Raw genomic sequence first — 54,832 nt, 5'->3', positions numbered from 1 at the left:
TCGATCGGACCGGCCAACCGGTGGGCCCGCCGGCTGGGGCGGCTAACCTGCACTCAGCAACGCGACATGTCGGTCAATCTGGGCGACGCCGACGCGGAATTCCGGTCACAGGTGGCTCACACCCTGGACGCCGCAATGAAATTGAGCAACGACCAGCCCGGGCGGCAAGGCGACTACGAGGACTTCAAGACCGGTCCGCAACGCACGCTGATCGCCGAGGCGGGTCTGATCGCGCCGCACTGGCCGAAGCCGTGGGGACTCGACGCCGGGCCGCTGCGTCAACTCATCATCGACGACGAGTTCGCCAGGCGGCCCGAACTGGTGCGGCCGTCCCTGGGTATCGCTGAGTGGATCCTGCCCTCGGTGCTGAAGGCGGCGCCGGAAGACCTGCAGGAGAAGCTGATACCACCGACCCAGCGGGGTGAGATCGCGTGGTGCCAGCTGTTCAGCGAGCCCGGCGCCGGCTCTGATCTCGCGGCGCTGGCCACCCGCGCCACCAAAGTAGACGGTGGCTGGAAAATCAACGGGCACAAGATATGGACGTCGGTCGCGCACCGCGCAGACTACGGCGCGCTGCTGGCCCGCACCGACCCGGCGGCCAGCAAGCACCGTGGCATCGGCTACTTCATCCTGGATATGCGATCGCCGGGGATCGAGATCCAGCCGATCAAGACCGCGACGGGCGAGGCTCACTTCAACGAGGTCTTTCTCGACGACGTCTTCATACCGGACCACATGCTGCTCGGAGACCCGGTCGGCGGCTGGAACCTGGCGATCGCCACGATGGCCGAAGAGCGTTCGGCGATCAGCGGATACGTCAAGTTCGACCGCGCCGCCGCGCTGCGCCGGCTGGCATCCGAACCCGGACCTGACCGTGACGACGCCCTGCGCGCACTCGGAGAGCTCGACGCGTACACCAACGCCATCAAGGCGCTGGGCGTGCGCGAAACCATCCGGCTCCTCGACGGCCAGCCGTCCGGACCGGCTTCCAGCATCGCCAAGGTTGCGATGAATGTTTTGCTGAGGCGCACCTTTGAGGCGACGTTGCAGCTGACGGGCCGCCTGGCGATGGTTGCTGACTCCGATCCCGCCATCGTGGAGCCGTATCTGCACCTTCCTGCTGAATTGATTGGTGGGGGAACCCGCGAGATCCAGCTGAACATCATCGCCCAGATGATTCTCGGCTTACCGCGAAAATAAGGACACGGCATGGGATTACGTGGAGAAGCCGCCATCGTCGGTTATGTCGAGTTACCGCCCGAACGGCTCACCAAGGCATCGCCCGCCCCGTTCGTGCTCGAACAGTGGGCCGAACTCGCCGCCGCCGCGCTCGACGATGCGGGCCTGCCGGGTGATGTCGTCAACGGCATCGCCACCTCGCACCTGGCGGAATCGCAGATTTTCGTTCCCTCCACGATCGCCGAGTACCTGGGCATACCAGCGCGATTCGCCGAGTTGGTGGACCTCGGCGGGGCCAGCGCCGCCGCGATGGTGTGGCGCGCAGCCGCGGCGATCGAACTCGGAATCTGCGATGCCGTGCTGTGCGCGCTGCCGGCGCGCTACATTACCCCGTCGTCCAAGAAGAGGCCGCGCCCGATGGTGGACGCGATGTTCTTCGGTTCGTCGAGCAACCAGTACGGTTCTCCGCAAGCCGAATTCGAGATTCCCTACGGCAACCTGGGTCAGAACGGGCCCTACGGTCAGGTCGCTCAGCGCTACGCCGCCGTGTACGGATACGACGAGCGCGCGATGGCAAAGATCGTCGTCGACCAGCGCGTCAACGCCAACAACACCGAGGGCGCCATCTGGAAAGACAAGCCCCTGAACGTCGATGACGTGTTGGCGAGTCCGGTGATCGCGGATCCGCTGCACATGCTGGAAATCGTGATGCCCTGTGTCGGCGGCGCCGCGGTGGTGGTCGCCAGTGCCGACCTGGCCCGACGCGCCAGGCACCGACCGGTGTGGATCAAAGGATTCGGCGAGAACGTGCCGTTCAAGACGCCGACCTACGCCGAAGACCTGTTGAACACGCCGATGGCCGCCGCGGCCGAGACCGCCTTCGCCATGACCGATCTGAGTCGCGAACAGATGGACATGGTGTCGATCTACGACTGCTACACCATCACCGTCATGCTCTCGCTCGAAGACGCGGGCTTCTGCGAGAAGGGAACGGGTTTGAAGTTCATCGCCGAGCACGACCTGACGTTCCGCGGTGACTTCCCGCTCAACACCGCCGGCGGCCAACTCGGATTCGGGCAGGCCGGCCTGGCGGGCGGCATGCACCACGTCTGCGATGCCACTCGCCAGATCATGGGCCGCGCCGGCGCGGCGCAGGTCGCCGACTGCAACCGTGCCTTCGTGTCGGGCAACGGCGGGATCTTGTCCGAGCAGACTGCGCTCGTGCTGCAGGGAGACTGACATGAACTTCGACCGCCCGATGCCCGTCAAAACACCGACGACGGCGCCGTTCTGGGACGCGCTGGCCCAACACCGCATCGTCATCCAGTACTCCCCGTCGTCGCAGAGTTACGTGTTCTATCCGCGGGTTCGGGCGCCGCGCACCCTGGCCGACGACTTGGAGTGGCGCGAGATTACGGGCATGGGAACGCTGTATTCCTATACCGTCGCGCGGCGGCCGGTCAGTCCGCACTTCGCCGACGCGGTTCCGCAACTGTTGGCCATCGTCGAATGGGACGAGGGCCCAAGGTTTTCCACCGAGATGGTGAACGTCGAGCCGGAAGCGCTGCGGGTCGGCATGCGGGTGCGGCCGGTGTTCTGCGACTACCCCGAGCACGATGTCACGATGCTGCGCTACGAACCCGCCTAAGTGGCCGAGCAGACGCAAAATCGCGTTGATCCGGCCCGATTTATGCGATTTTGCGACTGCTCGCGCAGGGTGGTTACATCTGCGCCCAGACGATTTTCGTCTGCAGGTAGGTCTCAAGGCCGGCCTTGCCGGACTCATAACCCCACCCGGACTGCTTGTAACCGCCGAACGGCATCGAGTGGTCGAACTGCATCTGGCAGTTCAGACCCACCGTTCCGGCCTTGAGCCGCTTGGCGATCCGGTGCGCGCGGCCCAGGTCTCTGGTCCACGCGGTGGCGGCCAGGCCGTAGGTGGTGTCGTTGGCCAGCGCGACCGCTTCGTCCTCGTCGTCGAACGGGATGACCGCGACCACCGGTCCGAAGATCTCCTCCTGGAACAGGCGACTGGTGGTGGCGACGTTGGTCAGCACGGTGGGGCGCACGAAATAGCCCTTGCGGTCTACGCGATTGCCGCCGGTGACGACCTCGACGCCGTCGGAGCGGCCCTGATCTAGGTAGCCCAGCACGCGGGTGAGTTGCTTCTGGCTGATCAGCGGGCCGATGAGACTGCCCTCGTCCTTCGGGCCGCCCTGCGGCAGGCCGTCCGCAACCTTGGCCAGGCCGTCCACGAACTGGTCGAAGATGCCGCGCTGCACGAAGATTCGCGATCCGCACACACAGGCCTGCCCGGAGTGGATGAAGGTGCCGAACGCGGCCATCGGTACGGCTTTGGACAGGTCGGCATCGTCGAACACCACCACCGGCGACTTGCCACCCAGTTCCAAAGTGACCTTTTTCAAGTTGCTTTCGCCGGCCGCGTGCACGATGGCCCGGCCGACCTCGGTGGAGCCGGTGAAGGCGACCTTCTCGACATCCGGGTGCGCGGTGATGGCCGCGCCGGCGGTATGGCCGTTACCCAGCACCAGGTTTGCCACACCCTCGGGTACGCCGGCCTCGTGCAGGATGTTGTCCAGCACCAGCGCCGAAAGAGGCGTCTCCTCAGCGGGTTTGACGACGCTACTGCAGCCGGCCGCCAGGGCCGGAGCGAGCTTGCAGCAGAAATTGAAGACCGGCCCGTTCCACGGGAAGATCAGGCCCACCACGCCGTACGGCTCTTTGAGAGTGTAGGCGTGCTGGTGTGAGTCGATGCCGGTGAGACCGCCGGTGTGCACGTCGGCCGCGATGCCCTCGATCTTCGTGCACCAGCCCGCGTAGTAGCGGAAGAACTCCGATCCGACGGTTACGGTGCCCTGCGCCTGCATCGGCGTCATGCCGGCGTTCAACGATTCCAGTTCGGCCAGCAGGTCGGCGTTCTGGTCGATCAACTCGCCGACCCGCCACAGGATCTTCGCCCGCTCGCTGGGCGGCTTGTCCCGCCAGACTCCGGCTTCGAAGGATGCCTTCGCCCGCGCGACAGCGTCGTCGACAGCCTCGGGGCCGCAGTCCTTGAACTCGGTGACCTGCTCTTCGGTGGCGGGATCGACAACCGTGATCACGTCGCCGGTGCCGGGGCGCTGCCGGATCTCGTCCAAAACTGCCTGGACCGTCATCGGTACTCCTCCTTGAGTATCTGACTCGTCAAGGCGAGGTTATGCGCTTAACCAAGAGATGTCCAGACCTTGGGTAGTCGATCGGCTATCCATCGGCTAGGTCGATGCCCGCGCCACGACGCGGGCGATATCGGTGATGTCCGGAGACGGCGGGGCGGGGTAGCCCAACCGTTCGTAGATAGCCGCGATCGCGGCATCGGCAACCGCGCGCGGATCGAACTGGACCGAGGTCAACGGCGGCGTGCTCACCTCGCCCATCGGGCTCGCGTCGACGCCGATCACCGCGAGGTCGCCGGGACACCGCAATCCCGCCTGGTGGATGCCGTACAGAATCAGGCACGCGATGTCGTCGCTCTGCGCGCACACTGCGGTCACGCCGTCACGGACCCAACCGGCCACGACATCGGGAGCGTTGTCGATGGTAACGGTGGCGACGCGTACCGGCGGCAGGCCGCGCGATTGCGCCGCGCGGCTGACGCCGTCGAGCCAGTAGTCACCCAGCGCGCGCCACTTCGCGGTTCCGCCGTATGCATAGGCAATCTGCCGGTGGCCCCGCGACACAAGGTGGGCCACCCGCATTTCGCCCACCGCCAGATGGGGATCGCCCAGGGCGGGCAGGCTGCCGATGTCGATGTGCGGGATACCCGCCGCCTTGACCGCGGCCGCCGCCGCCTCGCTGAGCGGGAACAGGCTGGCCACCGCGACCGGGTCGAGATTCTCGATGGCGTCGACGACGTGATTGTCGTCTTCGGTTTCGAAGATCTGAACCTGGAGCAACCCGAGTCGCGCCAGTTCGGTCGTCATCCGGCTACCGGCCTGCATCGGCATGTCGCCCACGGCCACGTGCGGGACGACATAGAGGACGACGCCGCCCTTGCCGCGGGCGAGATTGCGGGCCGCAATGTTGGGGCGGTAGCCGAGCAATTTCGCGGCCCGGTTGACCGCGTCCCGGGTCTGCGCCGAGATCCTGCGCCCCTCAGCGTTGTTCAGCACGTAGCTGACCGTCGCGGTGGAAACGTCCGCCAGGCGGGCGACATCGGCGGTGGTGGGTCGGGCACCCCTGACCGTGCTCAACTCATCACCGACCGGCATGCCTCATGGTGGCACGTGTGTCAACTCGTTAGCGAAGCACTTCGTAGTGGACTAATAGTCCATCGTCAGGGCACGGTCAGACGGACCTTAGCGCGGTACCACATGCTGTAGCGGCTGGCACCCTCCGTCTGACATCATGGCCTAGTAGTCACTCATCGGGGAGCGCGATATGAACAAAGACGACCTGATCCTGATCAGCGTTGACGACCACATCGCCGAACCTGCCGACATGTTCGACGCCCATGTGCCGGCCAGGTACAAGCACCTCGCGCCACGGGTGTTGACCGAGCCCGACGGCGTTCAGCAGTGGTACTACGGTGACATTCGCGGCCGGAACATGGGGCTCAACGCCGTGGCCGGCAAACCCCGCGAGATGTACAACGTCGACGCTTCTCGCTACGACGAGATGCGGCCGGGCTGCTTCAACGTCGACGAGCGGGTGCGCGACATGAACGCCGGTGGCCAGTTGGCCGGTCTGAATTTCCCGAACTTCACCGGGTTCTCCGGTCAGGTGCTCAACCAGGGCCCGGACCGCGACGTCAACCTGGTGATGATCAAGGCCTACAACGACTGGCACGTCGACGAATGGTGCGCGGCATACCCAGGCCGATTCATCCCGTGCGGCATTCTCCCGCTCTACGACGTGGCCGAAGCGGCTAAAGAAGTAAAGCGATTGGCGGACAAAGGCTGTCACGCGGTGACGTTCTCGGAGAATCCAGAAGCGCTGCAGATGCCCAGCATTCACACCAGTTACTGGTATCCGCTGTTCGAAGCCGTCTGTGAGAACAGAACAGTGCTGTGCACCCACGTGGGTTCCGCTTCCCGCTCGCCGATGGTGTCGATGGATGCGCCGGCCAGTGTGATGATGACCGCGTCGTCGATGATGAGCATGTTCACCTTCACCGAACTCATCTGGGCTCAATTCTGGGCCGACTTCCCGGAGCTGAAATTCTCACTCACCGAAGGCGACATCGGTTGGATTCCGTATTTCCTATGGCGCGCCGAGCATGTCTACCAACGGCATTCGGGCTGGACGCTGGCCACCTTCCCGCCGGGCTACGATGGCCCGCTCGATGTGTTCCAGCGCCACTTCTACACCTGCTTCATCAGCGACAAGGTCGGCGTGCGCAACATGGACTGGTTCAACGAGGACATGGTGTGCTGGGAGTCCGACTTCCCGCACTCGGACAGCAACTGGCCGTTCGCGCCGGAGGACGTCATCGAGACGATGGGCCACCTCGGCGACGCCGTCATCAACAAGATCACGCACGAAAACGCGATGGCTGCCTATTCATTCGATCCGTTCCGGCACATCCCGAAAGAGCACGCCCGCGCCGGACATCTGCGCGGCCAGGCCACCGACGTCGACGTGGTGACGCACGTGGGCCATCAGGCCAGCCAGCGTGACCGCGATGCGTGGACTCGGATGACGACCTTCGCTTTGCAGGCCCAGGGCGCGACACCGGTGACCGTGGATGCGACCGGTATCGCCGGGCGAGCCACGACGCTGGGTAACTGAGCGTGGCGCAGCAACCCCCCTTCACCGGGTGGCGCGTGCTGGAGTTGTCCAACGGCATCGCGGCCTCCTACGCCGGCAAGATGTTCGCCGATGCCGGTGCCGACGTTGTCAAAATTGAGTCTGAACAGGGGGATTCATTGCGGCGGTGGTCGGCCGGTGGTGGACCGCCGGGGGCACTGTTCGGGTACCTGGCCGCAGGCAAGAAGTCGGTTCGGGGTGACGATCTGCATGCGTTGTTGCCGTCCGCCGACGTGGTGCTCACTGATCTCACCGACGGACATACCCTGGATAACATTGCCGCGCAGACGGATCCGTCGACGGTGGTCGTCACCGTCACGCCGTTCGGAACGACCGGGCCCTACGTCGACGATCAAGTGCTCGCCAACGAGTTCATCCTGCAGGCACTGTCCGGCTCGATAGCCAGTCGCGGTTGGCCGGGGGACGAGCCCGTGCAGGCCGGCGGGCGGCTGGGTGAGTGGCTGGCCGGCGCCTTTGTGGCGGCGGTGGCCGCGGCCGCCACGCGCCACGCCGCCCGCTGCGGACGCGGCGAGATTATCGACGTCTCGACATACGAGGCGATGGCAATCGCAATGGGCGGCCTGCCCGCCATGTCGGCCAGCGTCATGGGTGTCGACTCCCAGATGAATGCCCGCAGCCTGGAACTGCCGTCGATCGTGCCGACAGCCGACGGCATGGTCGGCTTCTGCACCATCACCGCGCAACAGTTTCAGGACTTCCTGGTACTCATCGAGCGTGCCGACCTGCTGGACGACGCCGAATTGGCTTCCATCGAGGGGCGCATCGCGCGCCGCGACGAGTTCCTGGGGATGGTCACTCAGTGGACCGAAAGCCGCACCACCCAGGAGATCGTCGACCTCGCAACGGGATTCCGCATCCCGGTGGCGCCGATCGGCACCCCGGCGGAGCTGGCCGCCGTCGATCACTTCGTCCAACGGGGAGTCTTCGTCGAGTCCGAACTCGGCGTGCTACAACCACGCGTGCCGTACCGCGCTGACGCATTCAGCACCAGGTCTGCGGGCCGGCCACCGGAAATCGGCGAACACAGCGGCAGCATCGACTGGCCGCCCCGTCCCGAAAGCGCCGGCCGGGCCGATCCCGCAACACTTCCGTTGTCCGACATCCGGGTTGCCGACTTCACGGCTTTCTGGGCCGGACCATTCGCCACCCAGTTTCTCGGCGCGCTGGGGGCCGACGTAATCAAAGTGGAGGGTGTACGTCGGCCCGACGGCATGCGGTTCTCCGCGGGCCGGCCACCCAGTTGGGACCAGTGGTGGGAATGGGGCCCGGTTTTCCTGTGCAGCAACAACAACAAGCGCGACGTAAGCATCGAACTCGGAACCGGAACCGGACGCGCGGTGGCGTTGAAACTCATCGCCGCAAGCGATCTCGTCATCGAGAACTTCTCGCCGCGGGTGATGGAGAACTTCGACCTGCAATGGGACGCCGTCAGCACCGTGAACCTCCGCGCCGTCATGGTGCGGATGCCGGCATTCGGGCTGGACGGGCCCTGGCGCGACCGGGTGGGCTTCGCTCAGACCATGGAGCAGGCGACCGGCATGGCGTGGATCACCGGCCATTCCGATGGGCCGCCGGTGATTCCGCGCGGTGTGTGTGACCCGATCGCGGGTCTGCATGCCGCCTTTGCCGCAGTGGCGGCGCTGGTGGTCCGTGACCGCGACGGGGTCGGCGTGCATGTGGAATCCACCATGGTGGAGGCGGCGCTGAATGTGGCCGCCGAGATGCTCGTCGAACACTCGCGCAACGGCATCGACCTGCGCCGGCAGGGAAATCGCGGCCCGGGTGCCAGCCCGCAGGGTGTGTACCGCTGCCGGGGTGACGACGAGTGGGTGGCGCTGGCTGCGATCGACGATGCCGGCCGGGTGGCACTGGCGGATCTCCTCGATCGGCCGGACCTGGGTTCCGACGAGATCAGTTGGCGGGAAAGGGCCGATGAGATCGACAAACAGATCACCTCCTGGGCGGCACAACGCACGGTGCCCGACGCCGTCCGATGCCTGCGTTCGGCCGGCGTCGCCGCCGCGCCGGTCCGGGCGCCGGCCGGCCTGCTGACCGATCCGCACCTGCTCGACCGTGGATTCTGGGAACGTATAGATCATCCGGTGGTGGGCTCGTTTTTGTGTACCGGTATGCCGTTCATGTTCCTCGGCAGACCGCGGCGCTGGATCCAGCGCGGTGCCCCACGGTACGGCGAGCACACCAGCGACGTGTTGTCCGAGTTGGGTTACAGCCGAGCAGAACTCGCCGGGCTGACCGATGCGAGGATCACCGCGACACGGCCGGCGGGCCTGTGACATGGCAGTGACACTGTGTGTGCCGCCGCGGCCCGGCGAGTTGTGCCAACCGGTCCGTTTCCTGCTGCGCCAGGATTCGGTGGTCATGGAACTGACAGCGCGGCACCGCATCACCGATGTGGAGTGGGACGAACAAGAACACGCGGTCGCCATGGTCGTCGAGATCACCGATCCGCAGACCGCGCGGCCGGTCGATGTGCGGATCGACGTCGTGGAGAGTGCCGCGCCGCCGGACACCCGGTCCCGGTTGATCGGGCGGATCGTGCGGGACGGGCACGAATGTGACGTGATGGGAACCTATCTGGGTGTGGTGGCAGACGAGAACTGAATGGCGCCGTAAAGAATGGAGTTGATGTGAGGCAGCAGCGCACCGCGGCGATCGTCGGGGTGTACAACACCGTCCAGGGACGGCGACTGGACGGCGAAACCTCGCGCGGCCTGGCCGTCAAGGCCGTCAACGGCGCACTCGACGATGCGGGCCTGCGTCTGCAGGACGTGGACGGCGTCAGCGCGGGCCCACTGTCGACCGCACTGATCTACGACCTGCGCGTTGGGCCGGCCTGGCAGGGAATGGGTTTCGGTGTCGGCATGATCACCGAAGCCGCCACCGCAATAGAGCACGGGATGGCCGATGTGGTGGTGCTCGTCGCCGCCCAGGCAGGCGAGTACCGCGACCATGAAGCCACCGCGCCGTGGACGCGGCCGGAGAACGAATTCGTAGCGCCCTGGGGCATGTTCACCACCGCGGAATTCGCCCTCATCGCCCGACGGCACATGCGCGTCTACGGCACCACGCGTGAACAGCTGTCGATGGTGGCCGCGACCATCCGCAACAACGGGTCGAACAATCCGGAAGCCGTTTACTACCAGCGTGGTCCATTCACCCCAAGTGATATCACGGCATCTCGACTGATAGCCGACCCGTTTCATCTGCTTGACTGCGCGACCACATCCGAGGGCGGCTGCGCGTTGGTGGTCGCGAACCTGAACGCGGTCGAGACGTCCGGTCGGCCGATCTACATTCTGGGCAGCGGGGCCGACTTTCACGGCCCGTCGTACCAACATCCGCCTGCCTGGGATCTCGTGGGGCGTCGGGGCGATCACGTCAACGGCGTGGTGGGCCGAAGTGCTGCTGACCGGGCATTCGCACACGCCGGAATCCGGCGCGAGGACGTGGACGTGCTCGAACTCTACGATCCGTTCTCATTCGAGATCATCCGCCAGTTGGAGGCGTTCCGGTTTTGCGGCGACGGTGAGGGCGGACCGTTTGTCGCCGACGGTCACATCGCCATCGGCGGTAGTCATCCGATCACCACCGACGGAGGGACAATGTCTTTCAGCCATGCCGGATCCAACCCGCAGATGATGCAGCGCGCCGTTCGCGCGGTGCAACAGTTGCGCGGTGACGCCGGGACCCTGCAAGTGCCCGGTGCACGAATCGCTCTGTGCAGCAACGGCGGAGCGGGCGCACTGTTCACCACGGTGCTACTGCTGGGGGACGAGCCCCGATGAGCCTGTTGCAACCTCAGACCGGATCAGTTCCGCACGCCGGCAGCCCGGTCAGCGCGCCGTTCTGGGAGGGCTGCCGCTCGCAGGAACTGCGCTACCAGCACTGCACCGAGTGCGGCGCCGCCAATTTCCCGCCGACAGAGCACTGCCGTCAATGCCTTTCACCGTCGCTGGGATGGACGCGCAGCAACGGAACGGGTGAAATTTACAGCTGGACCGTCGTGCACCGTCCGGTGACCGCCGATTTCGACCCGCCCTACGCACCGGCGATCGTGACACTGGACGAGGGTTACCAGATGCTGACCAACATCGTCGGCATCGCAGCAGAGGCTCTGGTGATCGGCATGCGGGTACGGGTCGAGTTTCATTCCGTCGGGCCGGATTTGACGCTTCCGTATTTCACCGGGTCAGCATGAGCCCGCGGCGCACCGTTGACGGGCTTCCGGTGACGGCATACCTGGTGCTGGGTGTGCTGGCGGTCACCGATGAACAGCTCACCGCAGGCGAAATCAAAACGCGCGCAGAGCTTTCTGTCGGACACTTCTACTGGTCGCCGTCGGTCAGTCACGTGCGGCGCGAGCTGGGCCGGCTGCTGGGCCGCGGGATGGTCAACGAGATCGACGCGCGGTCCGGTAAGCGGACCGTCACGCTGTACGAGACCACCGATTCCGGGCTCGAGGCGTTGCGCGCCTGGGTGCAGCGCTTTCCCGGCGAGGATCAGGTCGTCATCAAACACCCAGTGATTCTGCGGACCTGGCTGGCCCGCGGCGAGGACCCGGAGCGGGTGCTCGACACCTTGGAGCGGCACCTCGAGGCAACTCGGCGTCGACTGGACGAGGCATTGTGGTCGCGAGGGCGTTCCCGCGAGGTCGGTATCCTCGACGATCCCGAACAGCGTTACTCTTTCGCGGTCCTGGACTACGCGATCCGCGGCCTCTATGCGGAGATCTCCAACATCGAGCAACTGCGTGACGAGATCGCCGCGGGCACAACGCGAGACCCCGCCGAGCGGGTGCGACGGCCCAAGGGGCAGATCCGCCGCCGCACCACGTGGGCCGAGCAGACGTGAAATCGCCTATTTCGGAACAAAATTGGGCGATTTCGCGTCTGCTCGCGCGGGGAAATCAGCCACCGACCATGATCAGGCCGCCGTCCACCGCGAGCAGTTGTCCGGTGATGAAGCCGGAGCCGGGTCCGGCCAGGAACACCAGCACCGGTCCGAGGTCGCGCGCCGGATCACCGAGTGCCCCGCCGAGCGGAATCCTCGTCTTGAGCTGTTCGTCGATCAACGGCGCGGCGTCCGGCCCGAGAAACTCCCGGAACCGGTTGGAGCCCGGTGTCTGCACCGCCGGCGCCAGCGCGTTGACGGTGATCTTGTCATGGGCCCAGGCCTGCGCCGCCGACCGCGTCCAGGCCTGCACCGCGCCCTTGGTCGCGGCGTAGACGGCCGAGACCGGGCTGCCCATCACGGCTTCCGACGACCCGAAGTTGATGATCCGGCCGCCCTTGGGTTGCTGGTCCTTCATGACCGCATAGGCGGCCTGGTTGGTCAGGATTGTCGCTTTCACGTTGGTGTCCAACAGGAACGAGATCTCCTCGGCGCCGATGTAACCCGGAATCCCGGGCTGCCACAGCCCCGCCGCGTTCACCAGGACGTCGAGCCCACCGAGCACCTCGGCCGCCCTGCCAACCACGGACGACACGGCGTCCGCGTCGCGCACATCGCACTGCAGCCAGGTCGCGGTGAGGTCGTCGGGAGGCGGCGTGCGGTGGTAGGTGGCGGCGATCCGAGCGCCGGCCGCGCCGAGCGCGGCGACCGCCGCGGCGCCGATACCCGTCGCAGCACCCGTTACGAGAATGCGTCTGCCCTGTAGGGCTGTGTCCGACATGGTGAAACGCTAGCTGTCGAGTTCGCCGGGCTGCACACGGGTGCGGCAGTATCGGTATCCATGATCCTGTGGGACCAGCACACCTGCCTGCCGTTGCAGCCCGACGCGGAAGTCGGCCCGCTGACCCGCTACCGGCGCCGCGGTGGCGCCTTCGTCTCGGTCAACGCGGGATACTCACCGCACAGCTTCGCTGACACCACGGCGCTGTTGCGTCACTTCCGGAGTGCGGTGGCCGCTCACCCGGACCTGGAGCTGGCAGGCACGGCCGACGAGGTGAGCAGCATTGCGGGCGAAGGCCGCATCGCCGTGGTCTTCGATCTGGAAGACTCGCGTCCCCTCGACGACGATCTGGACAACCTGGCCGTGCTGGCCGGGCTCGGGGTGCGAACGCTGTTGCCCACCTACAACCACGCCAACCGCGCCGGCAGCGGGTGCCTGGATGCGGTCGACGGCGGCCTCACCGGCTGGGGGCGTTCGGTCGTCGCCGAGATGAACCGGGTGGGTATTGTCCCGGACGGGTCGCACTGCAGCCCGCGTACCGGGTTGGACATGTGTGAGATATCCACGGGCCCGGTGATTTACAGCCACTCGTGCATGAGGGCGGTCTGGGATCATCCACGCAATATCAGCGATCGACAGGCGCTGGCCTGCGCGGCCACCGGAGGAGTCATCGGCATCACCGGCGTCGGTATCTTCCTGGGCCCCAACACCCCCACTCTGGAAGCGATGACACGACATCTCGAGTACGCGGTCGACCTGGTCGGCATCGACCATGTGGGTATCAGCAGCGATTTCTCGTTCGACTACGACGATTTCGTCGCGGAGGTCGCCCGCAACCCGCACCTGTTCGACGACAACTACACCCGGTGGGGGACGATCCAGTGGATGCCGCCCGAGACACTGTTGACACTCGCTGAGCATCTCGATGAGCGTGGCTGGGGCGCCGCGGACATCGCCGGCGTCCTCGGCGGTAACTTCCTACGTGTCGCGCAGCGCGCCTGGGCCGCTTGATATCTGGGGCGAACCTAGGCGCGCACCGCGACGGATGACAGCAGATCGGCAAGGTGGCCGGGTTGGTCCACCATCGAGAAGGTGCGCGCGCCCTCGATGACCTCGAACCGGGCGTTCGGAATGGTGGCCGCGAGCCGGCGACCGTCTTCGAGTTCGAAGAAGACGTCGTCACCGGACCACGCGATGAGCGTCGGCAGGTCGATTTCGGGAAGGCGGGCAGCAACCCCGGTGGTGACCTCGGTGCGCAGCGACAGCGAGAACTGGCGCAGATCCTCCGCGACCGCCGGATCGGACAATGCCGGCTGCACCCAGGCCTGCGTCAGCGCGTCAATGTCACTGTGCGCCAGTCCTTCATAGGCCCGCTTGCGTGCGACGGGCGCTCGCACGGCCTGGGTTGCCGCGCGGAACACCTTCTTCGACTTGGCCGCGAGGATGACCGGCTTAAGAATGGGCGGCGGGAAGTGCTCGAAGGCATCACAACTGGTCAGAACCAGTGCGCCGAGTCGCTCCGGGTAGTGCACCGCGACCAGTTGGGTCACCACTCCGCCGGTGTCGTTGCCGACCAGCACCACGTCGTCGAGGTCAAGTGCGGCAAGGAAATCGGCCACCATGCCGGCGACGCCGGTGATGCTCCGGTCGGCGCCGGGTCGCAGCGGTTCGAGATGGGCCCCGAGCGGCCAGGTGGGGGCGATACACCGCAAACCCCGACCGGCCAGCCGCTCGCTGACCTGGCGCCACAACTGGCCGCCCATCATGTACCCGTGCACGAACACCACGGGCCTGCCGTTTTCGGGTCCGGTTTCTTCGTAATGGATGGTTCCGGCGCTAATGTCGATCGTCGGCATGAACGGCTCCTAGTAGAGAGAGATTTACAAACAGTCTGTCTGTTCGTAAGTTACCAACAGGTTGTATGGAAATCAAGAGACGTACCCAGGAGGAGCGCTCCGCGGCAACCCGCGAGGCGCTGATCTCGGCTGCGCGAAAGCTTTGGGGCCTGCGTGGCTATGCCGAAGTCGGTACTCCGGAGATCGCCACCGAGGCCGGCGTCACCCGCGGCGCGATGTATCACCAATTCTCGGACAAGGCAACGCTATTCCGCGATGTGGTGGAAGCCGTCGAGCTGGACGTGATGACCCGGATGGCCACCCTGGTGGCTTCGTCGGGAGCCACCGCCCCGGCTGACATGATCCGGGCCTCGGTGGATGCCTGGCTTGAGGTGTCCGGCGATCCGGAGGTGCGGCAGTTGATCCTGCTGGATGCGCCGGCCGTGCTGGGCTGGGCCGCCTTTCGGGACGTCGCGCAGCGCTACAGCCTAGGTATGACCGAGCAGCTGATCACCGAGGCGATCAACGCGGGTCAACTGGCGAGACTGCCGGTGCGCCCGCTGGCGACGGTGCTGATCGGCGCCCTCGACGAGGCGGCGATGGCGATCGCGACCGCCGACGACCAGCAGGGGACCCGCGATGAGATCCGCCAGGTGCTGCACCGGCTCATCGACGGAATGCTCGAGGGATAACAGTCCGGGCGAGATCGGCCGGTCACTTCACCCTGGCGATGGTCTGGCGCGCCAGTTCGGTGGCGACGTCGCACGGATTGGGAAAGGGTTTCCTGACGAATTGTATTGACCACTCGAAGAAGTCGTCCTGGTACTGGATCGAGACGTCGCAGAGCCGGGTGCCGAGCCGGTCGGTCGCGACGGCAATGTAACCGCCGTGGCCGTCGATGGTGATGTCGTCGACCTTGGTCCGGCTCAGGTCCTCGTTCTTGCGTTCACGGCCGATGGGGCTGCCGCGAAACCAGCTGAACGAGAACCATGGCCCGGAGATGCTGCCGTTCACCAGCCACTGGCATCCGACGGCGTTGCGGGCCGTGACCACCAGCCCCGCCACGCCGGTCAGCTGTGCCAGGGTCTGGTCGCTGACGCCGCCACACTCGGGGAAGAACGGACCGTGGGTGGCCTGCTTCGGGGTGGTTGCGGCCGACGAGGACGCGTGTCCACCGGCGTCCCGTGAACCGCCGGCGCACGCGGCCAACAGGGGCAGGAGGGCCACCAGGGCCGGCGCCAGCAGGCGGTCCCGAAACGCGCTCATCCCTCGAACACCGTGTTCATCCGCTTCTTGAAGGAATCGTCGAACAGGCGGTAGGTGCCGCGCAGCGCGTTGCCCGGCCGGTGGTCTTCCACCAGCTCGGCGGGCAGCAGGGGGTCCAGTTGAAGGTGGCGCACCACCGCGATCGACAACGCGAACTCGTAGGTGAGGTTCTCGGGCGAACTGTCGTGGCTGTTGCGCTCAAGGGCGGTCTCCATCGCGTCGACGAGTGCCCGGGCATCGTCGGCCCAGCCGTCGAGGGCGAACAGCGATCGCATCCTGTCGGCGGTGATGTCGGTAGCCGCGCCGTGAAAGTGCGTGCACTGGCGGTCCAGCACGGCGCGTGACGCGGAAAGCCGTTGCGGGTCCAGGTTATCCGGCCGGATCCAGACGCCTTCGCGAAAGTCGGCCAGGTGCAGTGCCGTCGCCGCCTTGCGCAGTTCCAGACGGTCCGCCGCGGTGCGGCGCTCCACCGAGACGATGGCAAGTTCCCAGGTGCCGTCCCATTCCGTGGCATCGTCGATGCGATAGGCCTCATCGACCCGCTGGCGGCGGTCGGCCAACCGCCCCGCCAGGGCGTAACTGCCGTCGTCCCCGCTGAGTTCGCCGTTGGAGACCATCCGCCACAGGCAGGTGCGGGCGGCGCCGTCGCTGATGCCGAAGAGGGACGCGAACGCGACGAGACTCGCCACCGGAAGCCGGGCCTCGTCGGAGCCCAACAAGGCGGACGCGAGCACCGAACGCGCGCTGAGCGGTCGGTCGCCGATCAGTTCGCGCACACGAGATCCGGACGCGGCGGGCATTCGTCCATCTTCCCCGATCCCGTTCGGTATCACTGATTCATTGACGTGTGACAATAAAATTGTGATACTAGCGGGCGTGGCCTCCCCGACGAAGCCGTTGGTCGCCGACGACATCGAGATCGTTCGGCGGGTGCTCGCCCATATCGACGCAGGTACCACCGACGAAGGTCCCGCCTGGCGCGAGCCGGTCGAAAACTATTTGGACCCAGCCCGATTCATGCGCGAGATGCGGCTGCTGCGGACCATGCCGAGCGTTTTCGTGCCGTCGGCAGCCCTGCCCAACCCGGGTGACCACGTGGAACGAACGGCGTTCGGGGTGCCCCTGTTCGCGGTGCGCGGACGCGATCGGCGCGTGCGGGTGTTCCGCAATGCGTGCCGGCACCGAGGGTTAGCTCTGGTCGAAGGTCCCGGTTGTGCCCACGCGCTGGTGTGCCGCTACCACGGCTGGACGTACCGGCTGGACGGGTCGCTCGCCCACGTACCGCACCAGGAGGCATTCCCCGATCTCGATATGCCGGCCCGGGGGTTGGTTGAGGTCGGCAGCCATGAGGTGAACGGCCTGGTCGTCATCGAGGCGCTGGATCCCGCCTCGAAATCGCACGAAGACGCCCTGGCGTGGCTGACCGACGGAACTCCCTGGCGCGACAAGTTGCTGCCGGCCCGGCGACTGGTGTACGTCGACAGCGCGGTGCGGCCGATGAACTGGAAGGTCCTCGTCGAACAGTTCCTGGAGGGCTATCACCTCCGCTCGACCCACAAGGACACCTTCTTTCCGCTGCAGTACGACGACCTCAACGTGGTCGAGATGTTCGGCCCGAATTGCCGTCTGACGTTCCCGTACCGCAACATCGAGAGGCTGCGCGACCGTCCGGAGAGCACCTGGACGACGGAAGCGCGGGTGACTTACCTGTATCAGCTCTTCCCCAACGTGATGCTGGCGACGTTCCCGGGGTTGATGCTGATGATCGTGGTCGACCCGGTGGATATCGGTCACAGCACGGTCACCATCTACTCGATGGCGCGACCCGAGCTGGCCGAGCGCGCGAATAATGCTGACGGACAGTACAATCCGGCGGCCGCCGGTACGCTGGTCGCGCGCGGCTCGGTGGAGGACAACGAGATGTCCGAAGGTGTTCAGCGTGGGTTAAGCTCTGGCGCAAACGATTTCGTCGAGTTCGGTCGGCACGAGAGTGCGGCGGGCCATTTCCATGCCGTCCTTGACGAGCGACTGCACGCGGCGGCCGCTACGGATTCTTGAGGAAGACGTCGTTGAAGGTGACCGTGCGAAGGTTGCGGGCCCGGATGATTTCGACCAGCTGCGGGTAGACGTGGGTGACGGGCAAATGGTTCAGGTGCCCGATCACGATGGACTGGGGCGTGAAGTACTGGTCGGCCATCTTCACGATGTACTCCTCGGTGATCAACGTCGAATCCGACAGGGATCCCGACCACAGGACCGGCACGCTGTATCCGAGGTCGGCGGCCACCGCGTCGACAGCCGCATTGTGCTTTGCATACGGTGGGCGCCAATAGGGCTTGGCGCCAACGCCGTACGTCTTTTTCAGGAACTCGTCGTTGCGCGTGAGCTGCTTGGCGATATCACCCTTGGACAGGGTGGTCAGGTCGGGGTGCGACCAGGTGTGGTTGCCGAGCTCGATCTGCCCGGATTCGACCAGCGGCCGGAGCAGCGCCAGGTTGTCGGTCCACGAGTCGTAGGTTCCGTTGACGAAGTACGTCAATCGGATACCGGTGTCCTTCGCGAACTGCGTGTAGGCGCGCACCACCTCGCTGTTGGTCCCGTCGTCGACGGTGAGCGCCAGCAGGTCACCACTTCCGGGCAGCTGGCTCAGCACACCGCCGCCGGGCAGCCGCACGCGTGCGCTCGGGGGTGGCGGCGGCAACAGGCCCGCGACGGTCGGACCGGCGGGTGGCGCGTCCGCAGCGGCGACGGGTGTCTGGGCGAACGTGCGCGGCTGGGGGTCGACCATGCAGCGGGCCAGGCCCACGCCGGCGACGGTGGAGACGGCGAGGGACCCAAGGAAACGGCGGCGGCTCAGCTCTGACATTCTGCAATCGATCTCCGGGTGCGCCGGGACCGGTGCACGCCCCCGTTCGGGCTGCACAACAGGTTCACCAGCAACGACACCACAGCAGCGAACCGTACCATGACCAGCGCGGATAAACCCTGCGCAGCGCCGCAGCAGCGACTGACTGTTGTGCCGATCACAAATCAGCAGTAGCCGATCCCGATGTCGACCGAGAGCTGGGTGCCGGTCACGAACCTGGACTGATCCGAAGCCAGCCACGCGACCGCATCCGCGATGTCCTCGGGTTGGGCGATGCCTTCGGGCAGCAACGGCTTGTGCATGTCACGCAGCTGCGGGTTGGTGTCGGCGGCCGACTGCATGGCCTCCCGCATCCGGCCGGTCCCCATCGGGGTCGCGACAGCGCCCGGGTTCAGGCTGTTGACGCGAATGTTGTGCCGGCCGAGCTCGGCGGCGAACCCGCGGGCCATGCCCACGACGGCGTGCTTGCTGGCGGTGTAGTGGATCATGAACGACTGCATCCGGATGCCGGCGGCCGACCCGATCAGGATGATGGACCCGCCGCGGCCACCGTCGATGATGTGATGGGCGCCGGCCATCACGGTGTTCCACGTCCCGATCACGTTCGAGTCGATGGTGTCGCGGAATGCCTGGGCGGTGATCTGATCCCAGGCCGCGGGATTGCAGATACCCGCGTTCGCGACGATCACATCGAGCCGGCCGAACTCGGCGACCCCGCGGTCGACGGCGATCTTGAGCGTGTCCAGGTCGCGGACGTCGACCGCGGCCGTCACGGCTCGCCGGCCGTTGGCGTGCACCAGCCGGGCGGTCTCGGCGAGGTCATCGGGCGTCGGTGAGTCGTAGGGGACGCTGGTGGGCAGAGGCCCCGCGAGGTCGAGCGCGATGATGTCGGCGCCATCGGCGCTGAGCCGCACCGCGTGCGCCCGGCCCTGTCCGCGCGCCGCGCCGGTGATCACCGCGACGCGTCCCTCAAGCGGACTATTCATGGCTCTCCTCGCGTCGTGGAACTGTCCTGCCCCCGACGATAGGCTGACAGAATGACCGTCGTTGTCGTCGACAGGGGACCCCGCAGGGTCAGTCGCAGGGTCGAGGTCGCCGCGCCGGTGGCCGAGTTGTTCGCAATGGCCGCCGATCCGCGGCGGCACACTGAGTTGGACGGGTCAGGCACGGTGCAGGCCAACGTCAAGGCCCCGGCTCAGCTCTCCGAGGGCGCGAAGTTCTCGACGAACATGAAGATGTTCGGTTTGCCCTACCGCATCACCAGCACGGTGACCGCCTTCAAGCCCGATGAGCTGATCGAGTGGCGGCATCCGCTCGGTCACCGGTGGCGGTGGGAATTCGAAGCCGTCTCACCGACCGTTACCCGCGTCACCGAGACCTTCGACTATCACGACGCCGGGACGCTCAAGAAGAAGCTGAAGTACTACGAGCGGATGGGCTTCGCGAAGGCGAATGCCCGCGGTATCGAGGCGACACTGGCCAAGCTGCGCGACCGCTACGCGACGGCTTGAGGGCCGCTCACGCCGCGGGGTCAGCGGCGTCCCACGGCACCACTCCGGAAACCCAGTGCGACAGCTGTTCGACCTCGTCGTTGCGGTGCAGATGCCGGGGCGGCGTGGCGAACGTCGAGTAAGGGCGGCAACGGATCACCACGCGATTCTCCCGGTCGCACATCGCCTCGATCGACGGGCGTGCCTCTGCTCCGAGCGGCTGGCCCGACATCCGTCCGGCCACTGCCATCATCACGTCCACCGCCAGGTCGCGGTCGTCGTCCAGCGTTGCGTCCGTGTAGACCTGTAGGTAAGTGAAGGGCCAGCGCTCGTCCAGCACGCAGAGACTGATCTTGTTGTCCCGCTCGATGATCCGGGCCTTGCCGCGGCCGGCCATCGTGGAAACCAGCAACTCGCCGTCGTCGGTGGGGATGTAGTAGACGACCGACATCGCCGGGCCGTCGTTGCGGCGGCGGTAGCCGAATATCGCGGTGCGGTGGGTGCGGACGAATTCGCGGCGCTCGGAGGGAAGCATGTCGCGGTCGGTGGGAGCCGTGAACGGCTCCGCGGCAAGGGGGAGAAGCATGCTGAAACGTCCTTCATGGCAGGGGCGTTGACCCGCGGCTCAATTATGGATACAGTGTCTCCATAAATATCGGCGATGTCAACAGGGGCGTGGGCCGGCCGCGCGGGCGTCCGGCGCTTCCGCTGGACCGGATCGTGGGCACCGCCCTGGAACTCGTCGACGAGGAAGGTGCGGAGGCGCTGTCCATGAGATCGCTCGCGCAGCGTCTGGGCTCGGGCACCGCAACGCTCTACCGTCACTTCGCGAATCGCGCCGAATTGGTGGCCATGGTGGTCGACCGGATGCTCGGCGAGGTAGCGATTGCCAGCGAGCCGGTACTGTCATGGGACGAGGCGTGTATCTCGTTCGCGCACAACATGTTCGAAGCGCTCGGGCGGCATAGCAACGCCGCCAGGTTGCTGGCCGGTCATATTCCGATGGGGCCGAACGCGATGGCGCAGCGGGAGTTCGTGCTGAACGTCCTACTGAACGGCGGGTTCACCGCGGAAGCGGCCGCACGCACCTACGCCACCCTGTCACGGTTCATTCTGGGCTTCGCCATGCAGGTTTCGGCGTCGGAGGTCACGGAACCCAATGACGAGTCGGCGACGGTGATGTTCGGCCGCCTCGACGCCGACAGTTACCCGGCAACCGTGGCGGTCGCCGGGCACCTGCCGGTGCCGTTGGCCGATGAGTTCGACTTCGGGCTGCGACTCATCGTCGACGGGTTGGCGCGCCTCGCCTGATTTGTCAGTTGCCGAAGCCGGACGGAACCGGCGCCGGAGCGCCGCCGCCGAGGCGAGCCGCGGCGAAGGCCGCGCCCTGCTCGATCGACGCCCCGTCGTCGGCGTAAGAGTTGTGCGCGGCGAAGTTCAAACCCTGCGAGCACACCGGGTCTTCGGGGGCGCAGATCTTCAGCGTCTTCGCCTGATACAGCGGACCGATCGCCACCTGCGGCTGACCCAGGAATTCCATCGCGCGCACGTTAGGCGTCCCGAACAGCACCACCGAGGAGACGTGGTCGGCCACAGCAGGATCGAGCGGTTTGGGCACGGTCGCGGGGTCGACGCCGTCCGGAACCTTGGCGGAGGTGACGAAGCCCATGACCGCGGCCCCCTGCGAGAAGCCGGAGAGCACCATCTTGGTCTTGGGGCAGGCGGCGGCCATCGAGTTCACGTGAGCGCCGGCGTCCCTGATGCCGTCGACTCCGGTGGCCCACTCCTCGCTGGCGGGGTAGTTGACCGAATACACGCCCATCGACTGCGCGCCGATGCGCGGCCGCAGGGCGTCGACGAAAGCCTGACCCGTGGCGCCGAGGCCCTCTTCGCCGGTACCCCTGGCGTACACCACCTCGACGTCGGGGCATGGCTCAGCCGATGCGGAGGGGGCGGGGGAAGCCAGGATCGAGGCACTGAAACCCGCAGCCACGGCTGCGGCGGAACCGAGGATACGCGTGATCATGCCGCTTATTTTGCCCGCCGATGCGTTATCCAAACCACTGCGAACGTATTATCACTGTGAATTTTCACAGGCAGGGTTCACGCAAGTTTTCCGTGGTGTACGGCGAAACCGCCTTCACACGTACGGGAGAACCTCGTCGACCAACCGGTGCAAGCCGGCCCAGCCGTCATCGATCGGAAGACCGCCGATCAACGGGTTGATCACGATGTCTTTACGGCCGCAGCGGATCTGCGCGAGCAACTGGTCCGGAGTCAGTATCTCGACGTTGTCGAGATGACGCAGGTCTTCGACCGACGCCGCGGGCCTCTCGTTCGGCCGGGGGACCCCGTCCCGTTTCCAGCCCGAGTACTCGGCTGCCTCGTTCATGATGAATCCGCCGTAGCGCGACCAGGCCTCGTCCGGGTCGGGATGCAGCAGGGTGACCGTGCTGCCCTTCTCCGGGTAGTAGGCGAAGCCGGTCTTGCCGTGCTTGCGTAACTCGTCGTTGTACACGGCCACCAGGTCCGGCATCGCCATCGGCGGCGAGAACGGCAACCCGAAACGTGCCGCGCGGCGGGCCGCCGCGACGGACATCCCGCCGACGAAGAAGAAGGGGTGTGGACGGGTGTGCGGCTTGGGCGTGACATTGATGACCGTGCCGCCGTACTCGAAGGATTCGTCGCCCCATGCCTGCAGCAGCACCGAGAGGCAGTGGTCCATCAGGGCGCCGCGCTGTGACCAGTCCTTGCCGACGGCGTGGTATTCCTCTGGGCGGTAACCCATTCCGGCCACGAAGCTGAACCGGCCCTGAGCCAGATTGTCCAGCACGGCGATGTCCTCGGCGAGCCTGATCGGATCGTAGAGCGGAACGATCAGCGCATTGATGCTGATCCGGACGCGGCGGGTGCGTCCCGCCAGTGCGGCGGCCAGCAGCAACGGCGACGGCAGCCAACCCGTGGCGGCCAGGTGGTGCTCCTCGCCGCTGACGGCCGTGAACCCGTTCTTGTCGGCGAACTCCGCCATCTCCAGCGCAGCCCGATAGCGGTCGCCGTGACGCGCCGCCGGATCGGCGATGTTGGTCATGTTCAGCCGCAGCGCGGTGAGCAGTTCCGCCATCACTGACCGGTTTTCGGGCGCGCGAACAACGTTCCTCTGATCATTCGCTTGGCAACACCGAGGGTGGCGTCGTACGCCTCCGGTGTGTCCAGGGCTGCCGGTTCCGTCAGGCCGCGTGTCAGCGCGCAGATGGCGTCGATCGCTGCCGCGGCGTTGGTGGCAGGAGACAACGCACCCTGGCGGTCTGCGTTTTCGACGATCTCCGTCACGACGTCGCGCAGCGCCTTGGAGCCGGGGTATGGGGGCGCCCCCAGCCTCGACTGTGTGGTGCCGCCCGAGCGCACGGCGCGCAGAAAGGCGGCCAGGTGCGGGAAGTCGCGCACCAGTCGCTTCGACTCGTCCAGCACCGCATCGAGTTGATCGGCGACGTCCTCGGAGCGCTGCACGGCGCCACGCAGCCGGGGCGCGACGATGTTCTCGATCTCCTGACCGGTCGCACGCAGCAGTTCGGACTTGTTCGGAAAGTAGTGATAGAGGCTGCCGCTGGTCATGTCAGCGGCCCGGGCGATCTCGCGGATCGTCGTCTGCGAGTAGCCGACCTCTGCCACGCACCGCATGGCTGCGGTGATGATGCGGCGCCGGGTCTGCTCGCCGTCGGCGCCTACCGGGCGGCCCAGCTGAGTTCCCGGTGGGGACGAATCGGACAGGGAAGAACTGACAGTCACGCCGCTTTGCCCCCATGGAGAAGATGCTCAAAACGCCCGGTCGCGAGAACTAATTGATCGGTCGAATATATTCGACCACGTCGACATCGGCCCCGCCTCACCAGGTGGACAGCCCACGAGTAAGGACACCGCTGGCCATGGCCCGATCGCAGCTGGGCCGCCCCGTCGGGGCAAGCGGCGAGGAGACTCGCCGGCGGATCATCGGGGCGACGATGCGCTGCGTGGCGCAGGTCGGCTGCCAACGCGCCACCATCCGCGAGATCGCCCGGATGGCCAACGTCACGAGCGCCAGCCTCTACAACTACTTCCCCAACAAAGCGGAACTGCTCAAGGCGACGATCGCGGACAGGGCCGAGACCGCCCTGCCGAGATTGCGCAAGGCGGCCGACGGTCCGGGGCACGCCGTCGATCGAATCGAGGCCGTGCTCGACGAATGCGGGGCGCTGATGCGCGAGTATCCCGACCTGGCGGCGTTCGAGTGGGCGATCCGGGCCGAACACCTCGTCAGGGTCGGAGGGGAAGCCCGGTTCGAGGCTTTCCGCGGGATCATCGAAGGCCTGGTGGACGAGGCCCACCGAAACGGCGAGCTCGGTGACCATCCTGATTTGCACGCCACCGGGGAAGCGATCTACGCGCTCATCTACGGCTTGACCGAGCTGGCCGCGGCGCTGCCGCCCGACGAGTACCACGCTGCGCTGGACGCTGCCAAAGTAATGGTCAGAGGCGAACTCTTCGCTCCGGGAAGCTAGCATCTTCTGATGCGATCAAGCGATCGATTATCGGGACTGGCTCGCTGAGAGTGGGGTCGAGGGTTTGACCGGAACTGTCGGGCGCACATTCGACGTGGAAGCGCTGCGCCAGAAGTATGCGCAGGAGCGTAACCGGCGACTGCGTCCTGACGGGATCGCTCAGTATGTGGAGATCGCGGGGGAGTTCGCCCGGTTTGCGGCCGACCCGTGGGCGGACGACGACTTCACCCGTGAGCCGGTCACCGACGAGGTGGACGTGGCGATTGTCGGGGCAGGGTTCGGTGGGTTGCTGACCGGTGTGCGGCTACGCCAACTCGGGGTCGAGAGCATCCGGCTCATCGATCGCGCGGCTGACGTCGGCGGCACCTGGTACTGGAACCGCTATCCGGGGATCGCGTGCGACGTCGAGTCCTACGTCTACATCCCACTGCTGGAAGAGCTGGGTTACGTCCCGGAGCAGAAGTATGCGAAGGGGTCGGAGATCTTCGGGCACTGCCGGCGAATCGCCGAACACTACGATCTCTACCGGGATGCCTGCCTGCAGACCGACGTGCATGAAATCCGTTGGGATGCCGACATTTCCCGCTGGGTAATCAGGACGAACCACGGCGACGAGATGCGGGCGAAGTTCGTCTCGATGGCCAACGGGTACCAGGCCAAGCCCAAGTTGCCCGGCATCCCGGGCATCAACGACTTCCGCGGCCACATGTTTCACACCAGCCGATGGGACTACGCGTACACCGGTGATCAACTGGAGAATCTCTCGGACAAGCGGGTCGGCATCATCGGAACCGGGGCCACCGCGGTGCAGTGTGTGCCTCACCTCGGGGCGGCGGCACAGCGGCTGTACGTGTTCCAGCGCACCCCGTCGTCCGTGGACGTGCGCGCCAACGGTCCAACGGATCCGCTGTGGGCCAACGCCTTACAGCCCGGGTGGCAGCGCGAACGGATCGAGAATTTCCAGATACTCACCTCCGGGGGGCAGGCGGACCAGGATCTGGTCGCCGATGCCTGGACGAGCATCACCCGCAAACTGCCGGTGATGCGCCACGACACCGATGCGACCGTCAGTCCCGAGCAACGCACCCGGGATATCGAGGTCGCGGATTTCGCGAAGATGGAGGAGATTCGGGCACGTGTGGATGAGATCGTGCTCGATCCCGCGACGGCCGAAGCTCTCAAGCCGTGGTACGGCTACTTCTGTAAGCGGCCGTGTTTCCATGACGACTACCTGCAGACCTTCAACCGTGAGAATGTCACGCTGGTGGACACCCGTGGACGGGGCGTCCAACAGATCACTGAGGCCGGTGTAGTGGTCGACGGGGTGACCTATGAGCTTGACTGTCTGATCTTCGCAACGGGTTTCGAAGTGGGCACCGATTACTCCCGGCGCACCGGCTTCGAGCTGATCGGCCGTGACGGCGTGACCTTGACGCAGCGGTGGAGCGACGGGGTGCGCACCTTCCAGGGCCTGTGCGCCAACGGTTTTCCCAACTGCTTCATCGAAAGTATCGCCCAGGCCGGATTGACCGTCAATTTCCCCTATCTGCTGGACGTCCAGGCCACCCATGCCGCCTGGATCATCGCCTGGGCTCTGCAGCACGGGGTGAGTGAAGTCGAGGCGTCGGCCGCGGCGGAAGCCTCCTGGGTCGAGACGGTGGTGCAGCGGGCGGAGGCCACCGCGGAGCGGGCCAGGACCTGCACACCCGGTTACTACAACCGGGAAGGCAAGGCGGACGCGAAGACCCGTCAAGGCAGCTTCTTCTTCGGTGGCCCTACCGAATACGCCGACCTGCTGGCCGCATGGCGGGCCGATGGGGACCTGTCGGGCTTCGACATTCGCCCTACCCGGGACCTTCCGTGAGGTATGTCCTCGGTCGGATCAGGGCGGCCGGGCGCCGCCGGCCTTCCCCGAAGGTGGCGATCATCGGGGCCGGGTTCGGCGGCCTGGGCGCCGCGGTTGCGCTGCGTCGCGCCGGTATCGATGACCTGGTGATCATCGAAGCCGCCGACGGCGTCGGCGGGACCTGGCGGCGCAACTCCTACCCGGGCGCGGCCTGTGACATCCAGAGCCACCTCTATTCATTTTCATTCGCGCCCAACAAGTCCTGGAGCCGAACCTACGCCCGGCAGCCCGAGATACTCGCCTATCTCGAGTCGGTGGCCGACGATTTCGACCTCCGGCGCCACCTCATGCTCAACACCGCGCTGCGGTCTGCCCGCTGGGACGACGGAGCCGGACGGTGGAACTTGCAGCTGGACCGTCAAGGCAGCGATCGGGATCTCGCCGTCGACGTCGTCGTCTGTGCCGCCGGTCTTTTCGGATCCGTGCGACTTCCAGAGATCGCCGGCCTGACCGAATTCGGTGGCGCCCTCATGCACACCGCGCAGTGGGATCACGACGTCGACCTGACCGGCAAGCGGGTGGCGGTGATCGGAACCGGCGCCAGCGGCGTGCAGGTCATCCCCGAGCTGGCGAGGATCGCCGGGCACCTCACGGTTTTCCAGCGGACACCGCCCTGGATGGTGCCCAAAGAGGACCGGCCATACAGCGCAACGGAATTGGCGCAGTTTCGGCGGAACCCGCTGGCCGCGCGCCGGAAGCGTTGGGAGATCTGGAAATTCCAGCACGACAACACCGCGACCATGGCCGACGACCCGATCGTCGCCGCGCGATCGCAATTCGCGACATCGTTTCTGGAACGCACCGTTCCCGATGAGCAGTTGCGCCGCGATCTGACGCCGGACTATCCGTTCCGCTGCAAACGCGTGTTGTTGGGTGACGATTTCTACCGGGCGCTGCAACGGGACAACGTCACTCTGGTCACCGATCCCGTCGAGCGGTTGACGAAGACCTCGGTGGTCACGGCGTCGGGGGCCACGGTCGATGTGGACGCCCTCGTGCTCGCCACCGGATTCGAAACGTCGCACTACCTGTCAGGCATCGATGTGGTGGGTGCAGGGGGACAGAACCTGCACCAACGGTGGGGTGCCGACCCGACCGCCTATCTGGGCGTAGCGGTGCCGGGGTTCCCGAATTTCTTCATGCTCTACGGGCCCAACACCAACCAGGGCGGCAATTCGATCGTCTACATCCTCGAGGCGGGAGCGCGACTGGTGGCCAGTGCGGTGTCCCGGATCGCCCGTCGCGGAGGATTCCTCCAGGTGCGTCCCGAGGCCGAGCAGCGCTACAACGACCGACTCTCGGCGGACTTGGAACGCTCCATCTGGACGCAGTGCGACAGCTACTTCCGCTCACCCAGCGGTCGCGTCGTGACCCAGTGGCCGTACACCGAGTTGGAATACGCACGCCGTACCTGGCGGGTCCGGCCCGGCGACTGGGTGCACGCCCAAGCCGCTTCGCCGAAAATTGCCGCAGGGCGACTGCCGAATCGACCCTAAACTATCAACTGATTGATTATTCGCCGAAAATGCTCCACCACCCTCGGCGACGTGCATACGATCAATTGATTGATTATGCAACCGGCTGGAAGGTCGAGGATGTCGTACGTGCTGGCAATCCCTGAGTTGTTGTCGTCGGCGGCGACGGAACTGGCGGGTCTCGGCTCGACGCTGATTGCCGCCAATGCCGCGGCGGCGCTGCCGACAAGCTCGCTCCTGGCCGCGGGGCAAGACGAGGTGTCGGCGGCCATCGCCGCGTTGTTCGCCGGTCACGCCCGCGAGTATCAGGCCGTCAACGGCCAGGTCGAGGCGTTTCACCAGCAGTTTGTGCGGATGCTGACGTCCGGCGCGGCCTCGTACGCCGCCGCCGAGGTGGCCAACGCCAACCCGTTCGAGCAGGCGCTCGAGCTGATCAACGCGCCGTCCAGGACGCTGACCGGCCGCCCGCTGATCGGCAACGGCGCGGACGGACTGGCCGGCACGGGTCAGGACGGTGGCGCCGGAGGACTGTTGTACGGAAATGGCGGCAAAGGTGGATCGGGAGCGGCCGGCCGCGCCGGCGGTAACGGCGGCAGCGCCGGACTGATCGGTAACGGCGGCGCGGGGGGTCAGGGTGGTGCCGGGGTCGATGCCACCAGGGCGGCGCCTGCAGGCGGCCGCGGCGGCAGTGGCGGGTTGCTGGCCGGCAACGGTGGTGCCGGCGGAGTGGGCGGCGCCGGCGTGATCGGTGGCGCCGGGGGTGCCGGCGGGCACGCCGGACTGGTGGGCGACGGCGGCACCGGGGGCACCGGTGGATCCGGCCAGACACCGGGTACGGGTGGGTCGGGAGGCTCCCGCGGGCAACTCGCTGGCCACGATGGTGCGCAGGGGGCGACAGGAACGAAGCTCAGCGCCCCGGGCAACCCCGGTACGCCGACTGATCCGGGTACGCCGACTGATCCGGGTACGCCGACTGATCCGGGTACGCCGACTGATCCGGGTACGCCGACTGATCCGGGTACGCCGACTGATCCGGGTACGCCGACTGATCCGGGTACGCCGACTGATCCGGGTACGCCGACTGATCCGGGTACCCCGACCGATCCGGGTAACCCGACGGACCCGGGTAATCCGTCCGACCCATCTGGCCAGAACGCGGTGGACGCCGCCCGCGACGGCAAGATCAGCTCCTCCAACGGCGGGACCATCACCGACGGCAACCTCAAGGAGATCTCCGGCATTGACGCCGGCATCAACAATCCCGATGTCTACTGGGTACACAACGATTCCGGAGACAGCGCCCGGATCTTCGCCGTGGACGCCAAGACCGGTCAGACCCTGGCCACCTACAAGCTCAGTGGCGCAACGGCCAGCGACTGGGAGGACATCGAGGTTGCCAGGGGCGCTGACGGGAAGTCGTACATCTACGTCGGGGACATCGGTGACAACGGCCTGTCGCGCAGCAACGTCACGGTCTACCGGGTCCCCGAGCCGATCGTCACCGGCACCGCCGCCAATCCCACGAACGGCTCCCTGTCCGGAGTCGAACAGCTTCGGCTGCAGTATCCGGGCGGCGAGAAAATCAACTCCGAGGCGCTGGCGGTCGACCCAAACACGCACAACCTCATGGTCATCGAGAAGACCAGCGGCAGCGTCTCCCGGGTGTTCTCCACCCCGGACAGCGGGTGGACCAGCGCCGGCAGCAGCGCCACCCCGACGCAGTGGAATCAGGTTGCCACTCTTGACATGTCGAACTCCGGGTCGAAACTCGTCACCAGCGCCGACTTCTCGCCGGACGGCTCGCAACTGGCGGTGCGGACGTATCGCGATGTGCTGCTGTGGGATCGCGCCCCGGGAACCAGCGCCTGGTCGCCGTTCAGCCAGCAACCGGTCGACGGGCCGGTGGTCAGCGAAACCCAGGGCGAAGCGATCGCCTTCCACCCCGACGGCCAGGGCTACGTGACTGTCAGCGAGGGAACCGGTCAGACGTTGCACGAGTACACCATTCGCTGATGAAAGCCGTGATCAGCGGCGGTCTGGCCTGCGCGGCTTTATCTTCTGCCTGATTCTCACCGCTGCCGCGAACCGGCCGGATCGTTAGCATCGACGAATTGCCCGTCGACCGTACGAGTGGGGATCGTTGTGAGTGGCCGTCTGCCTTGGCTTGGTCGGGTGCCCTGGCTCAACGTCCTCGGCGTTACGGCAATCGTATTCGCGGCAACCGCGATCGTGGTGAAGAACCTGCCCGAGGACCGGTCGAACCAGATCCTCAACGTCTCATATGACCCGACACGTGAGTTGTACGCGGCGATCGACCACGCCTTCACCGCCCAGTACGGAAACAAGTTGGTTATCAAGCAGTCTCACGGCGGTTCGGGCCGGCAGGCGCGCAGCGTGGTGGACGGGTCCCAGCGGGCCGACGTGGTGTCGCTGGCGCTGATCAGTGACATCGACATCTTGGCCAGGCGCGGACTGCTGCCGTCCGACTGGCGGCAACGGCTGCCCAACAACTCCGTCCCGTACACCTCGACGATCGTGTTCCTGGTCCGCAAGGGCAACCCCAAGGGCATTCGCGACTGGCCCGACCTGTTGAACCGTGATGTCGCCATCGTGTCGCCGAACCCGCGCACGTCGGGTAATGGTCAGCTCAGCGTGCTGGCCGCCTGGGGTTCGGTCATCACGCGCGGCGGCAGCCCTGAACAGGCCGGCAGCTATGTGCGGGCACTGCTTCAGCATGTCGCTGTGGCCGATGCCGGGGCCCGAGGGGCCGGGGTCAGCTTCGCCGTCCAGCGGATCGGTGATGTGCAATTGACCTGGGAGAACGAGGCGCTGCGCGAAGTCGCCGCCAACAAGGACGAACTCGAGATCGTCTACCCGCCGGTGAGCATTTTGGCCGAGCCCGCGGTGGCATGGGTGGACGCGAACCTCACCGATCCCAGGGCGGCGACGTATGCGAAGGACTACCTGCGTTACCTGTTCACCGATGCCGCACAGGAAGTGATCGCTCAGTACGGCTACCGGCCGTTCCGTCCGGATGTCCTCGCGCGGCATGCCGACCGGCTCCCGGCTCTGACGTTGTTCCCCGTCACCGCCGTCGCTCGGGATTGGACCGACGCTCGGGAGAAGTTCTTCAGCGACAACGGAATTCTGGACACCCTGACGGCGCCCCCGGTCCTCGCGGCGCCGGCGACGTAGAGGCAGGCACGTGGGCCATCCATTTCAGTACGGCTGGATCAAAGGGCGGGCGGATCTCATCGCCGGTCTGACTGTCGCGGCCATCTCGTTTCCGCAAGCGATCGCGTACGCGCTGATCGCCGGGGTGGACCCGAAGTTCGGCGTCTACTCGGCCATCGTGGTGACGACGATCGCGTCGATCTTCGGGTCCTCCTCACACCTGATCAACGGCCCGACGAGTGCGATTTCGCTGCTGGTCTTCACCGCGCTGGCATTCATCGACTCGGAGAACACCGGACAGCTCTACCAGGCGCTGTTCCTGCTCGGGGTGTTGGTGGGGGCGTTCCAGATCATCATCGCGGTGTTCCGGCTGGGCAATCTCACCCGCTATATCTCCGAATCCGTGATCATCGGTTTCATGGCGGCGGCCGCCTTTCTGCTCGCCATCGGACAGCTCGGTAATGCGTTGGGCGTCAAGGACAAAGGCAACGGCCATATGCAGGTGCTGCGGCGCGTATGGCTCACGCTCTTCCACGGGGACGCGATCAATTACCGCGCGGTGATCATCAGCGCCTCCGCGGTAGTGCTGGCTGTGGTGCTGCGAAAGGTCGTGCAGCGCTTCGGGTTGCCGCAGATCGACATGCTCGCGGTACTGGTCATCACGGCCGTGATCGCCTATGTGGCCGGTTGGTCCGTTCCGGGCACAGGTGGCCGCACCGCGGTGTCGGTGGCGGCCAAGGTGCCGCGTAGCCTGCCCACCCCGCACATCCCCGACGTCAACACGGCGTGGTTGCCGGAACTGTCGACGGGGGCGCTGGCCATCGCGTTCGTCGGCATCATCGAAGCCCTGTCGATCGCGAAAGCCATTGCGCACCAGACCCAGCAGAAGCTGGACTACAACCGTCAGATCATGGCCGAAGGACTGGCCAACCTCGGTGGCGGGTTCTTCCAGAGTCTGCCCGGCTCGGGGTCGTTGTCGCGCTCGGCGATCAACTATCAATCCGGTGCCGCGACCCGATTCTCCGGGATCGTCTCGGCCGCAACGGTTGCCGTGGCGCTACTGTTGTTCGCGCCCTTGTTGCGCTATGTACCGCAGCCCGCGCTGGCCGGACTGCTGCTGGTGACCGCGGCTCGGCTCGTCGACTTCAAGCGACTCATCTACACGTTGAAGGCGTCTCGGTACGACGCCGGGCTGGTGGTCGTGACAGCCCTGACGGGAATCGCCATAGACCTCGACAAGGCCGTGCTGCTCGGGGTGATTCTGTCGATCCTGCTGTTCGTGCCCCGAGCGGCCAAACTCAAGGCAACCGAACTCATCGTCACGCCCGAACGCGTCGTCCGCGAGCGTGTTCGGGGCGACGAGCCGGACGCCAGCACCGTCATCTACGACCTGGAAGGTGAGCTGTTCTTCGGAGCCGCGCCGGAATTGGACCGCCACCTCGCGGATTTGACGCACCGGATCGAGGCGGAGGATCAGGGCAAGATCGTGATCCTGCGACTTAAACGCGTTCGGCACCCCGACGTGGTGTGCATCGAGCGAATCGAGCACTTCCTGCGCGAACTCACGGACCGCGACGTCACCGTGCTGCTCGCCGGCGTGCGCCCCGACACCGCCGAGATTCTCAAAAACGTCGGCTTCCAAAGCTGGTTCCCCGCCGAGCACGTCTTTCCCGAGGAGGACCGGGAGTTCTCGGCGACCCTGAAGGCCGTGCGCTATGCCCACGCCAAAGCGGCAGACCGGCCCGGGGCGGAACCCGACCTTTACTACCTGGTCTGAGAATTCACGGCGTCCCCGCCTTCACCGCTGCGATGACACCACCGTCCACCAACAGGTCGGTGCCGGTGATGAACGAGGCATCGCTGCCGAGCAGAAACGCGGCCGCCGCGGCGATGTCGTCGGGGGTGCCGATGCGGCCGGTCCCGGACATGGCGATCATGGCCCGCATCCCGTCGCCGACGGGCGAGGCGAGTTCCTGCTGACCCATCGGCGTGGAGATGATGCCTGGGCTGATCGAGTTGATGCGGGCGCCACGGCGGCCCCATTGCGCACTGGCGCCACGGACGCGAATCAGATTGGCTTGCTTGGCGATCGGGTAGGCGAAGTTCGGCTCCGTGATCTTCCTGACGAGATCCAGCGTGAGCAGTTCCTCTGGCGGATTGTGCGCCAACGCCCTTTCCTGCTCGGCGGACAGCGGCGGGAACATGTGGCCCGCCATGCTGGCGATGACGACGCCCGCGCCGCCGGGCGCGATGACCTCGCCGAACTCCCGCAGCACCAGCGCGACGCCGAGTAGGTCCACGGCCAGGATCGCCTCGGCCGCGGCCTGCGCCGGTGAGAGGCCGGCGGTGTGGGCCAGTTGAACGATGGGACCGAGGGAGGCTGCGAACCCGGCAAGCGCGTGCACCGACTCCGCGGAGGAGACATCGACGGTCTGACTCTCGACGTCGTAACCATCCGCGGAAAGGGAGTCGGCGACCGAGGCCAGTACCTGCTCGTTGTTGTCAGCCAGCAACACCGTCTTCGACGAACCAAGGCGCCGGGCAATCGCCTGCCCCATCCCCCCGACACCGATGATTACCAGCACTTCTCGATGCACCGTCACGCCATCTCTCCTGTCCGCGTTGATCGAAAAATGGTGGTCCGGCCGCTACGTTGGACGAGGTGCCGACGCAACAACCGTGGAATATCAATATCCACTACAACGCACTGGTGGATGCACAGGTCCCTACCGGTGCCCAGCAGGTCCTCGACGTGGGCTGTGGTGACGGCTTCCTGGCCGCACTGCTGGCCGAGCGGATACCGCGGGTCGTCGCGCTCGACATCGACGAGCCCGTATTGCAGCGCGCGGCCGCCAGGTTTCCCGATGCGCCAGTGCAGTGGCGGCACGGCGACGTGATGACGGCCGACTTGCCCGGCTTCGACGCGGTGGTGTCCAACGCCGCCCTGCACCATATCGACGACTCGCGGGCCGCATTGGCGCGGCTTGCGCAGCTGGTGCGGCCCGGAGGAAAGCTGGCCGTGGTGTCTTTCGTCAAACCGTCTCTGCAAGAAGTCTTCTGGCACCTGACTTCGTGGACCGCCTGCGCCGTCGTCAATCAGATCCGAGGTAAATGGGAGCACACCGCACCGATCAAATGGCCACCACCGGACAACTTCGCCCAGCTGCGCGCACACGCTCGGGAAGTGCTTCCCGGGGTGCGGGTCCGGCGACTGCTCTACGGACGTGTGCTGATCACTTGGCGGGCAACCTAATCCGATCCCATGGCAGCGGCGCTGGCCGCGCTGATGAGTTTGACGGCCTCATTGCGGGGCAGTGCGCCCAGCAGCTGCATACCTGCCCGCAACTCCTCGCCCACGATCCAGGTCGGCCCGCCGGTCAGGTTGTCGAAAGCCTCCGCGATAACGTCGTCCACGGCGACGGCGACGGCGACGGCGCCGGGCGGCGCATCGTCGGGCGACGCGATCTGTCCGCGGCTGTACTCCAGTTCGCGCAGCGCAGGGGTGTCTGTCTTGCCGAGGATCAGACCCAGGACGTCGACGCCTTTGTCGTGCAACTCGGCCCACAACGCCTCGGCGAAGACCATGTCGAAAGCCTTGGAAGCCGCGTAGGCCACCATGTTGGGTCCGCCGGCGAACCCGGCACCGGAGCCGAAGATGACGATGCCGCCGCGGCCGCGCTCGACCATCGGCAGTGCGAAGTGGTGACACAACTGCGCCGGGACCATGCAGTTGCGTTGCACCATCGACTCGGCGGCCTGGACCGGACTGGACAGAAAAGGCGTGAAATTCGGGTCCGCCCCGGCGCAATAGACAAGAAACCCGATCTCCAGGTCGGCGGTGGCCTCAGCGATAGCGGCCGCCGCCCCGGGCGCCGCGAGGTCGACCGCGAAAGTCCGGGCCTGTGCCGACGTGGCCGAAACAATCTGGGCGGCAACGTCATCGAGCACCGCCTGGCGGCGGGCCAGCAGGACGACGTTGACGCCCCGCTCAGCAAGCCCCCGGGCGAACGCGGCGCCCACGCCGTCGGACGCACCTGCCACCAGCGCCCAGGGCCCGTACTTCGCCGCGAATGTCACCCGTAGCCCCTAGCCGACCGTACTGACTCGCACTGGGGTGAAACGCCTACGGGCGATCTGCCAGCCTTGCTGCGTGCGCACCATCTCGTCGTCGTAGAAGCCGATGCCGTTGACACCCGACTTGTTGTCGGCGGCCATGATCAGGGCGTCGACGTACGTACGGGCCACCGCGTTGTCGCCGTTGACGTCAATGGCCTGATTGGTCAGCCGGTGCAGGGTGTGCCCGGCCATCGCATGCACCTTCTCCATGAAGTCGGTGACGGCGTCGACCCCGCTCCATGCGCCGATCTCGCCGTAGTCCAGTTGACAGTCTTCGGTGAACACCGTGCGGAACAGCGACCAGTCACGCCGGTCGATCCCGGTGGCATATCTCACCAGCAGGTCGGAGATATCGTCGCGGTCCGTCATGCCTGACTGAGTTTGCCGATGGCGGCCTGCAGCTTGGCTGCGGCTTCATCGGCGACCTCCTGCAAGCCCGGCTGGTCCACGACGCGGACCATCAACTGGGGGTCCATCGCCTCGACCAGGACACCGCCGTCCTCGGCGGCGCGCAGCACCACGTTGCACGGCAGCAGCTGTCCGATGTGGCGGTCCACGTCCAGGGCGCGGTGCGCAAGCTGTGGGTTGCAGGCGCCGAGGATCAGGTAGTCCTCCATGTCCTCGCCGAGCTTCTGCTTCAGCGTGGCTTTGACGTCAATTCTGGTGAGTACCCCGAAGCCCTGTTCGGCCAGAGCCTGCGTCGTCTGTTCGACGGCATCGCCGAACGAGGTGTGCAAGGTGGCGGTCAATCCCGCGGTTCCGAGTGTCATGACTTATTCCTTTCTCCTTCTCAGGCCAGAGCCAGGAAGAGTTTCTCCAGCTCGGCTTCGCTCAGCGGCGGCGAGTCGCCGTGCTGGGTGCCGTTGATGCAGTCACGCAGTCCGCAGGCGACGATCTTGAACCCGGCGCGGTCGAGCGCCTTCGAGACCGCCGCGAGTTGAGTCACGACGTCTTTACAGCTGCGGCCCTGCTCGATCATCGCGATCACGCCACCAAGTTGTCCCTGTGCGCGACGCAACCGATTGAGCACCGCGCCCATCGTGTCTTCGTCTGCGTTCATCGAATGCCTTCCTGTCTCATCCCGGTTCCATACTATACCAATACCCCCACCGGTATCAGTATAGTGCGGGTATGGATCAACAGCATCGTCACCAAGACGTCCTTAATGACCTCAACCCGCAGCATCGTGCCCTGCGCCAGATGATCCCAGGCGTGTACGCCGGATTCGGCGAGATGAGCAAAGCGGCCATGGCTTCCGGCGCCCTGGACGCGAAGTACAAAGAACTGATCGCGCTCGCGATCGGTGTCGTGCACGGCTGTGACGGCTGCATCGCCTCCCACGCTAAAGCGGCGGTCCGTGCCGGCGCCTCCAAGGAGGAGGCGGCGGAAGCGGTAGGTGTCAGCATCATGATGCACGGCGGACCGGCCACCATCTACGGCGCCCGCGCCTACGACGCGTTCTGTGAATTCGCCGACGCCGCATCCGGAACATAACCTCGATCTATGGAACTGCGGCAGCTGCGGTACTTCGTGGCGGTTGCCGAGGAACTGCACTTCGGCCGCGCGGCGCAGCGCCTGCATATCTCGGGGCCGGCTTTGTCGCAACAGATCGTGGCGCTGGAACGAGACCTGGGTGCGGAGCTGTTCGTCCGCGACCGTCGCTCTGTCCGGTTGAGTCAGAGCGGCCGGACGCTGCTGCCGGATGCGCGTCGCATGCTGGCGCTGGCCGACGACGCGAAAAGCCGGGTGCGGCAGGCGGGGGAGATCTCCGCGCCCGTCCGGCTCGGATACGTGAGTTGGCTGCCCGACGATGTGACAAGCCTGGTCTGCGACGTGGCCGTGCGCATCGATGAATGGGTGCTGCCCTCGCATGTGCAAGCCGACCGGGTGGCCGAGGGCAGCCTCGACGTCGCGCTGACCTGGGTCACCGGGCGGCAGGCCACAGAGCGCGGGCTGACCTCGCACCTGTTGCGCGCGGAGCAGCTGGGCGCGGTGCTTCCCGGGGTCGACTCCACCGAACCCGTTGCGGCAAGGCAACTTCGGATTCTCGTCGACGCCGACGAATCGGCCTGGCAGTCATGGAATCGGTTCGCGCGGGAATTCGCCGCGGACACCGGGGCGCGCGTCGTCGACATCGACGACGGCGGTATCACCGGCCCCGCGTTCTATGCGCATGTCCGCCGACTCGGTGCTGCTGTGCTGGCCTCGCCCAAACGCCACACTGCGGTGCCGCCGCCGAGCCTGGGGCAACGACTCGTGGCCAATCCTGTTCCGGTGTGGACGTGGTCGCTGGTGCACCGAAGCGACGAGGAACGCGCCGCCGTGCACGGGCTGGTCGACGCACTGCTGGGCGTTGCCGGCCGCTACGGGTGGCGCACGCCTCCCGTCGGGCGGTGGTGGACCCCGTCCGACGATCCGCATCGAAGGGTGCTCGCGCACGCCGCTGAACAGCACTAGGAAGTATGGCCGAAGACAGGTAGCCAAAGAGTCCTGGACGCACCGTGGCGGACGCGCTTGAGTCGGGGTATCGACGAGAGAAAGGCGAAAGCCGATGGCGCCGAGCTACATTGTGGACGGTCTCGCGGGCTTTGTGGTCCGCGCGCAACACCCGGATCTGGCAGGCGCGTCCAGGGCGGCGCTCAAGCGCAATGTGCTGGACAGCGTCGCCTGCGCGATCGGGGCTCTGGACGGCGAACTCGTCCCCGCCGTTCGCGCCCAGGCCGACGAATTCAGTGGACGCCGTAGCGCGACACTCGTCGGCGGTGGCACTGCCTCGGTGGATCAGGCGGCGTTCTTCAACACCGTCCTCGTCCGTTACCCGGATCTGCTCGACACGTATTTGACCCGCGGCGGTCTGTGCCACCCGGCCGACAACTTCGGAGCCATCCTCGCCGTCGCCGAGCATCTCGAGGCCTCGGGTGCGAATTTCCTTCTCGCCCTTGCGGTTGCCTACGAAGTGCAGTGCCGGTTCAGCGCGGCAGTGCCGGTGATGGCGCATGGCCTCAACCATGCGCTGCAACTGGCGATGTCAGTTGCGGCAGGCTCGGCGAAGCTCATGGGCCTGGACGCCGGCCGGACCGCTGCCGCCATCTCGGCCGCCACGGCCGATAACGTCTCGCTCGCCGCGGTGCACGCCGAACCGGTCTCCAACTGGAAAGGAATCTCGCCGGCCGTCACCGGTATGCGCGCGGTCTACGCCACCATGCTGGCGAGCCGCGGTATCACCGGGCCCCGGACGCTGTTCGAGGGCCCGCACGGACTGGCCCAGCTCTTCGATCAGCCCATCGATTTGGACATCGGCACAACAGAACTCACCGCGGCCGAACACACCTACCTCAAGCGGTACTGTGCGCTGATCCATGGGCAGGTGATCATCGACGCCGTTCTGGCGCTGTGCGATGCGCACGGACTACGCGGCCGGGACGTCGCCTCGGTGACGCTGGAAGTTTTCCAGGGCGCGTTCGACTTCGCCGGTGGCGGTGCATACGGAAACAAGGACCATCCGTCGACGAAAGAGCAAGCGGACTACAACCTCAGGTATCTGACCGCGGTCGCGCTGCTCGACGGTGATGTCGGCCCGGAACAGCTTGAGAATGACCGGGTTCGGCGCTCCGACGTACAGGATCTGTTGACCCGGGTCGTCGTCGAACCGGCCGCGGACCTCACCGCGGCCTACCCCGATCGCACGGCCGCCCGGGTACGGGTCGTGACGCAGGACGGGCGAAGCTTGAGCCGCGAGCAATCCGATTACGAGGGCTCGCCCAGCCACCCGATGTCGTGGGACCGCGTCGTCGAGAAGTTTCACTGGCTGGCCGAGCCGTTCTGCGGTGCAGGGCTGTGCGGCGAGATCATCGATGTGGTCCGGCGGATCGACGAGATTGCCGTTCGCGATCTCACCGCGCTGCTAGGTGCCGTCAGCCCGACGGCCAGCCGGACGCGCAGCGCCCGGCGGTCGTGACGAACGCCGACACCGGCGCCGCCTTGCGCGTTTTGCCGCTGGCGTTGAATGATCGGCGTCAAACTCGCCGAAGGAGCGCACGTGGGGAAAAGCAGGAATCGCGCCGTCAACCGGTGGGAATTGGTCACCTGCGCGGTGACGGGCCACGCCACGTACGCTCCGGACGACGAGCAGCTGGCCGCGCGTCTGCACGCCAAGACCGAGCTCGGTGAGGTGTGGCGTTGTCTGCGCTGCGGCGACTTCGCGCTGGGCGAACCGCACGGCCGCGGCCATCCCGAAGATGCACCGATGATCATGCGGGGCAAGGCTTTACGTCAGGCCATTATCATCCGCGCGCTGGCCGTGGAGCGGCTCGGGCGGGCAGTCGTGCTGGGTCTGGCCGCGTGGGCGGTGTGGACCTTCCGCGGTGCGCGGGGCGCCATTCAGGCCACCCTCGATCGCGACCTGCCGGTCTTTCGCGCCGCCGGTTTCAAAGTCGACCAGATGTCGGCGATCCATGAACTGGAGAAGGCGCTGGCGGCCAAACCGTCCACCCTCACCCTGATCACCTGCCTGCTCGCCGCCTACGCCGTGCTGCAGATCGTCGAAGGCGTCGGCCTGTGGCTGATGAAACGCTGGGGTGAGTACTTCGCGGTGGTGGCGACCTCGGTGTTTCTGCCGCTGGAGATTCATGACCTACTCAAGGGCATCACCACGACGCGGGTGGCGACTCTGACGATCAACATCGCCGCGGTGCTCTATCTGCTGATCTCCAAGCGGCTGTTCGGGTTACGGGGCGGCCGCAAAGCCTACGAAGAGGAGCGGCAGGGCGAACAACTGCTCGATCTGGAACGCGCGGCGATGACGGCGGAATGAGTGGGCACCTACGCGATCACCGGATCCGCGTCCGGCATGGGGCAGGCAACGGCCGCGCGACTCCGCGGCCAGGGTCACCGGGTCATCGGTGTGGACCTCAAGGACGCTGAGGTCAGTGCGGATCTCTCGACGGCGCAGGGTCGCAAACAGGCTGCTCAGGGTGTGCTGGAAGCATCCGGCGGAACACTCGACGGCGCCGTCATGGCAGCGGGGTTGGGGCCGAATCCCGGGCGGGACCGGCCCCGCCTGATCGCAGAAGTCAATTACCTCGGCGTCGTAGACCTGCTGCAAGCCTGGCGACCCGCCCTGGCCGCCGCCGAACGCGCGAAAGTTGTGGTGGTGGCCAGTAACTCCACCACGACGGTCCCGCTGGTCCCGCGGCGGGCTGTGCGCGCCCTGCTTGCCCATGATGCCGAGAAGGCGGTGCGTGCGGTGCAGCCGTTCGGCAAGGTGGCGCCGGTGATGATGTACGCCGCCTCGAAAATCGCTGTCAGCCGGTGGGTTAGGCGGCATGCCGTGCGGCGCGAGTGGGCAGGATCTGGCGTGCGCCTGAACGCGCTGGCTCCCGGGGCCATCATGACGCCGTTACTGCAACAGCAACTTTCGACCCCGGCGGAGGCCAAAAGGGTCAGGTCGTTCCCGGTTCCGATCGGGGGCTTCGGAGACGTCGCGCACATCGCCGACTGGATCTGCTTCATGGTGTCGGATTCCGCCGACTTCCTCTGCGGCAGCGTGGTGTTCGTCGACGGCGGCTCGGACGCCTATTTCCGTGCCGACGACTGGCCCAGGCCCGTGCCCGCCCGACGACTGCTCAGCTATCTCTACCGGTTCCGGAAAGGACCGGCAGCAGTGTGACCTGGGCAATTATGCGGCTGACTTGACTTGAGTTTAGTCAGCATCGGATGATGCCAAGTATGAGCGAAACCGCGTGCGCTGCCGAGCGCGAGCAAGGCGAGCGAAACCGGACGGTCGAGTGGTCGGATCCCCTGCGCGCGGCGCAGGCGGCACGCAGCCGCAGCGGCCTGGAGTTTCTGCAGGCCATGGTGGACGGAGAGATACCGCCGCCGCCCGTCATGAGCACCATCGGTGGCCGGCTGGAGTCCGTTTCGGCGGGCTCGGCGGTCTTCACCCTGACCCCGGCCGAGTTCCACTACAACCCGATCGGGTCGGTGCACGGTGGAATGTATTGCACGCTGCTGGACTCGGCGGCCGCGTGCGCCGTGCACAGCATGCTGCCCGCCGGGGTGGGCTACACCAGCTTGGATCTGTCGGTGCGGTTCATCGGTGCGATGAGTGTCGAGACCGGGCCGGTCCGGTGTACCGGCACGGTGACGCATCTGGGCCGGCGTACCGCGCTGGCCGAGGCGAAGCTGACCAGCGGCACCGGCAAATTGCTGGCCACCGCCACCAGTAACTGCCTGATCCTGAATGCCTGACAGCGAGACGTCATGAAGTTGTCGGGACGCCTTGCCGATCGGGAGGGGTGGACGGCCGCCGACTGGTGCCCGATGGAATACGCGCTGCGGCTGATCGGCACTCATTCGGCCATGGTGCTGCTGCGCGAAGCCTTCTGGGGTGGGCGACGGTTCGACGACCTGGCGCGTCGGGCCGGAGTCACCGAACAGATTGCGGCGAAGCGTTTGCGCCAGCTGGTCGAGGCGGGTTTGCTGGACAAGCAGCCTTACCAGGAAGCCGGCCAGCGCACGCGTTACGAGTATGTGCTCACCGATCGGGGCCGCGAGCTGTTCCCGGTGCTGATCAGCCTGATTGAATTCGGCCGGCTGCTGCAGGTAGAGCCGGGCACGGAATTGATCCACGAGGGCTGCGGCGAATCCGTGGTGCCGCAGGTTCGATGCACCGCCGGGCACGAAGTTTCGTTCTCCGACGTGATGATTCGGAAAACGAAGCGCCGACCGGAAACACTGTGACGCCGGCGATGCCCCGGCGCCCAGTGTGCCGGATCGCACAGCCCACACGCGCCCCGCTTTCCCCGTTGTTCACCGTGCCGCGGTGCACGCTTAAAGGGAAGCCGCTGATATGGCACCAAGCGACCTGACGACGTCGCACCGATGAAGGACCGAGACCGTGACAGCACTGCAGAACTGGATCAACCAGAGCCCCGGTGGCGCTGGGATCGCCGCGCCCGTGAAGGCGCGGGCCTGCCGCGCGCTGTATGCCATGCGGCGAGGACGGCCACGACCGGCGGTTACCGGCCCCAACCTGATGCGGCGCGGCGACGAGCGCTGCTGAGGCACATCAGCCCGCCTGCGCCTGCTTGCGCCGTGCTCGGGACGCCCGGAGATTTGCCGCGTTTCCGCACGTTTTCACGTCATGCCACACGCCGCTGTTGTTTTTCGAGCGGTCGTAGAACGTAGACGTGCAGTGGGGGTTGCGGCACTGCTTGATCCGCCGCCAGCTGCCGGCCAGCTGACTGAGCAGGATCTCCGTCCAGAGCGCCGAAGCGTACCAACGCCAACCGGTGCCAACCGGTTCCAGATGCACCTCGCCGCGTTCGGACACCGCGAAGGTCGCCGAGACAGGCCCGACATCCCATCGTGCTGAATCACCGTTGACCAGCCGCGCGATCGCGTCGCGCAAACCGCGCAGCTCAGCCACGTCTGCATCGCTCAGTTGCGGTGACGTCGCGTCGATGCCGCGCTCGGCCAACCAGGCCGGGGCGGCGGCCGCGGCCCACGTGCAGGCCGACTCCGTCCCGCCCAACAGATCTGGACCGTAGTCGCCGATGCTTACCGTATTGAGGAAATCCTGCACCAGGGCGAGGCCGCCGGGTGCGGGCGCCAGGCGGTACCGCTGTGACGCAGACCACGGAATTGACATAGCTAAAGTCTAGTTGGTTATGTCAAATAGCTCGAACAGTGGCAGAGGAGAGCCGATCATGGTCAGCATTCAAGGGGCGATCGCGGTGGTCACCGGCGGGCAGCGGGGCTTGGGCAAGGCCATCGCGGACGAGTTGTTGCGGCGAGGCGCCGCCAAGGTATACGCGACCGCGCGGGCGCCACGGCCCAGTGCCGACCCTCGCGCGGTCAGCGTCGCGCTTGACGTTACCGACGCGGAATCCGTTGCCGCACTGGCTGAAATAGCAGCAGACGTGCAGATCGTCGTCAACAACGCGGGCGTCGCCGGCGGACACAGCCTGCTCGGCAGCGACCTCGGGGAGATTCGGGAAGTCTTTGAAACCAACTACTTCGGCGCGCTCCGGGTCGCTAAGGCCTTCGCGCCGATACTCGCCGCCAACGGGGGTGGAGCGCTGGTGGACATCCACTCGGTGCTGTCCTGGATGGGCGGTTTCGGTGCCTACGGCGCCTCGAAGGCCGCGCTGTGGTCGGCGACCAACTCATTGCGCGTAGAGCTAGAAGGGCAAGGCACCGCGGTGACCGGCGTGCACCTCGGCTACACCGACACCGACATGGTCGCGGACGTCGACGCCGCCAAGAACGACCCGCGTGACGTGGCGCGCAGCATCGTGGACGCCGTCGAGCGCGGGGACGCCGAGGTGCTGGCAGACGACCTCACCCGGTACGTCAAAGCCGCGTTGTCCGGACCGGTCGAAGCGCTGCGTGCGGGATAACGTCGGGGCGTGATTGGATCGCTTGCATGGCCGAGTTAGCGCGGGTGGTCAGCTCCAGCCGTGACATCGCGGCCGGCGCGCCGCGGATCTTCGAACTGATCGCCGATCCGTCCCGCCAGCCGGGTTGGGACGGCAACGACAACCTGGCCGCCGCCGATCCCGGGCAGCGCGTCCGCGGGGTCGGCGACGTGTTCGCGATGACGCTGACGCTCGGCACAGTCCGGCACAACCACGTCGTCGAATTCGACGAGGGACGCCGAATCGCCTGGCGCCCTTCAGAACCCGGCAAACCACCGCCCGGTCATCTCTGGCGTTGGGAACTCACCCCGGTGTCGGAGACGCGGACCACGGTCACCCACACCTACGACTGGACCGAGTTGAACGACCCCGAGCGCCTGGCTCGCGCGCAGGCCACCACCGCTGAACGGTTGCGGGCGTCGATCGACCGGCTGGCGGTGATTGCCGAGAGCGCGGAGGCTTAGTCGTCCAGCCCTGAGCCCGGGTACGGTCTCGGTATGGCTCTCCCACCTGCAGGAAGTACCAGCGCGGCCATCGTGACCGGGGCATCGTCGGGCATCGGCGAGGAGATCGCCACCATTCTGGCGAAACGCGGGTACCACATCGTCCTGGTCGCCCGCAGCGCCGACCGGCTCGAGGCGCTCGCCAGGAAGCTCGGGTCCAAGGCGCATCCGCTGCCTGCCGACCTCGCCCAGCGCAGCGACCGCGCGACGCTGCTGGACCGGGTCGGCCAACTCGGGTTGACCCCCGACATCCTGATCAACAACGCCGGCCTGTCGACGCTGGGGGTGGTGGCGAAGTCCGACCCGGAGAAGGAACTCAATCTGGTCGAAGTCGACGTGGCGGCCGTCGTGGATCTGTGCAGCAGGTTCCTGCCCGGCATGGTGGAACGCCGTCGCGGCGCGATCCTGAACGTGGCGTCGGTCGCCGCGTTCGGCCCACTGCCCGGACAGGCGGCCTATGGGGCGGCCAAGGCATTCGTGTTGTCCTACACCCACAGTCTGCGGGGCGAGTTGAAGGGAAAGGGCGTCTCGGTGACCGCCCTGTGTCCGGGACCGGTGGACACCGGATTCGGCGAGGCTGCCGGGTTCTCCAAGGAGGAAGCCGACGCCGCACTGCCGCGGGTCATGTGGATACCCGCCGAACAGGTGGCGCAGGCCGGAATCGACGGCCTGGCGGCCGGAAAGGCCGTCGTGGTCCCCGGACTGGCCAACCGGATCTCCGCGGGGCTCTTCCGTGTCGCGCCACCGGAGTGGATGCTGCCGTTGCTGACCCGCAACCACCCGGCCATGAAGGGCGACTGAACGCACCCGGCTACCCCGCGCAGTCGTCCTCGGCGGTCGCGCGCAGCAGATCGTCGCGGGCCCGGGCCACCCGGGAGCGGATGGTGCCGACGGGACACCCGCAGACCTCGGCCGCTTCGGCGTAGGACAGGCCGAGCACCTGGGTGACGATCAACGCCTCCCGCCGCTTGGGGTCCAATCCGTCCAGCAGGATGCGGATCTCCACCATGTTCTCGATCCGGCTGCCGCGACGGCCCTGCCCGAGCGCCTCGTCGAGGTCGGCCACCTGAGCGGACCGGGGCCTGCGCATCTTGGACCGGAAGTGGTCGGCAACGACACGACGGGCGATCGACAACAGCCAGGTCCGCGCGGTCGACCGCCCGGTGAAACTCGGCAGCGAACCCATCGCCCGCAGGAAAGTCTCCTGCGTCAGGTCGTCCGCACTGCCGGGATCGGCGAGGTAGGCCACCATCCGCCAGACGTCACGCTGGGTGCACCGGATGAATTCGGACAACGCTGCCCGGTCACCGCGCCCCGCGGATCTGGCGAGATCGGTAATTTGGTCGTCGTGAGTTCGTCCGTCACTGCCCGGGGCCACGGGCTTTGAGCCTAGGCCATGCGAACATGACGAACGCAGGGAACTCTTGAACCGGCGCCGACGACTTGTCTAGGGACGAGTTCGCAGGAGGCGAGACACTACGTGACGACGGCAACGACTGACGCGCCCCCAGAGGTGCAGCGGATACAACTGGACATCACCGGGATGTCCTGCATGGCCTGCGCGCTCAAGGTCAAATCGACCCTCAACAAGCTGCCCGGCGTACGGGCTTCGGTCAATTTCTCCACCCGGGTGGCGACGCTCGAGCTCAGCGAGGACATTGCCACCGACGACCTCTGCGCGGCCGTCGAGAAGGCCGGCTACCAGGCCGAGCCGCATACTGGCGGCGGTGACAACCTCGGCGACCCCGACGCCGATCATGCCCGGTACCTCCTGGTCCGGCTGGCGGTGGCGGCCGTGTTCTTCGTGCCGCTGGCGCACCTGTCGGTGATGTTCGCGGTGGTGCCCAGCTCGCGGTTCACCGGCTGGGGATGGGTGCTCACCCTGCTGGCGCTGCCGGTCGTGGTCTGGGCAGCCTGGCCGTTCCACCGGGTCGCGCTGCGCAACGCGATGCACGGGACCGCCTCGATGGAGACGCTGATCTCGGTGGGGATCACCGCGGCGACGGTGTGGTCGCTGCGCACGGCGTTCGGCACCCATCAAACCGCCGAACGCCGCGGTGTGTGGCAGGCGCTGCTCGGCAGTGACGCCATCTACTTCGAGGTCGCCGCAGGCGTCACCGTCTTCGTGCTGGCCGGCCGGTACTTCGAGGCACGGGCCAAGTCGCGGGCCGGCGGCGCGCTGCGGGCGCTGGCGGCCCTGAGTGCCAAGGACGTCGCGGTGCTGCAGGCCGACGGGTCGGAAGTGGTCATCCCGGCAGACCAGCTCAAGGAGCAGCAGCGCTTCGTCGTGCGTCCGGGGCAGACGATCGCCGCGGACGGCCTGGTGGTCGACGGCCGCGCGGCGGTCGACGTCAGCGCGATGACCGGCGAGGCCAAACCGGTGAAAGTCCACCCGGGCGCCCAGGTGATCGGTGGCACCGTGGTGCTGGACAGCAGGCTGATCGTGGAGGCTGCCGCCGTCGGTGCCGACACCCAGTTCGCCGGAATGGTGCGCCTGGTCGAGGAGGCGCAGGTGCAGAAGGCCGATGCACAGCGGTTGGCCGACCGCATCGCGTCGGTGTTCGTTCCGTGCGTCTTCGTCATCGCCGGCCTGACCGCAGCCGGCTGGCTGCTCGCCGGGGCCGGCCCCGAGCGGGCGTTCTCGGCCGCGCTCGCGGTTCTCGTCATCGCCTGCCCGTGTGCCCTCGGCCTGGCGACGCCGACGGCCATGCTGGTCGCCTCCGGGCGCGGCGCTCAACTGGGCATATTTCTCAAGGGCCTGCACGCCCTGGAGGCCACCCGCGCCGTCGACACCGTCGTGTTCGACAAGACGGGCACCCTGACCACCGGCCAGCTGGCGGTCAGCGCGGTGACGGCCGCACCGGGCTGGGATGCCGATGAGGTGCTGGAACTGGCAGCGGTGGTGGAAGCGGCCTCCGAGCACGCCGTGGGTCTCACCATCGCGGCGGCCGCGCCGCAGCGGGATTCCGTCGCCGACTTCCGTGCGGTGCCCGGCCGCGGCGTCAGCGGCACCGTGCGAGGGCGCGCGGTGCGGGTCGGGAAACCCTCCTGGATTGCCGCGCCGGTTGGTGCCGGGGTGTTGGCCGACGCGCGACGTGACGCCGAATCACGCGGTGAGACAGCGGTATTCGTCGAAGTTGACGGTGCGGTCTGCGCGGTCATCGCGGTCGCCGACGCGGTCAGGGATTCCGCGGTGCCCGCCGTGGCCCAGTTGCACGACCGCGGCCTGCGAACCGTGCTGCTGACCGGAGACAACCCGGCATCGGCGGCGGCCGTGGCAGCCCGGGTCGGCATCGACGAAGTGATCGCGGATGTGCTGCCCGAAGGCAAGGTCGATGTGATCGAGCAACTTCGTGAACGTGGGCACGTGGTCGCGATGGTCGGTGACGGCATCAATGACGGTCCGGCCCTGGCACGCGCCGATCTGGGCATGGCCATCGGGCGCGGGACCGACGTAGCGATCGGCGCCGCCGACGTCATCCTCGTCCGGGACAACCTCGAGGTCGTCCCCCTGGCGCTGGGCCTGGCCGCGGCGACGATGCGCACCATCAAGGTCAACATGATCTGGGCCTTTGGTTACAACATCGCGGCCATCCCGATCGCCGCCGCGGGGTTGCTCAACCCGCTGGTGGCCGGCGCGGCGATGGCCTTCTCGTCGTTCTTCGTCGTGTCGAACAGCCTGCGCCTGCGCAGCTTTGGTGAGAGCCGCTGAAATCAGGCGGCTGAGCCGTCGGTGGGCCACAGGTGACCCCGGCGGCGGCCCCGGGACGCGTTGTCCGGCAATACGATATCGGTTTCGGCGGCCTGCGGCGCGGGCCCGGGTGCCGGGGAGGTTCGCCACACGATGGCCGCCAGGACCGCGCCCAGCACCACCGGCAGGTGGGTGAGCATCCGTCCGGGGGTGACGGCACCCGAGGACGCGTCCACGGCGACGTAGACGGCCAGTACCGCGACGAACACGGTGAGTACCCCCGCCAGCCCTGCGGCCGCGGCCGGCCACAGCGCGGCGACCACCATGGATACGCCGAGCGCGACGCACCACGACGTGGACTCGTGGAGGAGATGATCGGTGCCGTCCATCCCGTGGTGCAGGCCTACATCCAGGCCCAAGCCCTGCACGACTGCCAGGGCGATCTGTGCGACGCCGACGCACATCAACGCCCAGCGTTGCCAGCTGAGTGACCGGCGCCGTCGCGGCATCGTCTGCTGAATCCCGATCGGGCCCACCGGCGCGATGACCGGCCGGGACTCCACCAGGCGGCGCAGTTGGCGAGCCTGAAGACCCACCTGCTCGAACCATTCGCGACAGGCGGCGCAGTCCTCCAGGTGTTGATCGACCCGGGCCGACGGCACGGGCTCCCGCTCGCCGTCGAGCCGGGCCGACAGCGCTTCGCGCGCCACCTCGCAATCCATGCCCTAATAGTCGCGCATGACGGGCGATTTGTTCCCGGCCCGATACAGACTCGGCTATCCGAATTCGACGAGCGTGTTGGGCGCCCGTAATCGGTCGAGGGCAGAAAGCCGGTAGGTCAGCGCAACCACCTTGGGGAGGAACCGGCCGCGCGCCGGTGGTGCCGGCAGCTCCCGAACGGCGCGGACGCCGGGGACGGCACACAATTCGGCGTACTGGTTCGCGGTGAACCAGAACGGCATCGGCGGCGCCGTATAGAACTCGCTGAGTTTGAAGCCGCGCCGCCGCGAATACACGCTCAGCAGCCACGGAATGCTGTCAAAGACCAACTGACCGCCGGGAAAGCGCCTGGCGCAGGCCTCGATCAGGTCGAACACGGTTGCCCGCTCAAAGTATTGGAACAGACCCTCCGCGGTGATCAGCACGCCGTCGCCGGCGTCCACTTGATCCATCCACGAGTAATCGAGTGCGGACTGGGCGCAGTACCGCAACCGGTCCGAGGCCGGCAGCAGTTGCCGTCGTATGTGCACGATCGGCTCCAGATCGACCGACAGCCAGTTCAGTTCGCCGTTGTCGAGGCGCCAGAAGCTGGTTTGCAGCCCTTCGGCGAGCGCGACCACCGTGGCCCGTGGGTGGGTGGTCAGGAATTCGCGCGCGGCGATGTCGAAAGCCAGTGCCCGCAGCGCCGTCGCTTGATGGGTCCGGCCGAAATGCTGGTAGTCGTAGTCGATGCGGTCGCGCAACGCGACGGCCATCGGATCGTCGATGATGCCGTCCGGTCGGGCGGCCTCGGTGGCTCGCTGATGCAGCGTGAGCAGTGCGGTCTCGGATACCCCGTCGAGGTGGCGGGCGTCGAACGCTGGCATGGGTCAGACAGTACTGACCGCCGGAACTTGCGGGAACTTCTGAAGTACCGGCGCCGACTAACACACCACGGGGCAACGCAAGGTCGGTTTCCGCCTCGCGCAATCGATCTAAGCGAGGAGGTGGCAGCCTGACCGGCCCGATATGGATGGCCCTGCCTCCGGAGGAGCATTCAGCTCTGCTCAATGCCGGGCTGGGTCCAGGATCACTGCTGGCTGCCGCGCAAGAGTGGCGAGGACTCAGCAACCATTACAGTCAAGCGGCCGCCGAGCTGAGCCGGGTGCTCGCCGGCGTGCAGGCCGGGAGCTGGCAGGGCGACAGCGCGAGCAAGTATGTCGCTGCCCACGGCCCCTACCTGGCGTGGCTCGAGCAGGCGGCCGCCGACAGCGCCAATACGGCCGCGCAGCACCAAACGGCCGCCATCGCGTACAGCGCCGCCGTTGCGGCCATGCCCACCCTGGCGGAACTGGCCGCTAACCACGCGCTGCACGGCGTACTGGTCGCCACCAACTTCTTCGGCGTGAACACCCTCCCCATCGCCCTCAATGAGGCCGACTACGTCCGGATGTGGATTCAGGCCGCCGAGACCATGACCGTCTATCAGGCCACCGCCATCGGGGCATTGGCGACAACGCCGACGACTCCGCCGGCACCCCCCATCAGGGCGGCCAGCGCGGAAGCTCAAGCTGCCCCGGCCGCCCCGGCGGATTCGATCGCCCAACTCATCGCGGATCTGGAAAACCTCATCGCCAACCCGTACCAGTATTTTCTGAACTTCTTCCAGCAACTCGGGTTCAGTCCCGCCACCACCGTTGTCCTGGCGGTTATCGCGCTGTTCCTGTACGACCTGCTCTGGTACCCGTACTACGCCTCGTATTCCCTGCTGCTGCTGCCGTTCTTCACCCCTGCCCTGAGCGCGCTGAGCGCGCTGAGGCTGCTGCTCCCGTTCCTGTTCGGCGAGCTGCCGGCCGGGCCGCTGCCGGTGGCCGCCGAACCGGGCCCTGCTGCCCGTGCCGACGACCTCACGAATATCGTTGTCGCGCAGCCAGTATCGGTTGCCCCCACGCCAAGCTCACCGGTGGGCAATCCCACGCCCAGCGCCACCACGCCGGCCCCGGCGACCAGCCCGGCGCCGGCGTCCGTCATCAGTTACGCCGTGCCCGGCCTGGCGCCGCCCGGAGTCGGCGCCGGCCCCAGAGTGGGGGCGAAGGCGCCGGACAGCGTGGCGGACAGCGTCGACGCCGCGGCCCCGGCCCAGGTCGCCGCCGCGAGAGCCCAAAGCCGGCGCCGGCGCCGCACCACCGCCGGAATACGCGGCCATCGTGACGAATTCCTCGATGCCACAGCTGAAATGGACGACGCGCCCGAGGCAGGTGCCGAGCCTGAACCTGCCGCCGCCGGCACCCGGGGAGCTGGAGGACTCGGTTTCACCGGTACCACTGCAGCCCGCGCCGAAGCGCCGGCCGGAATCACCCGACTGACGGACGACCGCTCCGGTGGCACCGTCCCGATGCTGCCTGCCACGTGGCCGACCGACGCGACCTCGGGACGCCGATGATGCGAACTCTCATTGAGACGCCTTCAAGGATTACGCAAGAAACGGGCAAGCGACTCCTGACACCCTCGGTTCATCTCAAGCCGCGCCGCCAGTGCGATACGGCGACATCATCGGAAGAATTCACTTAAGGGGGTTGGACCATCACGGCACCTTATCTGCACGCGCAGCCCTGACTCATTTTTCTATCAGACAGGAAAGACACTCAATGACACTTAATGTGAAAGGCGAGGGACTCGGTGCTCAGGTCACCGGGCTGGACCCCGCAAACCTGGACGATCTCGCTACCGAAGAAATCCGCGAGATCGTGTACAGCAACAAACTCGTCGTCCTCAAAGACGTCCATCCGACTCCCGAACAATTCATCAAACTCGGCCGGATAATCGGTCAGATCGTTCCCTATTACGAGCCGGTCTACCATCACCACGAGCATCCGGAAATCTTCGTCTCCTCCACCGAGGAAGGGCAGGGCGTTCCGAAGACCGGCGCGTTCTGGCACATCGACTACATGTTCATGCCGGAGCCGTTCGCGTTCTCCATGGTGCTGCCGCTGACCGTGCCGGGAGCCGACCGCGGCACCTACTTCATCGACCTCGCCAGGGTCTGGGAGTCGCTGCCGGTCGCCGCGCAGGACCCGGTCCGGGGCACCTTCAGCACCCACGATCCGCGGCGGCACATCAAGATTCGCCCGCGCGACGTGTACCGGCCGATCGGCGAAGTCTGGGACGAGATCAACCGAACGACGCCCCCGATCAAGTGGCCGACGGTGATCCGCCACCCGCACACCGGCCAGGAGATCCTCTACATCTGCGCGACCGGCACCACGAAGATCGAAGACAAGGACGGGAACCTGCTCGACCCGGCCATTCTGCAAGAACTGATGGAGGCGACGGGCCAACTCGACACGGAGTACAAATCGCCATTCATTCACACCCAGCACTATGAAGTCGGCGACATCATTCTGTGGGACAACCGTGCTCTCATGCACCGCGCGAAACACGGCACCGCCGCAGGTCATTTAACCACCCACCGTCTGACAATGTTGGACGGACTCGAAACACCAGGATATGCAGTATGAGTACCATCACTTTGTCCCCGTCCGCACGGACGCGGACCGAATTTGCGGACATCAGCGACACCGCTTCGATCGAAGAGCATTTGCTGGTCAAGGTGCTTGACCCGTACGAATACAAAGGCTGCCGTTACCTCATCGACGCGAGCTACAAGGCCACGGCGGATTCGGTACTCGCCTACGGGAATTTCAGTATCAGCGAGCCGGCCTACATCCGCAGCACCGGGCATTTCAATGCGGCGGAATTGATTCTGTGCTTCAACCAGCTCGCGTACAGCGCATTCGCGCCGGCGATCCTCAACGAGGAGATTCCGGTGCTGCGGGGTTGGTCGATCTCCGACTACTTCGACCTTCAACTGCCCAGCATGTTGATCAAGAACACTGCCTCGCGTTTCAAGAGGATGATTCACGCCCAGAAGTTCTCCGCACGGCTGCTCTGCCAGGACTTCGAGGTGATCGATCGCAATCTGCGTTACCTGTCGATCAAGTGCGCCATCGAGTTCTGGGACGAGTACGGCGGGGCCGCGTCCGGCGAGGTCGAGCTGGCGGCCCTCAACATCCCGTAGAGCACCATCCCGTAGAGCACCACAGAAAGCACCTGAACGTCATGTCTCACTTAGCACCAACCGTCTTGGAACGGGTCTTCGAACAGGCGCGGCTGCGGCCCCAGGCGACCGCACTGCGCCGGTGCGACGGCAAGAGCTCGCTGCGGTACTCCGAACTGGTGGCCGAAGTGAGCGCGCTCGCCGCGACGCTTCGGACGCGGTCGGTATCCGCGGGCTCGCGGATACTCGTCCTGTCGGACAACGGGCCCGAGACATACCTCTCGGTGCTGGCCTGCGCGAAACTCGGGGCGATCGCGGTGCTGGCCGACGGAAACCTGCCGCCGGCCACCATCGATCGTTTCGCCGAAATCACGGCTCCGAGTGCGGTTCTCATCGCGCCCGGGAGCAGAACCGACCTGTCCACCCTGTCCCAGAGCCTGCACTCCGTACCGGTGTTGAAGGTCCAGCTCAACGGCCACACCGGGAATACCGCGGCCACAGATGACGATTACCGCTGCCCGGATCGCGGTGCCGACGATCCACTGGCCATGATCTTCACCAGCGGGACCACCGGCGAGCCGAAGGCCGTACTGCTGGCCAACCGCACCTTCTACGCCGTCCAGGACATCCTGCGCGAAACCGGGCTGAACTGGGTCAGCTGGGTGGACGGCGAAACCACCTACTCGCCGCTGCCGGCGACGCATATCGGCGGATTGTGGTGGATACTAACCTGTTTGATGCGCGGCGGACTGTGTATCACCGGTGGTGAGAACACCACGTCCCTGCTGGAGATTCTCAGCAGGAACGAGGTCGCGACGACATGCGTTGTCCCGACCTTGCTTTCGAAACTGATCGCCGAATTGAAGGCGACTGATGAAAAGGTCCCGTCGCTACGACTGCTCGGCTACGGAGGGTCGCGGGCGATCGCGGCCGACGTCCGGTTCATCGAAGCGCTGGGCGTGCGCACCGCGCAGGTCTACGGATTGAGCGAAACAGGGTGCACCGCTTTATGTCTGCCGACCGACGAAGACTCGATTGCCAAGATCGAGGCCGGTGCGGTGGGGCGGCCCTATCCCGGAGTCCAGGTGTACCTGGCCGGTCCCGACGGCGCCGGGCCCGCGGCGCCGGGTGCTGGGCCCTCCGCCTCCTTCGGCACGCTCTGGATCAAGTCTCCGGCAAACATGCTGGGGTACTGGAACAATGCCGCGCGAACGCAAGCGGTCCTGGTGGACGGATGGGTCAACACCGGCGATCTGCTCGAGCGCCACGAAGATGGTTTCTTCTACATCAAGGGAAGATCGTCGGAGATGTTCATCTCCGGTGGTGTGAATATCGCGCCCGACGAGGTCGACCGCATCGCGGAAGGCGCAGACGGCGTCCGCGAAGCCGCGTGCTACGAGATCCCGGACCCGGAGTTCGGGGCGCTGGTAGGCCTGGCTGTGATTCCTTCGGCGGAGCTGGACGAGTCGGCGGCCCGCAAGCTCAAGCAGGTGATCGCGGCCCGCTTCCGGGAGCAGTCGGAATCGATGGCACGGCCCTCGACGATCGAGATCGTCGCCGAGATCCCACGCACACAGTCCGGCAAGGTCATGCGGGCATCGCTGGCCGCGTCGCTCGGCAAAGCCGGGGTGGCCGGTCGTGGCTGAGACGATCCGGGACAAGGTGCTCGCCGCAGTTTGCGATGTGTTGTACATCGACGAACAGGATCTGCACGACGGCGACGGCACTGACCTTCGAGACCTCGGACTGGATTCCGTTCGGTTCGTCCTGCTGATGAAAAGGCTTGACGTGGACCGGGAATCCGACGTGCCGACCCGCCTGGCGGAGGATCTCTCGATTGCCGGATGGGTTCGGGAGCTGGAGAATCTCTGTGAGCGCGCCTGAAGTCTGGGTGGACCGAATCCCGCTGAGCAGGTCGCAACAGAACCTCTACAACGGAGTGCTGCAGGACGGCGATCCGTCGCTGTACCTGATCGGCAAGACGTACCGATTCCACCCGTTGCAGCTGCCGAGATTCCTGGCCGCTCTGGAGGCCATGGTCTGCGAGAATCCTATTCAGCTCTGCGTCTTGGAGACACCGGCGTCGGACAGCGACTATCCCC

At 66.4% G+C, this 54,832-nt stretch carries 59 protein-coding genes and 1 pseudogene (2 of these 60 running past the window's edge); 39 read left to right on the top strand and 21 right to left on the bottom strand.

Annotated elements, in window-relative coordinates:
• The 3 genes in view from ACNQS7_RS18850 to ACNQS7_RS18840 are tightly spaced (at most 9 nt apart) and all read left to right on the top strand, a layout consistent with a single transcriptional unit that may run on beyond the window.
• On the top strand, positions 1-1,200 hold the 3' portion of the coding sequence (locus tag ACNQS7_RS18850; RefSeq protein WP_418013721.1) for an acyl-CoA dehydrogenase. It extends 1,020 nt beyond the left edge of the window; only the last 1,200 of its 2,220 coding nucleotides appear in the window; the start codon falls outside the window, past its left edge; the stop codon is at positions 1,198-1,200.
• A 9-nt stretch (positions 1,201-1,209) separates the two neighbouring features.
• Entirely contained in the window at positions 1,210-2,418 is a 1,209-nt protein-coding gene (locus tag ACNQS7_RS18845; protein WP_418013720.1) for a thiolase family protein, read from the top strand.
• Between the two features lies 1 nt (position 2,419).
• Complete coding sequence (locus ACNQS7_RS18840) at positions 2,420-2,827, top strand: Zn-ribbon domain-containing OB-fold protein (RefSeq protein WP_418013719.1); 408 nt, start codon at positions 2,420-2,422, stop codon at positions 2,825-2,827.
• A gap of 73 nt (positions 2,828-2,900) precedes the next feature.
• Here ACNQS7_RS18840 and ACNQS7_RS18835 read toward each other — a convergent pair whose 3' ends face one another.
• Positions 2,901-4,355, bottom strand: coding sequence for an aldehyde dehydrogenase family protein (locus ACNQS7_RS18835; protein WP_418013718.1), 1,455 nt, complete (start codon positions 4,353-4,355; stop codon positions 2,901-2,903).
• Between the two features lie 96 nt (positions 4,356-4,451).
• Positions 4,452-5,447: a LacI family DNA-binding transcriptional regulator gene (locus tag ACNQS7_RS18830; RefSeq protein WP_418013717.1), complete on the bottom strand. Its 996-nt coding sequence runs from the start codon at positions 5,445-5,447 to the stop codon at positions 4,452-4,454.
• Between the two features lie 169 nt (positions 5,448-5,616).
• Here ACNQS7_RS18830 and ACNQS7_RS18825 point away from each other — a divergent pair, with 169 nt between their 5' ends.
• From ACNQS7_RS18825 to ACNQS7_RS18800, 6 genes and pseudogenes are all read left to right on the top strand, one after another.
• A complete protein-coding gene (locus ACNQS7_RS18825; protein ID WP_418013716.1) occupies positions 5,617-6,966 on the top strand; it encodes an amidohydrolase family protein in 1,350 nt (449 codons plus the stop codon).
• Positions 6,967-6,968: 2 nt separating this feature from the next.
• Complete coding sequence (locus ACNQS7_RS18820) at positions 6,969-9,299, top strand: CoA transferase (protein WP_418013715.1); 2,331 nt, start codon at positions 6,969-6,971, stop codon at positions 9,297-9,299.
• 1 nt (position 9,300) lies between these two features.
• Positions 9,301-9,627: a hypothetical protein gene (locus ACNQS7_RS18815; protein WP_418013714.1), complete on the top strand. Its 327-nt coding sequence runs from the start codon at positions 9,301-9,303 to the stop codon at positions 9,625-9,627.
• Between the two features lie 26 nt (positions 9,628-9,653).
• The gene (locus ACNQS7_RS18810) at positions 9,654-10,811 is read left to right on the top strand and encodes a thiolase family protein (RefSeq protein WP_418013713.1); all 1,158 of its coding nucleotides are present in this window, start codon (positions 9,654-9,656) and stop codon (positions 10,809-10,811) included.
• The gene (locus tag ACNQS7_RS18805; protein ID WP_418013712.1) at positions 10,808-11,224 is read left to right on the top strand and encodes a Zn-ribbon domain-containing OB-fold protein; all 417 of its coding nucleotides are present in this window, start codon (positions 10,808-10,810) and stop codon (positions 11,222-11,224) included. Before ACNQS7_RS18810 ends, ACNQS7_RS18805 begins: the two co-directional genes overlap by 4 nt.
• Positions 11,221-11,869 (top strand): annotated as a pseudogene (locus ACNQS7_RS18800) (hypothetical protein); the annotation flags it as partial. The gene ACNQS7_RS18805 and the pseudogene ACNQS7_RS18800, both read left to right, overlap by 4 nt.
• A gap of 63 nt (positions 11,870-11,932) precedes the next feature.
• Here the strand turns inward: ACNQS7_RS18800 and ACNQS7_RS18795 are convergent.
• Complete coding sequence (locus ACNQS7_RS18795) at positions 11,933-12,697, bottom strand: SDR family NAD(P)-dependent oxidoreductase (RefSeq protein ID WP_418013711.1); 765 nt, start codon at positions 12,695-12,697, stop codon at positions 11,933-11,935.
• A gap of 60 nt (positions 12,698-12,757) precedes the next feature.
• On the opposite strand from ACNQS7_RS18795, the gene ACNQS7_RS18790 reads away from it, so the two are divergent.
• Positions 12,758-13,708: a dipeptidase gene (locus ACNQS7_RS18790; RefSeq protein WP_418013710.1), complete on the top strand. Its 951-nt coding sequence runs from the start codon at positions 12,758-12,760 to the stop codon at positions 13,706-13,708.
• A gap of 14 nt (positions 13,709-13,722) precedes the next feature.
• On the opposite strand, the gene ACNQS7_RS18785 is transcribed toward ACNQS7_RS18790, so the two are convergent.
• Positions 13,723-14,553 carry an alpha/beta fold hydrolase gene (locus tag ACNQS7_RS18785; protein ID WP_418013709.1) on the bottom strand — a complete coding sequence of 277 codons (831 nt, stop codon included), beginning with the start codon at positions 14,551-14,553 and terminating at the stop codon, positions 13,723-13,725.
• 65 nt (positions 14,554-14,618) lie between these two features.
• Here ACNQS7_RS18785 and ACNQS7_RS18780 point away from each other — a divergent pair, with 65 nt between their 5' ends.
• Positions 14,619-15,224 (top strand): TetR/AcrR family transcriptional regulator, encoded by a 606-nt coding sequence (locus ACNQS7_RS18780; RefSeq protein WP_418013708.1) that lies wholly within the window; start codon positions 14,619-14,621, stop codon positions 15,222-15,224.
• Positions 15,225-15,246: 22 nt separating this feature from the next.
• Here ACNQS7_RS18780 and ACNQS7_RS18775 read toward each other — a convergent pair whose 3' ends face one another.
• Together ACNQS7_RS18775 and ACNQS7_RS18770 are read right to left on the bottom strand one after the other, a co-directional pair.
• Positions 15,247-15,798, bottom strand: a complete 552-nt coding sequence (locus tag ACNQS7_RS18775; RefSeq protein ID WP_418013707.1) for a DUF3558 domain-containing protein — start codon at positions 15,796-15,798, stop codon at positions 15,247-15,249.
• Positions 15,795-16,598, bottom strand: coding sequence for a transcriptional regulator (locus tag ACNQS7_RS18770; protein WP_418013706.1), 804 nt, complete (start codon positions 16,596-16,598; stop codon positions 15,795-15,797). The genes ACNQS7_RS18775 and ACNQS7_RS18770 overlap by 4 nt, the downstream gene beginning before the upstream one ends.
• A gap of 61 nt (positions 16,599-16,659) precedes the next feature.
• Here ACNQS7_RS18770 and ACNQS7_RS18765 point away from each other — a divergent pair, with 61 nt between their 5' ends.
• Complete coding sequence (locus tag ACNQS7_RS18765; protein WP_418013705.1) at positions 16,660-17,856, top strand: aromatic ring-hydroxylating oxygenase subunit alpha; 1,197 nt, start codon at positions 16,660-16,662, stop codon at positions 17,854-17,856.
• Here ACNQS7_RS18765 and ACNQS7_RS18760 read toward each other — a convergent pair.
• Positions 17,843-18,655: a polysaccharide deacetylase family protein gene (locus ACNQS7_RS18760; protein WP_418016057.1), complete on the bottom strand. Its 813-nt coding sequence runs from the start codon at positions 18,653-18,655 to the stop codon at positions 17,843-17,845. The genes ACNQS7_RS18765 and ACNQS7_RS18760 overlap by 14 nt on opposite strands.
• A gap of 173 nt (positions 18,656-18,828) precedes the next feature.
• Positions 18,829-19,650: a mycofactocin-coupled SDR family oxidoreductase gene (locus ACNQS7_RS18755; RefSeq protein ID WP_418013704.1), complete on the bottom strand. Its 822-nt coding sequence runs from the start codon at positions 19,648-19,650 to the stop codon at positions 18,829-18,831.
• Positions 19,651-19,701: 51 nt separating this feature from the next.
• On the opposite strand from ACNQS7_RS18755, the gene ACNQS7_RS18750 reads away from it, so the two are divergent.
• Positions 19,702-20,175 (top strand): SRPBCC family protein, encoded by a 474-nt coding sequence (locus tag ACNQS7_RS18750; RefSeq protein ID WP_418013703.1) that lies wholly within the window; start codon positions 19,702-19,704, stop codon positions 20,173-20,175.
• Positions 20,176-20,182: 7 nt separating this feature from the next.
• On the opposite strand, the gene ACNQS7_RS18745 is transcribed toward ACNQS7_RS18750, so the two are convergent.
• The gene (locus ACNQS7_RS18745) at positions 20,183-20,740 is read right to left on the bottom strand and encodes a pyridoxamine 5'-phosphate oxidase family protein (protein ID WP_418013702.1); all 558 of its coding nucleotides are present in this window, start codon (positions 20,738-20,740) and stop codon (positions 20,183-20,185) included.
• A 122-nt stretch (positions 20,741-20,862) separates the two neighbouring features.
• Between ACNQS7_RS18745 and ACNQS7_RS18740 the strand changes: the two genes are divergently transcribed.
• Positions 20,863-21,465 carry a TetR/AcrR family transcriptional regulator gene (locus ACNQS7_RS18740; protein ID WP_418016056.1) on the top strand — a complete coding sequence of 201 codons (603 nt, stop codon included), beginning with the start codon at positions 20,863-20,865 and terminating at the stop codon, positions 21,463-21,465.
• A 4-nt stretch (positions 21,466-21,469) separates the two neighbouring features.
• Here the strand turns inward: ACNQS7_RS18740 and ACNQS7_RS18735 are convergent, their stop codons facing one another.
• The 3 genes from ACNQS7_RS18735 to ACNQS7_RS18725 form a co-directional block, all read right to left on the bottom strand.
• On the bottom strand, positions 21,470-22,180 hold the full coding sequence (locus ACNQS7_RS18735; protein ID WP_306237512.1) for a cutinase family protein: 711 nt from the start codon (positions 22,178-22,180) through the stop codon (positions 21,470-21,472).
• Positions 22,181-22,294: 114 nt separating this feature from the next.
• Entirely contained in the window at positions 22,295-23,275 is a 981-nt protein-coding gene (locus ACNQS7_RS18730) for an LLM class flavin-dependent oxidoreductase (protein ID WP_418013701.1), read from the bottom strand.
• Positions 23,275-23,940, bottom strand: coding sequence for a TetR/AcrR family transcriptional regulator (locus tag ACNQS7_RS18725; protein ID WP_055575977.1), 666 nt, complete (start codon positions 23,938-23,940; stop codon positions 23,275-23,277). The genes ACNQS7_RS18730 and ACNQS7_RS18725 overlap by 1 nt, the downstream gene beginning before the upstream one ends.
• Positions 23,941-24,077: 137 nt before the next feature.
• Between ACNQS7_RS18725 and ACNQS7_RS18720 the strand changes: the two genes are divergently transcribed.
• The 6 genes from ACNQS7_RS18720 to ACNQS7_RS18695 all read left to right on the top strand — a co-directional run bounded on the left by ACNQS7_RS18720 (position 24,078) and on the right by ACNQS7_RS18695 (position 33,021).
• Positions 24,078-24,689, top strand: coding sequence for a TetR/AcrR family transcriptional regulator (locus ACNQS7_RS18720; protein WP_418013700.1), 612 nt, complete (start codon positions 24,078-24,080; stop codon positions 24,687-24,689).
• Positions 24,690-24,753: 64 nt separating this feature from the next.
• A complete protein-coding gene (locus tag ACNQS7_RS18715; RefSeq protein WP_418013699.1) occupies positions 24,754-26,553 on the top strand; it encodes a flavin-containing monooxygenase in 1,800 nt (599 codons plus the stop codon).
• Positions 26,550-28,091 carry a flavin-containing monooxygenase gene (locus ACNQS7_RS18710; protein WP_418013698.1) on the top strand — a complete coding sequence of 514 codons (1,542 nt, stop codon included), beginning with the start codon at positions 26,550-26,552 and terminating at the stop codon, positions 28,089-28,091. The genes ACNQS7_RS18715 and ACNQS7_RS18710 overlap by 4 nt, the downstream gene beginning before the upstream one ends.
• Before the next feature lie 99 nt (positions 28,092-28,190).
• Positions 28,191-30,083: a PE domain-containing protein gene (locus ACNQS7_RS18705; protein WP_418013697.1), complete on the top strand. Its 1,893-nt coding sequence runs from the start codon at positions 28,191-28,193 to the stop codon at positions 30,081-30,083.
• A gap of 123 nt (positions 30,084-30,206) precedes the next feature.
• Positions 30,207-31,265 (top strand): sulfate ABC transporter substrate-binding protein, encoded by a 1,059-nt coding sequence (locus ACNQS7_RS18700; RefSeq protein WP_418016055.1) that lies wholly within the window; start codon positions 30,207-30,209, stop codon positions 31,263-31,265.
• A 10-nt stretch (positions 31,266-31,275) separates the two neighbouring features.
• The gene (locus ACNQS7_RS18695) at positions 31,276-33,021 is read left to right on the top strand and encodes a SulP family inorganic anion transporter (protein WP_310778282.1); all 1,746 of its coding nucleotides are present in this window, start codon (positions 31,276-31,278) and stop codon (positions 33,019-33,021) included.
• 4 nt (positions 33,022-33,025) lie between these two features.
• On the opposite strand, the gene ACNQS7_RS18690 is transcribed toward ACNQS7_RS18695, so the two are convergent.
• Complete coding sequence (locus tag ACNQS7_RS18690) at positions 33,026-33,841, bottom strand: SDR family oxidoreductase (RefSeq protein WP_418016054.1); 816 nt, start codon at positions 33,839-33,841, stop codon at positions 33,026-33,028.
• A gap of 65 nt (positions 33,842-33,906) precedes the next feature.
• On the opposite strand from ACNQS7_RS18690, the gene ACNQS7_RS18685 reads away from it, so the two are divergent.
• On the top strand, positions 33,907-34,497 hold the full coding sequence (locus tag ACNQS7_RS18685; RefSeq protein ID WP_418013696.1) for a class I SAM-dependent methyltransferase: 591 nt from the start codon (positions 33,907-33,909) through the stop codon (positions 34,495-34,497).
• Here ACNQS7_RS18685 and ACNQS7_RS18680 read toward each other — a convergent pair.
• From ACNQS7_RS18680 to ACNQS7_RS18665, 4 genes are read right to left on the bottom strand one after another with little or no spacing between them, the layout of a single operon-like run.
• Positions 34,494-35,321 carry an SDR family NAD(P)-dependent oxidoreductase gene (locus ACNQS7_RS18680; RefSeq protein WP_418013695.1) on the bottom strand — a complete coding sequence of 276 codons (828 nt, stop codon included), beginning with the start codon at positions 35,319-35,321 and terminating at the stop codon, positions 34,494-34,496. The genes ACNQS7_RS18685 and ACNQS7_RS18680 overlap by 4 nt on opposite strands.
• A gap of 9 nt (positions 35,322-35,330) precedes the next feature.
• Positions 35,331-35,729 carry a nuclear transport factor 2 family protein gene (locus ACNQS7_RS18675; RefSeq protein WP_418013694.1) on the bottom strand — a complete coding sequence of 133 codons (399 nt, stop codon included), beginning with the start codon at positions 35,727-35,729 and terminating at the stop codon, positions 35,331-35,333.
• Positions 35,726-36,130 carry a DUF302 domain-containing protein gene (locus ACNQS7_RS18670; RefSeq protein ID WP_055575986.1) on the bottom strand — a complete coding sequence of 135 codons (405 nt, stop codon included), beginning with the start codon at positions 36,128-36,130 and terminating at the stop codon, positions 35,726-35,728. Before ACNQS7_RS18670 ends, ACNQS7_RS18675 begins: the two co-directional genes overlap by 4 nt.
• A 20-nt stretch (positions 36,131-36,150) precedes the next feature.
• A complete protein-coding gene (locus ACNQS7_RS18665) occupies positions 36,151-36,420 on the bottom strand; it encodes a metal-sensitive transcriptional regulator (RefSeq protein WP_418013693.1) in 270 nt (89 codons plus the stop codon).
• A 71-nt stretch (positions 36,421-36,491) separates the two neighbouring features.
• Between ACNQS7_RS18665 and ACNQS7_RS18660 the strand changes: the two genes are divergently transcribed.
• The 8 genes from ACNQS7_RS18660 to ACNQS7_RS18625 all read left to right on the top strand — a co-directional run bounded on the left by ACNQS7_RS18660 (position 36,492) and on the right by ACNQS7_RS18625 (position 42,423).
• Positions 36,492-36,854: a carboxymuconolactone decarboxylase family protein gene (locus tag ACNQS7_RS18660; protein WP_418013692.1), complete on the top strand. Its 363-nt coding sequence runs from the start codon at positions 36,492-36,494 to the stop codon at positions 36,852-36,854.
• Positions 36,855-36,863: 9 nt separating this feature from the next.
• A complete protein-coding gene (locus tag ACNQS7_RS18655; RefSeq protein ID WP_418013691.1) occupies positions 36,864-37,817 on the top strand; it encodes a LysR family transcriptional regulator in 954 nt (317 codons plus the stop codon).
• 94 nt (positions 37,818-37,911) lie between these two features.
• Complete coding sequence (locus ACNQS7_RS18650; protein WP_418013690.1) at positions 37,912-39,318, top strand: MmgE/PrpD family protein; 1,407 nt, start codon at positions 37,912-37,914, stop codon at positions 39,316-39,318.
• A gap of 81 nt (positions 39,319-39,399) precedes the next feature.
• Positions 39,400-40,173 carry a DUF2127 domain-containing protein gene (locus ACNQS7_RS18645; RefSeq protein WP_310787336.1) on the top strand — a complete coding sequence of 258 codons (774 nt, stop codon included), beginning with the start codon at positions 39,400-39,402 and terminating at the stop codon, positions 40,171-40,173.
• Positions 40,174-41,028 carry an SDR family oxidoreductase gene (locus tag ACNQS7_RS18640; RefSeq protein WP_418013689.1) on the top strand — a complete coding sequence of 285 codons (855 nt, stop codon included), beginning with the start codon at positions 40,174-40,176 and terminating at the stop codon, positions 41,026-41,028.
• 59 nt (positions 41,029-41,087) lie between these two features.
• Positions 41,088-41,609: a PaaI family thioesterase gene (locus ACNQS7_RS18635; RefSeq protein ID WP_418013688.1), complete on the top strand. Its 522-nt coding sequence runs from the start codon at positions 41,088-41,090 to the stop codon at positions 41,607-41,609.
• A gap of 72 nt (positions 41,610-41,681) precedes the next feature.
• Complete coding sequence (locus ACNQS7_RS18630) at positions 41,682-42,101, top strand: winged helix-turn-helix transcriptional regulator (protein WP_418013687.1); 420 nt, start codon at positions 41,682-41,684, stop codon at positions 42,099-42,101.
• 157 nt (positions 42,102-42,258) lie between these two features.
• Complete coding sequence (locus tag ACNQS7_RS18625) at positions 42,259-42,423, top strand: hypothetical protein (protein ID WP_310778309.1); 165 nt, start codon at positions 42,259-42,261, stop codon at positions 42,421-42,423.
• 6 nt (positions 42,424-42,429) lie between these two features.
• On the opposite strand, the gene ACNQS7_RS18620 is transcribed toward ACNQS7_RS18625, so the two are convergent.
• Complete coding sequence (locus ACNQS7_RS18620) at positions 42,430-43,011, bottom strand: CGNR zinc finger domain-containing protein (protein WP_418013686.1); 582 nt, start codon at positions 43,009-43,011, stop codon at positions 42,430-42,432.
• A gap of 58 nt (positions 43,012-43,069) precedes the next feature.
• On the opposite strand from ACNQS7_RS18620, the gene ACNQS7_RS18615 reads away from it, so the two are divergent.
• The 3 genes from ACNQS7_RS18615 to ACNQS7_RS18605 are packed head-to-tail and all read left to right on the top strand — an operon-like array spanning position 43,070 to position 45,084.
• A complete protein-coding gene (locus ACNQS7_RS18615) occupies positions 43,070-43,762 on the top strand; it encodes an SDR family oxidoreductase (protein ID WP_418013685.1) in 693 nt (230 codons plus the stop codon).
• Between the two features lie 26 nt (positions 43,763-43,788).
• Positions 43,789-44,244 carry an SRPBCC family protein gene (locus ACNQS7_RS18610; protein WP_418013684.1) on the top strand — a complete coding sequence of 152 codons (456 nt, stop codon included), beginning with the start codon at positions 43,789-43,791 and terminating at the stop codon, positions 44,242-44,244.
• 33 nt (positions 44,245-44,277) lie between these two features.
• The gene (locus ACNQS7_RS18605; RefSeq protein ID WP_418013683.1) at positions 44,278-45,084 is read left to right on the top strand and encodes an SDR family NAD(P)-dependent oxidoreductase; all 807 of its coding nucleotides are present in this window, start codon (positions 44,278-44,280) and stop codon (positions 45,082-45,084) included.
• A 10-nt stretch (positions 45,085-45,094) separates the two neighbouring features.
• Here the strand turns inward: ACNQS7_RS18605 and sigC are convergent, their stop codons facing one another.
• The gene (gene sigC / locus ACNQS7_RS18600) at positions 45,095-45,661 is read right to left on the bottom strand and encodes an RNA polymerase sigma factor SigC (protein ID WP_418013682.1); all 567 of its coding nucleotides are present in this window, start codon (positions 45,659-45,661) and stop codon (positions 45,095-45,097) included.
• A gap of 102 nt (positions 45,662-45,763) precedes the next feature.
• On the opposite strand from sigC, the gene ACNQS7_RS18595 reads away from it, so the two are divergent.
• Complete coding sequence (locus tag ACNQS7_RS18595; RefSeq protein WP_418013681.1) at positions 45,764-47,995, top strand: heavy metal translocating P-type ATPase; 2,232 nt, start codon at positions 45,764-45,766, stop codon at positions 47,993-47,995.
• A gap of 2 nt (positions 47,996-47,997) precedes the next feature.
• Here ACNQS7_RS18595 and ACNQS7_RS18590 read toward each other — a convergent pair whose 3' ends face one another.
• Positions 47,998-48,696, bottom strand: a complete 699-nt coding sequence (locus ACNQS7_RS18590) for a zf-HC2 domain-containing protein (RefSeq protein ID WP_418013680.1) — start codon at positions 48,694-48,696, stop codon at positions 47,998-48,000.
• A 54-nt stretch (positions 48,697-48,750) separates the two neighbouring features.
• Entirely contained in the window at positions 48,751-49,560 is an 810-nt protein-coding gene (locus ACNQS7_RS18585; RefSeq protein ID WP_418013679.1) for a class I SAM-dependent methyltransferase, read from the bottom strand.
• 146 nt (positions 49,561-49,706) lie between these two features.
• Between ACNQS7_RS18585 and ACNQS7_RS18580 the strand changes: the two genes are divergently transcribed.
• The 6 genes from ACNQS7_RS18580 to ACNQS7_RS18555 all read left to right on the top strand — a co-directional run.
• A complete protein-coding gene (locus tag ACNQS7_RS18580) occupies positions 49,707-51,116 on the top strand; it encodes a PPE domain-containing protein (protein WP_418013678.1) in 1,410 nt (469 codons plus the stop codon).
• Between the two features lie 205 nt (positions 51,117-51,321).
• Entirely contained in the window at positions 51,322-52,191 is an 870-nt protein-coding gene (locus tag ACNQS7_RS18575) for a TauD/TfdA dioxygenase family protein (protein ID WP_418016053.1), read from the top strand.
• Positions 52,188-52,751, top strand: a complete 564-nt coding sequence (locus ACNQS7_RS18570) for an FcoT family thioesterase (RefSeq protein WP_418013677.1) — start codon at positions 52,188-52,190, stop codon at positions 52,749-52,751. Before ACNQS7_RS18575 ends, ACNQS7_RS18570 begins: the two co-directional genes overlap by 4 nt.
• A gap of 41 nt (positions 52,752-52,792) precedes the next feature.
• A complete protein-coding gene (fadD10, locus tag ACNQS7_RS18565; protein ID WP_418013676.1) occupies positions 52,793-54,376 on the top strand; it encodes a fatty acid--CoA ligase FadD10 in 1,584 nt (527 codons plus the stop codon).
• 4 nt (positions 54,377-54,380) lie between these two features.
• Positions 54,381-54,614 carry an acyl carrier protein gene (locus ACNQS7_RS18560; RefSeq protein WP_418016052.1) on the top strand — a complete coding sequence of 78 codons (234 nt, stop codon included), beginning with the start codon at positions 54,381-54,383 and terminating at the stop codon, positions 54,612-54,614.
• A protein-coding gene (locus ACNQS7_RS18555) for an AMP-binding protein (RefSeq protein ID WP_418013675.1) crosses the window boundary here: on the top strand, positions 54,601-54,832 show its beginning. 3,923 nt of this gene lie beyond the right edge of the window; 232 of the gene's 4,155 nt are visible here — the first part of the coding sequence; the start codon lies at positions 54,601-54,603; its stop codon lies off the right edge, out of view. The genes ACNQS7_RS18560 and ACNQS7_RS18555 overlap by 14 nt, the downstream gene beginning before the upstream one ends.

This window comes from Mycobacterium sp. 23 (assembly GCF_048287075.1).
Taxonomy (GTDB): Bacteria; Actinomycetota; Actinomycetes; order Mycobacteriales; family Mycobacteriaceae; genus Mycobacterium; species Mycobacterium gordonae_B.
This window is presented reverse-complemented; position numbering and strand designations above follow the sequence as displayed.

Bases quoted from the DNA above. Each gene is read 5' to 3' on its own strand.
- ACNQS7_RS18575 (WP_418016053.1), top strand. From the start codon at position 51,322: ATGACACTTAATGTGAAAGGCGAGGGACTCGGTGCTCAGGTCACCGGG.
- ACNQS7_RS18605 (WP_418013683.1), top strand. From the start codon at position 44,278: ATGGCTCTCCCACCTGCAGGAAGTACCAGCGCGGCCATCGTGACCGGG.
- ACNQS7_RS18620 (WP_418013686.1), bottom strand. From the start codon at position 43,011: ATGTCAATTCCGTGGTCTGCGTCACAGCGGTACCGCCTGGCGCCCGCA.
- ACNQS7_RS18705 (WP_418013697.1), top strand. From the start codon at position 28,191: ATGTCGTACGTGCTGGCAATCCCTGAGTTGTTGTCGTCGGCGGCGACG.
- fadD10 (WP_418013676.1), top strand. From the start codon at position 52,793: ATGTCTCACTTAGCACCAACCGTCTTGGAACGGGTCTTCGAACAGGCG.
- ACNQS7_RS18610 (WP_418013684.1), top strand. From the start codon at position 43,789: ATGGCCGAGTTAGCGCGGGTGGTCAGCTCCAGCCGTGACATCGCGGCC.
- ACNQS7_RS18770 (WP_418013706.1), bottom strand. From the start codon at position 16,598: ATGCCCGCCGCGTCCGGATCTCGTGTGCGCGAACTGATCGGCGACCGA.
- ACNQS7_RS18745 (WP_418013702.1), bottom strand. From the start codon at position 20,740: ATGCTTCTCCCCCTTGCCGCGGAGCCGTTCACGGCTCCCACCGACCGC.
- ACNQS7_RS18785 (WP_418013709.1), bottom strand. From the start codon at position 14,553: ATGCCGACGATCGACATTAGCGCCGGAACCATCCATTACGAAGAAACC.
- ACNQS7_RS18790 (WP_418013710.1), top strand. From the start codon at position 12,758: ATGATCCTGTGGGACCAGCACACCTGCCTGCCGTTGCAGCCCGACGCG.
- ACNQS7_RS18655 (WP_418013691.1), top strand. From the start codon at position 36,864: ATGGAACTGCGGCAGCTGCGGTACTTCGTGGCGGTTGCCGAGGAACTG.
- ACNQS7_RS18585 (WP_418013679.1), bottom strand. From the start codon at position 49,560: ATGCCAGCGTTCGACGCCCGCCACCTCGACGGGGTATCCGAGACCGCA.
- ACNQS7_RS18630 (WP_418013687.1), top strand. From the start codon at position 41,682: ATGGAATACGCGCTGCGGCTGATCGGCACTCATTCGGCCATGGTGCTG.
- ACNQS7_RS18805 (WP_418013712.1), top strand. From the start codon at position 10,808: ATGAGCCTGTTGCAACCTCAGACCGGATCAGTTCCGCACGCCGGCAGC.
- ACNQS7_RS18795 (WP_418013711.1), bottom strand. From the start codon at position 12,697: ATGTCGGACACAGCCCTACAGGGCAGACGCATTCTCGTAACGGGTGCT.
- ACNQS7_RS18775 (WP_418013707.1), bottom strand. From the start codon at position 15,798: ATGAGCGCGTTTCGGGACCGCCTGCTGGCGCCGGCCCTGGTGGCCCTC.
- ACNQS7_RS18580 (WP_418013678.1), top strand. From the start codon at position 49,707: ATGGCCCTGCCTCCGGAGGAGCATTCAGCTCTGCTCAATGCCGGGCTG.
- ACNQS7_RS18730 (WP_418013701.1), bottom strand. From the start codon at position 23,275: ATGGCGGAACTGCTCACCGCGCTGCGGCTGAACATGACCAACATCGCC.
- ACNQS7_RS18650 (WP_418013690.1), top strand. From the start codon at position 37,912: ATGGCGCCGAGCTACATTGTGGACGGTCTCGCGGGCTTTGTGGTCCGC.
- ACNQS7_RS18665 (WP_418013693.1), bottom strand. From the start codon at position 36,420: ATGAACGCAGACGAAGACACGATGGGCGCGGTGCTCAATCGGTTGCGT.
- ACNQS7_RS18635 (WP_418013688.1), top strand. From the start codon at position 41,088: ATGAGCGAAACCGCGTGCGCTGCCGAGCGCGAGCAAGGCGAGCGAAAC.
- ACNQS7_RS18750 (WP_418013703.1), top strand. From the start codon at position 19,702: ATGACCGTCGTTGTCGTCGACAGGGGACCCCGCAGGGTCAGTCGCAGG.
- ACNQS7_RS18755 (WP_418013704.1), bottom strand. From the start codon at position 19,650: ATGAATAGTCCGCTTGAGGGACGCGTCGCGGTGATCACCGGCGCGGCG.
- ACNQS7_RS18835 (WP_418013718.1), bottom strand. From the start codon at position 4,355: ATGACGGTCCAGGCAGTTTTGGACGAGATCCGGCAGCGCCCCGGCACC.
- ACNQS7_RS18780 (WP_418013708.1), top strand. From the start codon at position 14,619: ATGGAAATCAAGAGACGTACCCAGGAGGAGCGCTCCGCGGCAACCCGC.
- ACNQS7_RS18825 (WP_418013716.1), top strand. From the start codon at position 5,617: ATGAACAAAGACGACCTGATCCTGATCAGCGTTGACGACCACATCGCC.
- ACNQS7_RS18675 (WP_418013694.1), bottom strand. From the start codon at position 35,729: ATGACGGACCGCGACGATATCTCCGACCTGCTGGTGAGATATGCCACC.
- ACNQS7_RS18815 (WP_418013714.1), top strand. From the start codon at position 9,301: ATGGCAGTGACACTGTGTGTGCCGCCGCGGCCCGGCGAGTTGTGCCAA.
- ACNQS7_RS18830 (WP_418013717.1), bottom strand. From the start codon at position 5,447: ATGCCGGTCGGTGATGAGTTGAGCACGGTCAGGGGTGCCCGACCCACC.
- ACNQS7_RS18615 (WP_418013685.1), top strand. From the start codon at position 43,070: ATGGTCAGCATTCAAGGGGCGATCGCGGTGGTCACCGGCGGGCAGCGG.
- ACNQS7_RS18840 (WP_418013719.1), top strand. From the start codon at position 2,420: ATGAACTTCGACCGCCCGATGCCCGTCAAAACACCGACGACGGCGCCG.
- ACNQS7_RS18670 (WP_055575986.1), bottom strand. From the start codon at position 36,130: ATGACACTCGGAACCGCGGGATTGACCGCCACCTTGCACACCTCGTTC.
- ACNQS7_RS18845 (WP_418013720.1), top strand. From the start codon at position 1,210: ATGGGATTACGTGGAGAAGCCGCCATCGTCGGTTATGTCGAGTTACCG.
- ACNQS7_RS18720 (WP_418013700.1), top strand. From the start codon at position 24,078: ATGGCCCGATCGCAGCTGGGCCGCCCCGTCGGGGCAAGCGGCGAGGAG.
- ACNQS7_RS18590 (WP_418013680.1), bottom strand. From the start codon at position 48,696: ATGGATTGCGAGGTGGCGCGCGAAGCGCTGTCGGCCCGGCTCGACGGC.
- ACNQS7_RS18570 (WP_418013677.1), top strand. From the start codon at position 52,188: ATGAGTACCATCACTTTGTCCCCGTCCGCACGGACGCGGACCGAATTT.
- ACNQS7_RS18660 (WP_418013692.1), top strand. From the start codon at position 36,492: ATGGATCAACAGCATCGTCACCAAGACGTCCTTAATGACCTCAACCCG.
- ACNQS7_RS18735 (WP_306237512.1), bottom strand. From the start codon at position 22,180: ATGATCACGCGTATCCTCGGTTCCGCCGCAGCCGTGGCTGCGGGTTTC.